The organism is Streptomyces sp. NPDC004542 (genome assembly GCF_040610035.1).
Lineage (GTDB): Bacteria > Actinomycetota > Actinomycetes > Streptomycetales > Streptomycetaceae > Streptomyces.
Genome location: NZ_JBEXLP010000065.1, coordinates 1 through 42,442, shown reverse-complemented (window position 1 = coordinate 42,442; position 42,442 = coordinate 1). Strand labels below are relative to the sequence as shown.

The following is a 42,442-nucleotide window of genomic DNA, read 5'->3' as shown; positions in this document are numbered from 1 at the left end:
GGGCTTCGAGACGCTGACCGAGGCGGGTTACCAGCCGGAGATCGCCTACTTCGAGTGCCTGCACGAGTGCGACCCGGGCGACCCGTACCGCGGTGTCGGCGCTGCGCACCCCCGCCCGCGCGGTGGCCGCCCCGGCCGCGGCGACCAGGCCCGCCACGGGCGCGGCCCCCGCTGCCAGCAGCCGGGAACCGGCCACGGCGAGCCCGGCCGTCCTCGAGGGGCGCATCACTCCCGCAAGTCCCATCTCGCTCCCTCAGTCGCTGCCGCGGTGGCGTGGCACGGCGGTGAGGGCGGCACCCGGCAGCCCACACGGCGCGGAGGTCGCGGTCCGCGGTGGCCGGGGAAGGGCCGAAGACTTCAGCTCAGCCATCTCTTCTGCCTCCGTTCACCCATTCTTGCCCCTGGGTTCCCACGCCGCCCGGTCACCACTCCCGGGAGGGTGAATCGACGAGTACGCCGGGGGCCGGCAGCACCACGCCGCCCGTGGCGCCCCTCAGGCGTGTCCGCGGTGTTTACGTCCCCCGTGGGTGGTCACCCGGCGTAGTGACCCCGACGTCCGAGGCGACTGGGAGTGAGCGACGTGGCTGGAGAGCAGAAGGCCAAGGCCAAGATGGAACAGGCCAAGGGCAAGGCGAAGGAAGCCGTCGGCCGGGCTGCCGACGACGAGGGGCTGGCGGCCGAGGGCCGGACCAAGAAGTCCAAGGGCGACCTGCGCCAGGCGAAGGAGAAGGCCAAGGACGCCTTCCGGCGCTGAGCGGTGCCGCGCACCACGGCGGGGTCCCCGTTCACCGGACGGGGACCCCGCCGTACTGTCGCGTGCCGTCCGTCGCGGGCGGACACCGGGACGCGGGAGGACGCGCCGTGGATCACCGGCCGGCAGCCGTGCGGATGTCGGTGTCCCAGTGCAGCTGCCGGGCGAGGTCGTCGTCCCCGGGACGGGGCGCCGGCCGGTCCGGGACGGTGCCGGAGGGGGCGTGGGTGCCGCGGGACAGCTGTCCGCTGACCTCGTCGGCAAGACGGCCGCGCTCAAGCAGCGGGACTACGACTGGAGCGCCGAGGTCCGCTCGATCGGCGCGCCCACCCTCCTCGTCTTCGGCGACGGGGACGCGGTCCGTCCGGCGCACACGGTGGAGTTCTTCGCCCTGCTCGGCGGGGGCCTGCGGGACGCCGGCTTCGACGGCACGGGCCGTTCGGACGCCCGGCTCGCCGTCCTGCCGGGCGCCGGCCACTACGACATCCTGTCGCACCCCGGGCCGGCGGCCGCCGTGAAGTCGTTCCTGGCCGCCTGAGACGGGCCTATGCCCAGGGGCGCGGTCCCGTGGTGTCGTGCCACGCCCGCAGGGCCTGTCCGTCCAGGCAGACGATGCCGCACAGTCCGGCGTACTCGGCCGCGGGCGCGGTGAAGTCGCTGGTGGTGACGAGGACCGCCACGTCGGCCTCGTGGACGGTGAAACAGGTGCCGCCGAAGCGCTGGAGTTCCTCGGAGCCGACGCGGTGGGTGTCGCCGTACCGTTTGCACTGGATGACGACGCGTCGGCCGTCCGGGGTCACGGCCAGGACGTCGGCACCGAGGTCTCCGGCCCCGCCGACGACCTCCACCTGTGAGCATCCGTCCCGTTCGCACAGGGCGGCTATCGCCTGTTCGAACTCGTCGGCGTCCAGGACGTCGTAGTCCACGACACCGCATCCGTATCCGTCGAACGCGACACTGGACTCCTGTGCGATGGCCGGCGGTGCCTCGACCGGCGCCGGATCGGGGGTGTACGGCGGTTCCAGCGCCTCGACGGCGGTGCGTGTCGCCGCGTCGAGCGCGGCGGCGGCCCGGCGCGCGGCCCTCCGGGCGGTCCACCGGCGCCGCCCGCGTCGCAGTGCCACGGTGGACGCCGCGGCGAGGAGGCACAGCAGGGCGATCCAGCCGGGACGGCGTTCGAATGCGGCGGCCACCGCGCGGGCGGTGAGGCCGAGGACGCACAGGAGCAGGGCGAGAAGACCGAAGTACAGCGCCGTCGCGCGCAGGTCGAAGGGACTCCGGCGGCCGTCGCGGCTCAGGCGGCGTGCGGGCGTGGTCACGGCGGTGAGGTCCCCCCTCTGATGGGCATGAAGATCACTTTGCCGTCTGCCCAGGATCGCGCCGTTCACCGGCAGCGGCGGCGGCCACCCGCGCCGCGCCGCTCGCCGGGTCCAGGAGTCGAGGTCGTCGGCGAAGTGCCGGAAGCCGTGCCGGTCCCGGCGCGGGGACCACGGCACCTCCGCGAGCACGCCGGGTCCTTGCGGCGGTGCCCGGGGACGATCGCACCGGGGATGATCAGCTGTGCGACGTGGATCCCCTCGGCGGCGAGCCTGTCGTGCAGCAGGTGGCCGTACGCGCTATCGGCGGCGAACGCGATCGACGTGCCCGCCCGTTCGGGGTGCGGGACGACGGCGGTGCCGCCGCTGACGAACAGGATCGTGCCGCGGCCCAGGGCACGCATGCCGGGCAGCACCTGCTGGACGGCGGCGACCGGACCGTAGCCGAGAACTCGACCGGGCCGATCAGATCGGTGTGCGTGGTCGCCGGCACGGGCCGCATGAAGTCTTGGTGCGGGACGGGGCTGTACTGCAGGATCTCGATCGGCCCGACCACCGAGGCCGCCCCCAGGGCGGCCGCGAGGGCCCCGGGTCGCGGACGTCGGCGGCGAAGCCGCGCGCGCGCCGACTCCCTCGGCGGCGAGTCCGGCCGCCAGGGTGTCCAGACGGCCCTGGTCACGGGCGATCAGAGCGATGTCGTACCTCTCCCCCGCACGAACCGGCGCGCGACGGCCGCTCCCAGGCCCGGGCCGGCTCCGACGACGGCGAGCGCGGTCACGAGACGGTCCTCGCAGTGGTACGGCTGAGCGTCACGGTCACTGGTTCGCCTCCCGGTCTCGACACGCTGCTTCGGCGGGGCCGGGCCGTCCGCACCCGCCGCGCCCACCGTACGCGCGCGGAGGGGGCCGGCGGCCGCGCCGGCCCCCTCCGTCCCGGCCCCCGTGCCCCACCTGGGCGGATCGGGGAACCGGCCCTCCCGGAGCCGCTACGCTTGGGGCGCCGCAAGCGCCTACACCCTTTATCCACATGGCGAGTTGACGCGAGCGGCAGTCGAGACGTCGTACGGCAAGAGGGTGGGACCACAGGTGCTGGCAGCGGGCCGATACCGGTTGCAGGACGCGATCGGGCGGGGCGCCATGGGGGAGGTCTGGCGGGCCTTCGACGAGATACTGGGCAGACCGGTGGCGGTGAAGCTCCTGCTGTCGCAGAGCTCCGACCCCACCGCCACTTCCCGCTTCCATCTGGAGGCGCAGACCGCCGGCTCCCTCAACCACCCGAACGTGGTCGGCGTACTCGACTTCGGTGAGCACGAGCACCACCTGTTCCTGGTGATGGAACTGGTCCAGGGCGACAGCCTCGCCCGGCTGCTCGCCACCTCCGGGCCCCTGCCCGCCGCACACGTCGCCCGTATGGCCGCCGAGGCGGCCGCCGGGCTCGCCGCCGCCCACCGGCAGGGCATCGTGCACCGCGACATCAAGCCCGCCAACCTCCTCCTGGACGCCGACGGGACGCTGAAGATCGGCGACTTCGGCATCGCCCGCTTCTTCGACGACCCCGGTGCCGCTCTGACCGCCACCGGGCAGATCGTCGGCACCAGTCTCTACCTGGCACCGGAACGCGCGCTGGGCAAGCCGGCCGGGCCGGCCTCGGACGTCTACTCCCTGGGCTGTGTGCTCTACCAGCTCCTCACCGGCCGTCCGCCCTTCCAGGGGGACAGCGCGCTGATGATCCTGCACCAGCACCTCGACGCCGCTCCGGTGCCGCCCCGCGCGCTCGGCGCGGAACTGCCGCCCGCCTTCGAGAACTACCTGCTCGGACTCCTCGCCAAGCGGCCCGAGGACCGTCCGTCGGCCGAGGAGGTGGCGGACTGGTTCGGGCGTGGCGCCTGGCGCGGGACGGCGCAGCCGCTGCCGCGGGAACTGCCCGGCCACGACCGCGGGGCCACCGCCGGTGGCCCGCCCGGGCCCCGGTTCCCCGCCGCGCACGCCACCGCACCGGCCGCCCGGGGGACCGGCACCCGGGTGCCCGCCGCCCGGGCGGCCGGCCGTCCCGTCACGGCGGCGGACACGGAGTGGCGTACGTCGGTGCACCGGGCCGCGCCGCACCGTCCCCGTCCGTCCTTCCTGCGCCGATCCCGGGTGCTCGTGCTGCTGTGCGGCACCGCCCTGTTCATCGCGGCCCTGCTCGCCGGCATGGCCTGGTTCTCGCCGGGCGGATCCACGGGGGGCCGGGAAGCCGATCCGTCGGCGAGCCCGCGGTCCTCCACCGCGCCGTCCTCCGCGCCCGCCGCGTCGCCGTCCCCCGCGTCGGCCGTCAGGACCGCTTCCCCGTCCCCCGCCAAGGCCCCCGTACTGCAGCCCCGGCAACCGGCCGGCGGCCCCCACAAGGCCCCGCCGAAGGCGGACGGACCCGGAGGCCGGGCCGGGCACTGACCCCCGTCAGGCCCCGGCGGGCGCCGCGGGAGAGAACCGCCCGGGACCGCGGGGTGTGTCGACCGGCGCATCGGGGGGACATGGAAGGCGAGACGTCTACCGGCGCAGGCGAGCTGCCCTCCGAGACCGGCGGACGGTGTGTGCCGGCCGGCGGAAGGAGTGCCCGCGATGAGCCAGGCCGATGGGGCTCCGTCGATGCTCGGCCGGGCCGGGACCGGGCGACCGGGGGACGAGTCGTCACAGCCCAGCGGGCTGATGGACCTGCTCGCCGTCGCGGCGGTGCTGCTGGACGCGGACGGGCGGGTCGTCCTGTGGAGCCCCGAGGCCGAACGGCTTTACGGCTACACCGCCGAGGAGGCGCTGGGCGAGTACGCGGCGCGGCTGCTGGTCCACGCGGAGCACTGGGACTGGGTGGTCAAGACCTTCGTCGAGGTCATGGAGACCGGCCGGAGCTGGGCCGGCAGTTTCCCCATCCGCCGGAAGGACGGCAGCACCCGGCTCGTGGAACTGCGCAACATGCGGCTGCTGGACGACCGCGGCGACTTCTACGCGCTCGGCCTCGGCACCGACTCACCGACGCTGCACGAGCTGGAGCGCGACGTCGCCCTGTCCACCCGGCTGATCTCCCAGTCCCCCATCGGCATCGCGATCCTCGACACCGAGCTGCGGTACCTGGCCGTCAACCCCGCTCTGGAACGCATCCACGCCATGCCCGCGCGGGACCACATCGGACTCCACTACCGCGAGGTCATGCGCGCCCCGGAGTTCGAGGCGGCCGAGTCGGCGATGCGCGAGGTGCTGCGCACCGGAGCCCCGCTGGTCGAGCAGGCGCCGCTGGTGGGCCGTACCGCGGCCGACCCCGGGAACCCGCACGCCTGGACGATCTCGCTCTTCCGGCTGGAGGACACCCAGGGCCGGATCCTCGGCGTGGCCGAACTCGTGGTGGACGTCACCGAGCGGTACGAGGCGGCCCAGGAGGCCGGCGAGACGCGGCGGCGGCTGAGCGTGATCGCCGACGGCTCCGCCCGCATCGGCACCACCCTGGAGGTCGGACAGACGGCCAGGGAGCTGGCCGAGGTCACCGTTCCCGCCTTCGCCGACGTGGCCGCCGTCGACGTGCTCGACTCCATCCTGGACGAGCACCGGCCCCCCTCCCGCGAGGGCTCTCCGGCGTACTTCCGCGCCCTCGCGCTGAAGGCCGCCTACCCCACCGACGCCGTCCGGGCCGCCGACCCGCCCGGCCGGATCGCCGCGTACCCCGCCGACCGCCTGGCCACCCGGTGCGTGCGGACCGGCCGCCCCGTCCTCGTCCGGCACGCCGACGGCAAGGACCTGTCGTGCATCGCCCGGGACGAGCGGTCCGCCACCCTGCTCGCCCGCGCCGGAGTGCACTCCTACCTCGCCGTGCCGCTCTCCGCCCGCGGCACCACCATCGGCTTCCTCGGCCTGACCCGGGCCCGGGACCCGCGGCCCTTCGACGAGGACGACATGGCCATCGCGGTCGAGCTGGCCTCCCGCGCCGCGGTCTGCATCGACAACGCCCGCGCGCACCAGAGCGTGCGCAACGCGGCCGAGTCCCTCCAGCGCAGTCTGCTGCCCGATCACCCGCCGCGCCTTCCCGGGCTGGAGGTGGCCTCCCGGTACCAGCCCGCGCAGGCCGCCTACGAGGTCGGCGGCGACTGGTACGACGTCGTCCCGCTCGACGGTGCCCGGACGGCCCTCGTCGTGGGTGACGTCATGGGCAGCGGCATCGACGCCGCCGCCACCATGGGCCGGCTGCGCACCGCCACCACCGCCTACGCCGACCTCGACCTCGAACCCGCCCAGGTACTGCACCACCTCGACGCGCTCACCTCACGGCTGGAGCAGTACATCGCCACCTGTGTGTACGCCGTCTACGACCCCCGGCGCGCCGAGTGCCACCTCGCCACCGCCGGACACCTCCCGCCCGCCCTGGTCTGCCGCGGCGAGCACCCCCGCCTGCTGGACCTGCCGACCGGCGCGCCGCTCGGCGTCGGCGGTGTGCCCTTCGAGACCGCCACGGTCCCGCTCGCCCCGGGAGACCAGCTGGTCCTGTACACCGACGGGCTGGTCGAGACGCGCGAGCACTCCATCGACGAGCGCCTCGAGACCCTCCTGCGCCTCCTCGACACGCCGGACGCCTCCTTGGAGGAGACCTGCGACCGGCTCCTGCACGACCTGAGGCATCCCGCGAACCACGACGACGTCGCCCTGCTCATCGCCCGTGCCTGCCTCTTCACGGCGTAGGCCCGGCCGACCGCCCGAGATGCGGATCACCGGGCCAGTGCCGACCCTGGTAACGGAACCCGTTCCGCCGAGGAGGCAGACATCATGTCCATGATGGACAAGCTCAAGAGCATGCTGAAGGGCCACGAGAGCCAGGCGGCCAAGGGCGTCGACAAGGCCGGTGACTACGTCGACGAGAAGACCCAGAGCAAGTACAGCCGCCAGGTCGACACCGCCCAGGAGCAGCTGAAGGACCAGCTGGGCCGCGAGCAGGGCCGGGACAACCCGCCCCACGCCTGACCCGCCGGCCTCCAGGAGCCATCGCCCCCGGGCGCGCCGCGCCGCACGTCCGGGGGCGACGAAACGCCTCATCCCTGTCTCCGCATGGACACGACGAGCAAGAGGGTGGGCAGGGCGGAGGCGTTGGTGCTGGGCGGGGGCGGTGTCGGCGCTCTCGCCTGGATCGCCGGGCTGCCGCCAGGGCCGGCCGACACGGGCCAGGACGTGACGGGGGCCGACGTGATCGTGGGGACCTCGGCCGGCTCGACCGTCGCGGCGCAGCCGGCGGCTCGAGTGGAGCCGCCGGCTGAGCCGGGCCCACCCAGCGGGCCCGTCGTCACCTTCCCGCCGCCCGCCCGGAGGACGGGCGGCGGGAACGTCGAGGGCGGGGTCCGGCCGGTTCAGGCGATCTCGACGAGCAGATCGCCGCCCTCGACCTGCTGGACCCGGTTGATGGCCAGGCGGGACACCCGCCCCGCCTTGGGTGCGGTGATGGTGGCCTCCATCTTCATCGCCTCGATGGTCGCCACCGTCGCGCCGGCCTCCACGTCGGTGCCCTCGGTGACCGCGAGCGTCACCACTCCGGCGAACGGCGCCGCGACGTGACCGGGGTCGGCCCGGTCGGCCTTCTCGGTGACCGGGACGTCGGAGGCGGCCGCCCGGTCCCGTACCTGGATCGGCCGGAGCTGGCCGTTCAGGGTGGCCATCACGGTGCGCATGCCGCGTTCGTCGGCGTCGCCGACGGCCTGGAGTTCGATCAGCAGCCGCACCCCGGGCTCGAGGTCGACGGCGTACTCCTTCGCGGGCCGCAGCCCGTAGAAGAAGGCCTTGCTGTCGAGGACGCTGGTGTCGCCGAAGGCCTGCCGGTGCGTGTCGAACTCGCGCGTGGGGGCGGGGAACAGCAGCCGGTTGAGGGTGGCGCGCCGGGACTTCTCCAGGCCCTCGCGGTCCTCCGCGGTCAGCTGCCGCACCGGCTTGGCCCCGGCGCGGCCCTGCAGGGCCTTGGTGCGGAACGGCTCCGGCCAGCCGCCGGGCGGGGTGCCCAGCTCGCCGTGCAGGAAGCCGATGACGGAGTCGGGGATGTCGTACCGGTTCGGCTCCGCCTCGAAGTCCGCCGGGCTCACCCCGGCGCCGACCAGGTGCAGGGCGAGGTCGCCGACCACCTTGGAGGACGGGGTGACCTTGACCAGGTGGCCGAGGATGCGGTCGGCGGCGGCGTACATCGCCTCGATGTCCTCGAAGCGGTCGCCGAGACCGAGCGCCACCGCCTGGGTGCGCAGGTTGGACAGCTGGCCGCCGGGGATCTCGTGGTGGTAGACGCGTCCGGTCGGTGAGGCGAGGCCCGCCTCGAACGGCGCGTAGATCCGGCGGACGCTCTCCCAGTACGGCTCCAGGTCGCCCACGGCCTGCAGGTCGAGGCCGGTGGGCCGCTCGGAGTGGTCGGTCGCCGCCACGATCGCCGACAGCGACGGCTGCGAGGTCGTGCCCGCCATGGAGGCCACCGCGCCGTCCACCGCGTCGGCGCCGGCCTGGACGGCCGCGAGGTAGGTGGCGAGCTGGCCGCCCGCGGTGTCGTGGGTGTGCAGGTGCACCGGCAGGTCGAACTCCCGGCGCAGGGCCGAGACGAGCTTCGCGGCCGCCGGGGCACGCAGCAGGCCCGCCATGTCCTTGACGGCCAGGACGTGGGCGCCCGCCTCGACGATCTGCTCGGCCAGCCGGAGGTAGTAGTCGAGGGTGTACAGGCGCTCGCCGGGATCGGACAGGTCGGAGGTGTAGCAGAGGGCGACCTCGGCGACCGCCGTGCCGGTCTCCCGTACGGCCTCGATGGCGGGCCGCATCTGGCCGACGTCGTTGAGCGCGTCGAAGATCCGGAAGATGTCGACGCCGGTGGCGGCGGCCTCCTGCACGAAGGCGTCGGTCACCTCGGTCGGGTACGGCGTGTAGCCCACGGTGTTGCGGCCGCGCAGCAGCATCTGGAGGCAGATGTTGGGCACGGCCTCCCGCAGGGCCGCGAGGCGCTCCCAGGGGTCCTCGGCGAGGAAGCGCAGGGCGACGTCGTACGTGGCGCCGCCCCAGCACTCCAGGGACAGCAGCTCCGGCAGGGTCCGGGCCACGACCGGGGCAACCGCGAGCAGGTCCTTGGTGCGTACGCGGGTGGCGAGCAGCGACTGGTGGGCGTCGCGGAAGGTGGTGTCGGTGACGCCGATGGTCGGCGACTCGCGCAGCCACCGGGCGAAGCCCTCCGGGCCGAGCTGGACGAGCCGCTGCCGGGAACCCGCGGCCGGCTCGCCGGCGGGCAGCGGGGGCAGCTTGGTGACCGGGTCGATGAGCTCGGGCCGCTCGCCGTGCGGCTTGTTGACGGTGACGTCGGCGAGGTAGGTGAGCAGCCTGGTGCCGCGGTCGGCGGAGGAGCGGGCGGTGAGCAGGTGCGGGCGCTGCTCGATGAACGACGTGGTGATCCGCCCGGCCTGGAAGTCCGGATCGTCGAGGACGGCCTGCAGGAACGGGATGTTCGTGGCGACGCCGCGGATGCGGAACTCAGCCACGGCCCGCCGGGCCCGGCCGATCGCGGCCTTGAAGTCCCGGCCCCGGCAGGTGAGCTTGACCAGCATCGAGTCGAAGTGCGCGCTGATCTCCGTACCCGCGTGGGTGGTGCCGCCGTCCAGGCGGATGCCGGAGCCGCCCGGGGAGCGGTAGGCGCTGATGCGGCCGGTGTCGGGGCGGAAGCCGTTGGCCGGGTCCTCGGTGGTGATGCGGCACTGGAGGGCGGCGCCCCGCAGGGTGACGGTCTCCTGGGACAGGCCCAGGTCGGCCAGCGTCTCACCGGCCGCGATGCGCATCTGGGCCTGGACCAGGTCGACGTCGGTGACCTCCTCGGTGACCGTGTGCTCGACCTGGATGCGGGGGTTCATCTCGATGAAGACGTGGTTGCCGTCCCGGTCGAGCAGGAACTCCACGGTGCCGGCGTTGCGGTAGCCGATCTGCCGGGCGAAGCGCACCGCGTCGGCGCAGATGCGGTCCCTCAGCTCCGGGTCCAGGTTCGGGGCGGGCGCCAGTTCGATCACCTTCTGGTGGCGGCGCTGCAGCGAGCAGTCGCGCTCGAAGAGGTGGATGACGTCGCCCTGGCCGTCGGCGAGGATCTGCACCTCGATGTGGCGCGGCTCGACGACGGCCTTCTCCAGGAACACGGTGGGGTCGCCGAACGCGGACGCCGCTTCGCGGGCCGCCGCCTCGATGGACTCGCGCAGCTGGGCGGGGTCCTCGACCCGCCGCATGCCGCGCCCGCCGCCACCCGCGACCGCCTTGACGAACACGGGGAAGCCGATCTCCTCGGCGGCCCGGACCAGTTCGTCGGTGTCGGTCGACGGGGCGGAGGAGCCGAGCACCGGTACGCCCGCCTCGCGGGCGGCGGCCACCGCGCGCGCCTTGTTCCCGGTCAGCTCCAGGACCTGGGCGCTCGGCCCGACGAAGGTGATGCCCGCCTCCTCGCAGGCGCGGGCCAGTTCGGGGTTCTCGGACAGGAAACCGTACCCGGGGTAGACCGCGTCCGCGCCCGCGCGGGCCGCGGCGGCGACGATCTCCTCGACCGACAGGTACGCCCGCACGGGATGCCCGGGCTCACCGATCTCGTAGGCCTCGTCGGCCTTCAGCCGGTGCAGCGAATTGCGGTCCTCGTGCGGGAAGACGGCGACCGTGCGCGCCCCCAGCTCGTAGCCGGCGCGGAACGCGCGAATCGCGATCTCCCCGCGGTTGGCGACCAGCACCTTGCGGAACATTGTCGATCCCTTCAGCCTGCCGGTGACGAACACCATGGTGTCGGCCACTCCCCTGCCGTGCCACGTGATGAACGTTAGGGGGTATCGGGGCTGCTGAAGGGCGGGATACGTCACATTGACATGACCGAGTTGAGCCAGGAGGCCAGGAGCCGGCTGGTCTCCTCGGGCCGTTCCTGCTGGATCCGGTGCCCGCAGCCGTCGAGGAGGTGCGAGGCGAGGAGGCCGGGCAGGGTGGCGGGGAAGGCGTCGATCGCGTCGGCCGGCCAGGCCGGCCCAGTTGCGGTCCATGTTCCGCGGGCGACGAAGTGCGGGTGCGGGGCATCAAGCCGATGATGCCGGCGGTGCAGCCGCGGCCGTCACCGATGTCGTAGCCGAAGCGGTAACCCGTCACGCGCGAAGTGGTAGGAACACACAGCGCAACGTGCGAGGAGCGCGCTTCGCCCGCGCGAGTGGTGCATCGCCCTGGACGGTCGTAGCGTCGATATTGAGTCGATCGCGAGCGGGCGGAGGCGAGATGCGCGGACCGATTGTATGGACAGCGATCACGCTCTGGTCGGGCGCGCTGCTGGCGGCGGCCGTATCCCCGGCCGCGGCCACCGCGCCGGCCGCGGCATCGGCGCCGACGGCGGCGACGGCGGCGACGGCGGCCGCACCGGAGACGAGGAGCGCGGCGGCGCGGCCGCCCGGGCCCGTGCTCGTCGACTGCGTGTCGAATCCGGACGTACGGCCGGCCGACTTCATCCTGGCCTGCGGTGACGGCAACAGCCGCCTCGCCGGGATGCGCTGGTCGCAGTGGAGCCCGGCGTCGGCGAAGGCCGTGGGCGTGAACCTGGTGAACGACTGCAAGCCGTACTGCGCGGTGGGCACGTTCCACGCGTACGCGGTCACGGTGCGGCTCGACCGTCCGAAGCCCTGGAAGAAGTATCCGCAGGTGCAGCACTTCACCCGGATGACCCTCACGTACACCGGCAACGCCAGGCCGGAGGGGTTCCCCCGTGTGGTGACGTACCCCCTGTGGGACTGACCCCGCGTCCGGCGCGGGTCAGCGCCGCCCGGTGTGCGCCCGCGCGGCGACGTACAGTTCCTCGGAGGCGGAGATCAGCTCTCGCCGTTCCTCCTTCGAACCGACCATCGGCTGGGACCCGTCGAGCGGGACCTGGGCGCTCTCCGGCAGGTACCGCACCGTCACCAGGCCGATGGCCCCGGCCAGCATGAGGTAGAAGGCCGGCATCATGTCGTTCCCGGTGAGGTTCACCAGGGCCTCGGTGACCAGCGGGGTGGTGCCGCCGAAGGCCGCGACGGCGAAGTTGAAACCGATGCCCATGGCCGCGTAGCGCACGGCCGTCGGGAAGAGCGCGGGCAGGGTGGCCGCGCTCGGTGCGGCGAAGCAGGCCAGCAGGGTGGAGAGCAGGAGCATCCCGAGGACCGGGCCCCAGGTGCCGTGCATCTTGATCAGCAGGAAGGCCGGCACCGCCAGGACGATCATCGCGGCCGCGGCGACCGCGTAGACCGGGCGCCTGCCGACCCGGTCGCTGAACCGGCCGATGAAGGTGATCAGTACGACGATCCACACCATGCCGACCAGCACGAGGACGTCCGCGAAGCCGCTGGAGCGGTTCAGCGTCTCCGTCTGATACGTCGGCAGGAAGCCGGTGACCATGTAGTTGGTCACGTTGTAGAGCAGCACCAGACCGACGCAGACCAGCAGCGGCCGCCAGTGGTTCCTGACGATCGCCTTCAGCTCACGGCCCGCCGAATCCTGGGCGAGGCTCTTCTCGTGTTCGTCCAGCTGCTGCTGGAAGGCGGGCGATTCCTCCAGCTTCAGCCGCAGGTAGAGACCGATCACACCGAGCGGTCCGGCGATCAGGAACGGGATCCGCCAGCCCCAGGAGAGCATCTGGGCGTCGGTCAGCGTCAGGTTCAGCAGGGTGACCAGGGCCGAGCCGAGGGCGTAGCCGACGAAGGTGCCGAAGTCGAGCCAGCTGGAGAGGAATCCGCGCCGGCGGTCCGGCGAGTACTCGGCGACGAAGGTGGTGGCGCCGCCGTACTCACCGCCGGTGGAGAACCCTTGCACCATGCGGGCGAGGAGCAGCAGCACGGGAGCGGCGACGCCGATCGTGCCGTAGGCGGGTATCAGCCCGATGGCGAAGGTGCCGACCGCCATCATGATCATGGTGGTGGCGAGCACCTTCTGCCGGCCGAGGCGGTCGCCGAGGGGACCGAAGACGAGGCCGCCGAGCGGGCGTACCACGAACGCGGCGGCGAAGGTGGCGAAGGAGGAGATCACCTGGGCGGCGGGTGAGGCGCCCGGGAAGAACACCTTGCCGATCGTCGCGGCCAGGTAGCTGTAGACGCCGAAGTCGAACCACTCCATGCAGTTGCCGAGCGCCGAGGCCCCGACCGCGCGCCGCAGCAGGGGCGGCTCGACGACCTGCACGTCCTCCGTGCGGAAGGCGCGCCGGTTCCGGCGGAGCCTGCGGGTGAGGTCCTCGCGCACCTGCCGCGGGAGAAGCGCGGCACGTTTCGCGCCCTTCGGCTCGCCGGAGAACTCGCCCTGACCGTCAGCGATGGTGTCGGCCATGCCGCCGCCCTTCTACGTTCGTACTGCACTGCGCACACGCGACCGATGTGCCCTGCAGGACGCACACCACCGCACGCCACACCTCCTGCCCGGCATCGCTCCCTGCACACCGGCAACGTCCGAGCGGCGAGCCCGGCGAGCGGGGTCAGGCGAGGCAGGTCAGGGGACGGCCTCCGTTGTAGGCGACCATGTCGCCGAGCGCGGCCACGGCGTCGATGGGCCGGCCGAGCGGTCCGTCCTCCAGCTCCGCGTAGGCCCGGTGCAGGTTGCCGACGATCCGCTCCCGGTCGAGCAGCTCGCCGTACTTCCCCAGGTCCAGTTCGCGGGCGGTCTGAAGCGGCGTCAGCCCGGCGTCGCGGCCGTCGCGGGCGGCCTGCTGCACGAACCGCAGATAGCCGAGGACGTCGTCGACGATCTCGGGGCCTGTGACGGCGCCGTGCCCGGGGACGATGGTCGTCGCGCCGAGCGGCCGGACGACCTCCTCCAGGACCCGGATGGCGCCGGCCACCGACCCCTGGAGCAGGAACGGTGTGCCCCCGTTGAACAACAGGTCGCCGCTGAAAAGCAGTCGGCGCTCGGGCAGCCAGACGATCGAGTCGTTCGTCGTGTGGGCCGGCACCCCCACGTGACGTACCTCGGCACGCAGGTCGTCGGACCACACGGTCACCGAGTCGGTGTACGTGAGGAACGGCGGCTCGAGCACGAACTCGCCCCAGTCGACCTCGGTCCAGAACGGCTTGTCCTTCGGCTCTCCCCATTCGAGGACGCCCGCCCGGGTGGCCTCGTGCCCGACGATCGTGGCGCCGCTGAAGAGGTGGTTGCCGAAGGTGTGGTCGCCGTGGTGGTGGGTGTTGATGAGCGTCCGTACCGGCTGCGGCGTGACCTTCGCTATGGCGTCCAGGTAGGCCCGGGTGCGGCGGACCGTGGAGCAGGCGTCGACGCTGATCACGCCGCGTCGGCCCACCAGGAAGCCGGTGTTGTTGATCCACCAGGTTCCGTCCGGCTGGATGTAGGCGAAGACACCGTCGCTGACCTCCTCGACCCGGGCCGGGGGAAGCGTGCTGACGTCGTGGTGGACACTGCTCACTGCGGGCTCCTGTCGCGGTGGGTGAGCGGGGGCGCATGGGCCGTCTCCGTGATCATCGCATCCGAGCCGGTCCCGCCGGTACCCTGCTCGCCGGACGCCCGGGTCCTGGGGGAACCGCGCCGCCCGGTCGGTCCCGTTCCGTCACCCCGCAACCGGGCCTCACCGCACGAAGCCGCCGGCCGGCCGAGCACCGCGGCGGAACCGCGCCCACCGGGAGAGGCTCACGGACCGTCCCGCCGCCGACGGGCGCCGGCCGCGCGGGGGGCGGGGGCGCAGGGCGCGGGGGCGCGGGGCGCGGCACTTGACTTGGAGTGCGCTCCACGTCCTAGCGTCGAGAGAGACGATCCACTCCACAGGAAAGGCCAGGACGCACATGAAGCGGCGCAGGCTGCGGGACCTGGAAGTGTCAGCCATCGGCCTCGGCTGTATGGGCATGTCCGCCTTCTACGGCTCCGCCGATCAGGACGAGGGCGTCCGGACCATCCGGCGCGCACTCGAGCTGGGCATCGACTTCCTCGACACGGCGCAGCTCTACGGCCCGCTCACGAACGAGACGCTCGTGGGCCAGGCGATCAAGGGCCATCGCGACGAGTACGTGATCGCAACCAAGTTCAACTACCGGATGGACGACGCCGTCCCCGGCGACATGAGCACGGTGGGTCGGCAGGACGGCTCCGCCGAGCACGTCCGCAGCTCGGTGCACGGCTCGCTCAAGCGGCTCGGCACCGACTACATCGACCTCTACTACCAGCACCGCGTCGACCCTGACGTCCCCGTCGAGGAGACCGTCGGCGCCTTGGCGGAGCTGGTCGCCGAGGGCAAGGTGCGGCATATCGGCCTGAGCGAGGCGGGGCCCGGAACCCTGCGCCGCGCACACGCCGTGCACCCGGTCACGGCCGTGCAGAGCGAGTACTCGCTGTGGACGCGCGACCCGGAGTCCGAGGTGCTGCCGACGTGCCGGGAGCTTGGCATCGGCTTCGTCCCCTACTCGCCCCTGGGCCGCGGCTTCCTCGCGGGCCGGTTCTCCTCGCCCGACGAACTCGACAGGGAGGACTGGCGCCGCGGCGGCCCCCGCTTCACCGGCGAGAACCTGGAGGCGAACCGGAGGCTCGCCGAGAAGGTGAAGGAGATCGCCGCCGAGAAGGGCGTGACACCTGCCCAGCTGGCGATCGCCTGGGTGCTCGCCAGGGGCGAGGACCTGGTTCCCATCCCGGGCACCAAGCGCCGCGGCTACCTGGAGCAGAACGCCGCCGCGACCGACGTCGAGCTGACCGGGGAGGACCTGGCCCGCATCGACGCGGAACTGCCGGAAGCCGCCGGAGCCCGCTACGACGAGGCCGGTATGCGGGCCGTGGACCTGTAGCACCCGGGCGGCGGGACCGGCCAGGGGGACGGCCAGGCGAACCGGCGATCCTGTCATGAACACGACTTTGAGCAAGCCCGTCCATGAGCCGATTGATCCCGCATTGCGCTCATGACCGCGGCGAGTGCGGGTAGCCGCTACTGCGACGCAGACCGGCCGCCGGTTGTTCGACGACAAGGATCCCCCCACACACGAAGGCCCATGGAACATGGTCATCCCGCTCAGGAATCAGACGGCGGACGGACAGACCTCCCTCGCTCCCGCTCCGCTTCGCTACAGCGCCACCTGGGAGGCCGGCACCCTGCGCGGCATCGATGCGCGGCGGGCGGTGTCGGCGTTCCTGGGCCGCCTGGGGTACCTCCCGGACCAGCGGGTGAGCCAGGACGCCCAGCTGGTGGTCAGCGAGCTCGTGACCAACGCGCTGCAGCACGCTCCCGGCCCCTGCGGGCTGCTGCTGGAGCTGTCCCCCGGCGCGGACGTGCTGCGCATCACCGTGTGGGACACCTGCACCGCCCTCCCCGAGCTCCAGCCGAGGGACGGGGGCCGGATCGGCGGCCACGGGCTGAGGCTGGTCGCCATGCTCTGCGCCGATCTGCGGACCGGGCCGCTCGACGGCGGCAAGCGCGTGACCGCGGACCTGCGCCTGCCGCCACCGAGCGGCTGAGGTCCGCCAGGAGCAGACGCCGGCGGCGCACGGTGGGCCACCGCGCACAGCAGGCACGGGTGCCACTGTGGGTGCCACGTGGGTGCCACTGTGGGTGCCGCTGTGGAACACCCCGCGTTCGACCACCCGAAAGCCCCCAGTATCGTGTGGTTACCATATGAGCGCCGCCTAGCTCGAAAGATGGATCTGTGACTGTCAACGACGACTCGTTCACCAACTGGAAGAACCGCGAGGAGATCGCGGAGTCGATGATCCCGATCATCGGGAAGCTGCACCGCGAGCGGGACGTCACGGTCCTGCTGCACAGCCGCTCCTTGGTGAACAAGTCGGTGGTCAGCATCCTCAAGACCCACCGCTTCGCCCGGCAGATCGCGGGCGAGGAACTCTCGGTCACCGAGACGATGCCGTTCCTGCAGGCGCTCACCACGCTCGACCTCGGCCCCTCCCAGATCGACCTCGGCATGCTCGCCGCGACGTACAGGGCCGACGACCGGGGCCTGACGGTGCCGCAGTTCACCGCCGAGGCCGTCGCCGGCGCCACCGGCGCGGGCAAGATCGACCGCCGTGAGCCGCGCGACGTCGTTCTCTACGGCTTCGGCCGCATCGGCCGCCTGGTCGCCCGGCTGCTGATCGAGAAGTCCGGCTCCGGAAACGGGCTGCGACTGCGTGCCATCGTCGTGCGTGGCGACGGCGGGCGGGCCGCCGAAGACCTCGTCAAGCGCGCCTCGCTGCTGCGCCGGGACTCCGTGCACGGCCAGTTCCAGGGCACGATCACCGTCGACGAGGCGAACGGCACGATCTCCGCCAACGGCAACGAGATCAAGGTCATCCACGCCGACGACCCGACGTCGGTGGACTACACGGCGTACGGCATCAAGAACGCCATCCTCATCGACAACACCGGCAAGTGGCGCGACCGCGAGGGCCTGTCGAAGCACCTGCGCCCCGGCATCGACAAGGTCGTCCTGACCGCGCCCGGCAAGGGCGACGTGCCCAACATCGTGCACGGCGTCAACCACGACACGATCAAGCCGGACGAGCAGATCCTGTCCTGCGCGTCCTGCACCACCAACGCGATCGTGCCGCCGCTGAAGGCGATGGACGACGAGTTCGGCGTGCTGCGCGGCCACGTGGAGACCGTCCACTCGTTCACCAACGACCAGAACCTGCTGGACAACTACCACAAGTCGGACCGACGCGGCCGTTCCGCGCCGCTGAACATGGTGATCACGGAGACGGGTGCCGCCTCCGCCGTCGCCAAGGCGCTTCCCGACCTCAAGGCCCGGATCACCGGCAGCTCGATCCGCGTGCCCGTGCCGGACGTCTCGATCGCCATCCTCAACCTCCAGCTCGGGCGCGAGGCCGACCGCCAGGAGGTCCTCGACTACCTCCGCAACGTGTCGCTGACCTCGCCGCTCAAGCGGCAGATCGACTTCACCACCGCCCCCGACGCGGTCTCCAGCGACTTCATCGGCTCCCGTCACGCCTCGATCGTCGACGGCGGCGCCACCAAGGTCGAGGGCGACAACGCGATCCTCTACCTGTGGTACGACAACGAGTTCGGCTACTCCTGCCAGGTCGTCCGCGTCGTCCAGCACGTGTCCGGGGTGGAGTACCCGACGTACCCGGCCCCGGCGGTCTGATCCTCTGATCCGGACCCCGTCACACTCCGCCGGCCGGGACCCCCTTCTCCGGGGTCCCGGCCGGCGGTGTCACGCCACCCGGATGCCGACGATGCAGGTGTCGTCGTCGGTGTCCGACCTGCTGTAGGTGAGCAGCCGGTCCAGCTGCTGGTCCAGTGTCCTGGGCGCGCTGGGCGCGGACCGGGCGGTCGCCAGCAGATGCGACAGCGACTCCTCCACGGACCGGTCGCGGCGCTCGATCAGACCGTCGGTGTACATCAACAGCGTGTCCGCGGGCTCCAGTCGGAGTTCCGTCTCCTCGTACACCGCTTCCGGCACCGCGCCGAGCAGCAGTCCCTTGACGACCGGCAGCGTGGTCGCCTCGGCGTCCCGGACGAGTACCGGGGGCAGGTGCCCGGCCCGGGCCCAGCGCAGGGTGCGGCTCTCCCCGTCGTAGAGCCCGCAGACGGCGGTGGCGGTGACGGCACCCGTGAGGTGGTGCGCCACGATGTTGAGCCAGGACAGCAGCTGCGCCGGCCCCGCGCCCGTCACGGCGAGGCCGCGCAGCGCGTTGCGCAGGACGACCATGCTGGTGGCCGCCTCGATGCCGTGCCCGGCCACGTCCCCGACGCACAGCAGCACCAGACCGGAGGGCAGCACGACCGTGTCGTACCAGTCGCCGCCGACCAGTTGCTCCGTCTCGGCGGGCCGGTAGCGCACCGCCACCTGGAGGTCCGGCACCTGCAGCGGGGCCTGCGCCGGGGGCATGATCGCGTGCTGCAGCTGCAGGGCCAGCCGGTTGCGTTCATCGGCCTGCTGCTCGGTGTGGGCGAGTTGGTCACGGGTGGCGGCGAGAGCCACCTCGGTCCAGTGCTGGGCCGAGATGTCCTGGTAGGCGCCGCGCACCACGAACAGCCGGCCGTCGGTGTCGAGGACCGGCTCCGCCACGACCCGGATGTGGCGGGTGACCCCGTCGGGCCGCAGGAGGCGGAAGGCGGCGGAGGCCGGACGCCGGTGGTGCAGGAGCGTCCTCAGGAACCGCCTGATGGTGACGGCGTCGTCGGGGTGGGCGTGGGCGGGCAGGTCCTCCAGCGCGACCGGGGGGCTGGTGGGCGGCCGGCCGTACAGGCTGAAGAGCTGGCCGTTCCAGGTGATCTCGGCCGTCAGCAGGTTCTCCTCGAAGCCGCCGATGCGGCCGAGGCGCTGGGCATGCTGGAGCAGGCTGGCGAGCCGGGCGGTCTCGTCCTCGATGCGCCAGATGAGCAGCACGCTGGAGCCGTGGCGGCTGACGCTGATGTCGGCGACGGTCGCGAGCGGGACCTGGTCGACGAGCGCGGTCAGGTTGATCCGCTGCGCCCGGAACGGCTCGCCCGTGGCGTAGACCCGCTCGACGCGCTGGTACAGCTCGCTCTCGCCGGCGGCCATCGGGTAGGCCTCCAGCAGCAGGGCGCCGTTGACGACGGCACGGGGCCGGCCCGCCGGGTCGAGGAAGCGGTTGTTGACGTGCTGGATGCGGAAGTCGACGAGCTGTCCGGCGCCGTCGAGGTGCGGTACGAGGACCAGCGCCGGGTCGTGCAGTCCGTCCGCGAGATCGCTGAGCTCCTGCGCGTCCGGCACCACCCGGGGCTCCTGCGCCGTCCCGTGCAGCAGCGTGTACGTCTCCAGGGTGTGGGCGCACAGCTCCGCCAGTGCCTCCACCTGCCGGACCACCTGCGGGGGCTGGGGTCCCTCGGGCCGGGGCCAGGCGATCTCCAGCACCCCGTGGATACGGCCGCCCGCCCCGGCGGGTACGGCGGCCCGCGCGCCCTCCGGATGCAGGAGCCGACCGATCGTGGGCAGGCCGGACTCCGCGAGCGACGGCAGCCACTGCCCCGACCGCTCGGTGAGGCCGCGCCGGGCCACCGTGGCCACGTCCGGCGGGACATAACGCCAGCGGGCGGCCTCGGCCTGCGGGAACCCGGCGCTGCCGGCGAGGGTCAGCGAACCGTCGGAGCCCGCGGCCCAGATGGCCACGCCGACCGCGCCGAGCGGCTCCAGCGCGTGCTGCAGCAGGGAGTCGGCCACGGCCTGGGTGTCACTGGCCGCCAGGGCGCCGCTCTCGGCCGCACGCAGCCGGACGGCCGCCGATTCGTCGAGTTGCTCCGGCGCTTCCGCGGTGCCCGCGAGGAAAGCGCCGGTCACCTCGGACACGCGGTCCCGGGCGGCCTGGTTGATGACCTCCACGGCGAATTCCAGGGGCGTCACCCGAGCCTGCTCGGTGAGTTCGGCGAGCTGGCGCGCGGCCTGTGCCGGGCCGCAGCCGAGCCGCTCCACGAGGATGCCCTTGGCGAGCTCGACCAGCGCCCGCCCCTCGGCCTCCGCCTGCGCCGCCCGCACCTCCCGGCGCAGCCGCTCCACGGTCGCGGCGAGCCTGCCCACGGGCGACGTCCGCGCGGACCCCTCCGGCTCGGTCTCCGAACCGGCCTGCAGGGCCATGAGGGCAGCGGGGTCGACGGCGGGCGGATCCGAAGCGGGCTGCTCCTGGGCCGACGGCACACCGCCGGCCGCCGGCCCTCGCCCGGCCACGACATCCGACGACCCGGTCACCTCGTCACCCGGCGCGCCCGGATCGAACACCCCCTCCCCCACCACACCGCCCGGCCGGCCGGCATCCGGCACACCGGCGGCCGCCGGATCCGGCGCGGCCATGACGTGCGACGTCTCGGGGGCCGCGGTGCCCGGCTGACCGGGGACGGGCGGTTCGGGTGCCGTCGGTCCGAGGGGCGGAAGGGCGCTCGCCGGCTCGGGGGTCGAGTCGTACGTGGTCACGGTGTGCGGGCTCCTCGGCTGGCGGACGGCCCCGGCGCGCTGCGGTACGCACGCGGGGCTGGGGCGGGCGCGGGCCTCGTCATGCGGGGAGCCAGCGCCGGACGCAGGCGACGAGGTCCTGGGTGTCCACCGGCTTGGTGACGTAGTCACTGGCCCCGGAGGCCAGGCTCTTCTCCCGGTCGCCGGGCATCGCCTTGGCGGTCACGGCGATGATCGGCAGGTCGGCGTACCGCGGCATCTTCCGGATCTCGGCGGTGGCGGTGTAGCCGTCCATCTCCGGCATCATCACGTCCATCAGCACGAGGGCGACGTCCGGATTGTTGACCAGCGTCTCGATGCCCTTGCGGCCGTTCTCCGCGTGCAGCACCCGGAATCCCTGGAGTTCGAGGATACCGCTGAGCGCGAAGAGGTTGCGCGCGTCGTCGTCGACGACGAGGACGGTACGGCCCGCGGCCGCGGCGGTGGTGTCGAGCATCGGAACCTGCGTCTCGTCGTGCCGGACCAGCGTCAGCACCTCCCCGGGCTCCTCGGTCGACAGGTGCAGGGCGATGCGCTCGCGCAGCTCGTCCAGGCTGTAGAGGTACTCCAGGGACCGGCCGTCGGGACCGGAGCGCACGCCCTCCTCCCCGACCGGTCCGGCCCGGTGACCGCTGTGCACCAGGACCGGAACGCTCGCCAGCGCCGAGTCGCCCTGCAGGGCGTCCAGGAAGCGGGCCGACTCGCCGTCGGGCGTGCCCAGTTCGACGACGACGCAGTGGCACGGCTCGGCGGCCAGGGCACCGGCCGCCTCCTGGGCGCCGACGGCGGTGATGATGTCGACGGGTGCGTGGGAGGGATCGCTCTCCCGGCCGTGTGCCAGGTCCCTGACCACGCTCTCCGCGACGAGGGTCAGCAGTCCGCGCGGCCGCTCCTCGACGACCAGCAGCCGGCGCGGACGCCGCTTCGTGCCGGTGCGGACCGCCCCTTCCCCGGATGCGGGTTCGGCCGTCGTCTCGGACGCGAGCGTTTCCAGCACCTTCTGGGGCGGGCGGCCGCCACGCGCCGTCTCCGCGAAGTCCGGCCGTGCCACGGGCAGGTAGAGCGTGAACGTGCTGCCCTTGCCGGGGGTGCTGTCCACGGTGACGGCACCGCCGAGCAGGTGCGCGATCTCCCGGGTGATGGACAGGCCGAGGCCCGTGCCGCCGTACTTGCGGCTCGTCGTGCCGTCCGCCTGCTGGAAGGCCCCGAAGATCGTCTCGAGCTGCTGCTCGGGAATGCCGATCCCGGTGTCCATCACCCGGAAGGCGACGACGCTGCCGCTGCGCAGCACTCCTTCGGGCGTCTCGTCGTCCGACGCCGGTTCGATCCGCAGTTCGACACCGCCCTGTTCGGTGAACTTCACCGCGTTGGACAGCAGGTTGCGCAGGATCTGCCGGAGCCGGGAGTCGTCGGTGAGCAGGTCGGCGGGCGCACCGGTCGCCGTGGTGATGGTGAACTCGAGGCTCTTCTGCGTCGTCATCGGCCGGAACGTGGCCTCGACGTACTCGATGAGCTGCCGCAGCGGGACGCGTTCCGGCGTCACGTCCATCTTGCCGGCCTCGACCTTCGACAGGTCCAGGATGTCGTTGATCAGCTGGAGCAGGTCGGAGCCCGCGGAGTGGATGATGCCCGCGTACTCGACCTGCTTCGGGGTGAGGTTGCGGGACGGGTTCTGGGCGAGCAGCTGGGCCAGGATGAGCAGGCTGTTGAGCGGGGTGCGCAGCTCGTGGCTCATGTTCGCGAGGAACTCGGACTTGTACTTCGAGGCCAGCGACAGCTGCTGGGCGCGGGCCTCCAGTTCCTGCCGCGCCTGTTCGATCTGCAGGTTCTTCGCCTCGATGTCCCGGTTCTGGTCGGCCAGCAGCGACGCCTTCTCCTCCAGTTCGGCGTTGGAGCTCTGGAGTTCCTCCTGCCGGGCCTGCAACTCCGCGGAGCGGGCCTGGAGTTCGGAGGTCAGGCGCTGCGACTCGCCCAGCAGCTCGTCGGTGCGGGCGTTGGCCACGATCGTGTTGACGTTGACGCCGATGGTCTCCATCAGCATCTGCAGGAAGTCCCGGTGGATCTGGGCGAAGGCGCTGACCGAGGCCAGTTCGATGACGCCGAGCACCTGGTCCTCGAAGACGATCGGCAGCAGCATCAGCGCGCTCGGCTCGATCTGCCCGAGTCCGGAGGAGATCGTGACGTAGCCCGCCGGGAGGTCGTCCACGGCGATGGTGCGGCGGCTGCGGGCCGCCTGGCCGACCAGCGACCGGCCGAAGGGGATGCGGGTGGGCCGCGGGTCCTCCTCGGGACGGCCGTAGGAGCCGACGAGCCGGAGCTCCGGGCCGCGGTCGCCGTCGTCGGCGAGGTAGAACGCGCCGTACTGGGCGGACACCAGGGGCACCAGCTCGTCCATGATGAGCTCGGCGACCACGGGCAGTTCGCGGTGGCCCTGCATCAGGCCGGAGATCCGCGCGAGGTTGGTCTTGAGCCAGTCCTGTTCCTGGTTGGCGCGGGTGGTCTCGCGCAGGGACTCCACCATCGAGTTGATGTTGTCCTTGAGTTCGGCGACCTCCCCGGAGGCGTCCACGGTGATGGACCGGGTCAGGTCGCCCTCGGCCACGGCGCTGGCCACCTCGGCGATGGCGCGCACCTGCCGGGTCAGGTTGCCGGCCAGCTCGTTGACGTTCTCGGTGAGGCGCTTCCAGGTGCCGGACACCCCCTCCACCTCGGCCTGGCCGCCCAGCCGGCCCTCGGTGCCCACCTCGCGCGCCACCCGGGTGACCTCGTCGGCGAACGCGGAGAGCTGGTCGACCATCGTGTTGATGGTCGTCTTCAGCTCCAGGATCTCCCCGCGCGCGTCGACGTCGATCTTCTTCGACAGGTCACCGCGCGCCACCGCGGTGGTCACCAGCGCGATGTTGCGGACCTGGCCGGTGAGGTTGTTGGCCATGGAGTTGACGTTGTCGGTGAGGTCCTTCCAGGTGCCGGCCACGTTCGGCACATGGGCCTGGCCGCCCAGCCGGCCCTCGGTGCCGACCTCCCGGGCGACCCGGGTGACCTCGTCGGCGAACGCCGAGAGCGTGTCGACCATCGTGTTGATGACGTCGGCCAGCGCCGCGACCTCGCCCTTGGCCTCGACCGTGATCTTCTGGGAGAGGTCGCCCTTGGCGACGGCGGTCGCCACCTGGGCGATGGACCGCACCTGTCCGGTCAGGTTGGAGGCCATCACGTTGACGTTGTCGGTGAGGTCCTTCCAGGTGCCGGAGACACCCCGCACGGTCGCCTGACCGCCGAGGTTGCCGGCCGTGCCCACCTCGCGGGCCACGCGGGTGACCTCGTCGGCGAACGCGGAGAGCTGGTCGACCATCGTGTTGATGGTGTTCTTCAGCTCCAGGATCTCCCCGCGCGCGTCGACGGTGATCTTCTGCGACAGGTCGCCCTCGGCGACGGCGGTGGCGACCTGGGCGACGTTGCGCACCTGCGCGGTGAGGTTGCCCGCCATGAAGTTCACCGAGTCGGTCAGGTCGCGCCACGTGCCCTTGACGCCCTTGACGTCGGCCTGGCCGCCCAGCCGGCCCTCGGTACCGACCTCCCGGGCGACCCGGGTGACCTCGTCGGCGAACGCCGAGAGCTGGTCGACCATCGTGTTGATGGTGTTCTTCAGCTCCAGGATCTCCCCGCGCGCGTCGACGGTGATCTTCTGCGACAGGTCGCCCTTGGCCACGGCGGTGGTCACCTGGGCGACGTTGCGCACCTGCGCGGTGAGGTTGCCCGCCATGAAGTTCACCGAGTCGGTCAGGTCGCGCCACACGCCGGCGACACCGGGGACCTGGGCCTGGCCGCCCAGCCGGCCCTCGGTACCGACCTCCCGGGCCACGCGGGTGACCTCGTCGGCGAACGCCGAGAGTTGGTCGACCATCGTGTTGACGGTCTCCTTCAGCTGAAGGATCTCGCCACGCGCGGGCACGTCGATCTTCTGCGACAGATCGCCCTTGGCGACGGCCGTCGCCACCTGGGCGATGTCCCGCACCTGCGTGGTGAGGTTGCCCGCCATGGCGTTGACGGAGTCGGTCAGGTCGGCCCAGGTGCCGGAGACGCCCGGCACCTCCGCCTGGCCGCCGAGCGTGCCCTCGGTGCCGACCTCCCGGGCCACGCGGGTCACCTCGGAGGTGAACACCGACAACTGGTCGACCATGCCGTTGAACACGGTGGCGATGTCGCCCATGAGCCCGTCGGAGTCGTCGGGCAGGCGCGTCCCGAAGTCGCCGTCCCGGACGGCTGTCAGACCCGCGAGGAGTCGTCTGAGTTCCTGGTCACCCGGGACCGCCTCGGTCACCTCGGTCGCCTTGCCGGCCATGCGTCCCCTCGTTCCGCTCCCATGAGCCTCCGGTCGAAGGCTCGGAACCGTGCCGGGAACGCCCTGCGGCCCGGCCGATTGTGCACGCGTTTCCGCAGTTCACGGATGTGTCTACGGAGTGAAAATACGTCGCAGGCTAACCCAGGTGGACGACCGCCGACAAAGCCTCCGGCGATGTTCCCGCTGCCGGGAAATCCATCGGTGAACAGCAGGCATGGGTCGGTGGGAGCGGGGTACTCAGGAGGTTTTCCCTCACCGCGGCAAGACGGTGTGCCCGTGTCCGGCGCGGTGCGCCGAGCGGGGTTCAGGGCGCGTGCAGGGCGACGTGCAGCGTGTCCGTGACCGCCTTCCCCGGTCGCCGTAGAAGACTCGTCCTCACGAGCCGTGGACCGGGGTGACCGTCCCCCCTCACGCGACGGGCGGGCGGTGACGTGCGTTCCGGGCTTCGGCGGGGCCGAGGGTCAGCCGTTCGTCCCGCCGGAGTCCGGGGCCGGGCGGAGCCGCGCGTCCCGCCAGGCGCTGGGTGAGACGCCGTACGCGGCACGGAAGCTGCGGCTGAAGTGGGTGGCGCCGGCGAAGCCCGAGCGTCGGGCGACCGCGGAGACCGTGGTGTCCGGGGCGGGCGATCGCCCCGCAGCACGATCCACGTACCGGTGACCGCGATGTCCGCCAGGGCCGACTCGATCACAGCGCTTTGCGCGTCCCGCCCGGCCGGCACCGGCACCGCGGCCCGTTCCCGCGGGCCACCGGCCCAGTAGACCAGACCGGCGCGCGGCCCGGCCCGGTGCGGCTCCCCCGGGGGCGAGACCTGGCGCACACGCACGCGCTCGCGTGAAGCGACGGCCGCGGGGCAGCAGAAGCTCCGGCGACACGCACCACAGAAGGGGGACATCATGGCGTTCTTCACGATTTCCAGGCACCGCCCCCTCGTCCTGCTGTCCTCGACGGACCTGGCCATGGAGTACGAGCGTCTCGAGCGGGAGAGCGCGCAGCTCAGGCAGGCCGTCACCTCGCACGCCGTCATCGACCAGGCGATCGGCGTGGTGGTGGCGCTCGGCGGGATCGCCCCGGAGGAGAGCTGGCGCGTCCTGAGGGACGTCTCGCAGCGCACGAACACGAAACTGCGGGCCGTCGCCGATCACGTCCTGGACTTCGGACAGGGCGGCATCCTGCCCGAGCCGCTGCTCACCGAGCTGAAGCTGGCTCTCGACCGGTACCGGGCGCCCTGCCCGGCCGCGCGCCCGCGGCCGGACGGGTGCTGACCCGTGCGCGGGCCGGCGCGACCGGGCGGTGCTCAGGAGCGAGTGGTCGTCCCGCCGACGGCGGAGGCGATCCCGCGAACCGTTTCGGCCTGCGGAGCGGTGGCACCCGTGCCAGGCTCGGAACAGGGTCCCCCGGGCGAGACCGGGTCCCCGGAACGGGGAACGCGGACCGGGGAACGGGGAACGCGGACCGGGGAGCGCGGACCGGGTTGCGGAAGGCGAGCGGCAGTGGCGATGTCCGGCGAGGCAGGACCGTCCCGTCCTCCGGCACGCGGGGAGCGAGTGGTGCACCGTGCTCGGCAGGAGCCCGCCGGTCTCGTCCGTGGGCAAGGAGTTCCCGCCCCAGGCCTTCCCGGACCACTGGCCGTTGCCTTCTTCGTCCACCCGGACATGACCGAACGGCCGTGCACGGGCTCCTACGCACCCCCGCAGGCCACACCCACCGGCGAGGTCTGCGCCTCGGTGCAGCACATCGGCTTCCAGGTGCGCGGCGGTCTGCGCGGGCACCGGGTCCGCAACGCGATCGGCCGCCGGTACTTCGGCGAGAGGGCTGACACGCCGGTGACCGGGACAAGGGGAGGCCCACGAGTCGTGAGCGAGGAGGACACGGCATGACCGGGGACGACATGAACCTGCTGTACGGGCCGCAGCCGAACGTGGCGAAGGCCGCCGGTTACCCCGACGCGCCGCCCCGCATGGGGTTCTTCACCGACACGTCCGTGTGCATCGGGTGCAAGGCGTGCGAGGTGGCCTGCAAGGAGTGGAACGCGGTGCCGGAGGACGGGCTGGAGCTGACCGGCATGTCCTACGACAACACCCAGGGGCTCGGTGCGGACACCTGGCGGCACGTGGCCTTCATCGAACAGCGCAAGCCGCTGGGCGGGCAGGAGCCCGGGGTCCGCCACGACGACGTCGACGTCTTCGACGCGGCACGGCAGTTGGGTACCCCGGCCTCCTCCCCAGGCCCCGGAGCCACCGCGCCCGCGCCCGGCACCGCCCCCGCCGGGTCACCGTCCGGCGCGGTCTCCCCGCTGGCGCCGGACGGACGCACCGAACTGCGCTGGCTGATGTCCTCGGACGTCTGCAAGCACTGCACGCACGCGGCCTGCCTGGACGTGTGCCCGACCGGCTCGCTGTTCCGCACCGAGTTCGGCACGGTCGTGGTCCAGGAGGACATCTGCAACGGCTGCGGCTACTGCGTGCCCGCCTGTCCCTACGGTGTCATCGACCAGCGGAAGGGCGACGGCCGGGTCTGGAAGTGCACCCTGTGCTACGACCGGCTCGGCGTCGGCATGGAGCCCGCCTGCGCGAAGGCCTGCCCGACCGACTCCATCCAGTTCGGCCCGCTGGAGGAGTTGCGGGAGCGGGCCGCGGCGAGGGTGGCGCACCTGCACACCGCGGGCGTCACCGACGCGCGCCTGTACGGCGAGAGCCCGGACGACGGAGTCGGCGGCGACGGCGCGTTCTTCCTCCTGCTGGACGAACCGGAGGTCTACGGTCTGCCCCCCGACCCGGTCGTCACCACCCGGGACCTGCCCGCCATGTGGCGGAACGCGGCGGCGGCCGCCGGAGCGCTGGCCGCCCTGGCCGTCGCCAGCTTCGTCAGGAGGCCCTGATGAGCGGATCGGACGTCACACCCGACGGGGTCCGGGGCACGCGGCCCGGACGGGACGCCACGACGGGCGAGCGTGCCGGACGCCGCCGGCGCCGGCGCGGGCGGGGCGAACGGCCCATGGTGCCGGAGGCGGAGTTCTCGTCGTACTACGGCAAGCCGGTGCTGAACAAACCGACCTGGAAGCCCCTGGACATCGCCGGGTACCTGTACCTGGGCGGTCTCGCCGGTGCGTCGTCGCTGCTGGCCGCCGGGGCGCAGCTGACCGGGCGGCCCGCGTCGGCACGGGCGGCGAAGCTGGGCGCGGCGGGCGCGATCTCGTTGTCCCTGGTCGCGCTCGTGCACGACCTGGGGCGGCCCGGCCGGTTCCTCAACATGCTGCGCGTGTTCAAACCGACCTCGCCGATGAGCGTCGGTTCGTGGCTGCTGACCGGCTACGCCCCGCTGACGCTGGTGGCGGCCGGCACCGACGTCGCCCGCCGCTACCGCCTCGTCGGCTCCGCCGCCACGGCGGGCGCGGCCGTGCTCGGTCCGGCCGTCGTCACGTACACCGCCGTCCTGATCACGGACACGGCGGTGCCTTCCTGGCACGAGGGCCACCGGCAGATGCCGTTCGTCTTCGCGGGCTCGGGCGCGAGCGCGGCGGCCGGGCTGGGGCTGATCTGCTCACCCGTCGGCCAGGCGGGGCCCGCACGCCGCATGGCTGTGCTGGGAGCCGCCCTGGAACTCGGTGCCTTCCACGCGATGAAGCGCCGCATGGGCCTGGCCGCCGAGCCCTTCGAGCAGGGCAGGGCGCGCAAGCTGCTGCGCGCGTCGGAGGTGCTGACCGCCGGTGGTGCCGCGGTGGCGGCGCTGGCCGGCCGGCGGCGTGACCGGTGGACGGCCGCGGTGGCCGGTGCCGCCCTGCTGACCGGTTCCGCGGCGCTCCGGTTCGGTGTGTTCCACGCCGGGGTGGCCTCCGCCGAGGATCCCAAGTACACGGTCGTACCGCAGCGGGAGCGGCTTCAGGCGCGCGCTCGCTGAGCGGCCGGGCCGTCGGCGGCGCGTTCGGGGAGCCGGTTGCCCGGACGGCTCCGGCAGCCCGGCGGCCTGCCGGTCCGCGGGGAGCCGCGCCGAGGGATACGGGACGCGGGTCCGCCGCTGCCGGGCCCGCCCGGACCGCGCCGCTCCCCGACGTCCAGCGGTGTCTCGAAGCAGCCCGTGACGCCGGCCCGGTCGAGCACGGCGCCGGCCGTGTCGGCGGAGCCGTTCGTCAGGGTCACCAGGCGGTGCCCGGCGGCGCGCGGGGCCCGCACGCCGCCGAAAAACGTGCTGGTCGGGCACCGGTTTGACGAGCCACGGCACGGGTATTCCCGGCCCGGTGGAGGTACCCGCGGTGGAGCTGAGGAGGCGCCTGCCATGCCGACGGTCCGGCGGTTGCCCGGGGCCCGGGCGTCGGCCGGACAGCGGCGCCCCCGGCCGGTCGTGCGCGACACCGAGGGAGCCCACGCCCTCGCCGCCCAGCTGGGTCGGCACGTGGCGTCCGAGGATGCCGTGTGCGCCCGGCCGCGGGACAATGTGCACCAGGAGGAACGGCGCCGGCCGGGGGAGCAGGCCGTCCGGGGCCCGGCGGGCCGCACCGGCCCGACCGCGCCCGTACCCCGGGCGACCGGGCACGGTGGACCACATGCGGGTCGGGGCCGGCGGGGAACCGAGCGGGAGGAGTGAGCGATGGGCGTCCGTACCTGGATCGACTCATGGCCGGTCTACCGGCAGCTCAAGGGCACCGACCCGCTGGGCCGGGGGGCCGCCGCGAAGAGCGGGCACACCGCACGGCTGGAACCCCGGGTCGCCACCGCGGACAGGGTGGTGAAGTCGGTCTGCCCGTACTGCGCCGTGGGCTGCGGCCAGAACGTCTACGTCGAGGGCGACCGGGTCACCCAGATCGAGGGCGACCCCGACTCACCCATCTCCCGCGGCCGGCTGTGCCCGAAGGGATCCGCGAGCCTCCAGCTGACCACCGGTGACGCCCGCGAGCACCACGTCCTCTACCGGCGGCCGCACGGCACCGGGTGGGAGCGCCTCGACCTGGACACGGCGATGGACATGATCGCCGACCGCGTCATCGCCTCCCGGCGCACCGGATGGCAGTGGGAGGTCGACGGCACCCGCACCCGGCGCACCCTCGGCATCGCGAGCCTCGGCGGTGCCACGCTGGACAACGAGGAGAACTACCTCCTCAAGAAGCTGTTCACCGCTCTGGGCGCGATCCAGATCGAGAACCAGGCGCGTGTTTGACACTCCTCCACCGTTCCCAGTCTGGGAACCTCGTTCGGACGCGGCGGCGCGACCACCTTCCAGCAGGACCTGCAGAACTCGGACTGCATCGTCATCCAGGGCTCGAACATGGCCGAGTGCCATCCGGTCGGGTTCCAGTGGGTGATGGAGGCCAAGGCCCGGGGCGCGAAGGTGATCCACGTCGATCCTCGGTTCACCCGCACCAGCGCCTTGGCCGACGTGCACGTGCCGCTGCGCGCGGGCTCCGACATCGCCTTCCTCGGCGGGATCATCAACTACGTCCTGGAGAACGACAGGTACTTCCGGGACTACGTGGTGGCCTACAGCAACGCTCCGGTGGTGCTGCGGGACGACTTCCGTGACACCGAGGACCTCGACGGCGTCTTCTCGGGCCTCGACCCGGACAGCCGCTCCTACGACAACAGCAGCTGGCAGTACGCGGGCATGGAGATGCAGGCGGCCTCGGGCGAGCGCGACACCGAGTACGACAAGCGCACCGGGGACGGCGCTTCGGTGACCGAGGCCGCGCGCGGCGAGGCGCACGGCTCCGGGGGTGCCGCGATCGGCGAGGGCGAACCCGAGCGGGACGAGACGCTGACCCATCCGCGGTGCGTCTTCCAGGTACTCAAACGGCACTACGCCCGTTACACGCCCCGGATGGTCGAGGAGGTCTGCGGCGTACCGCAGGACCTCTTCCGGCAGGTCTGCGAACTGGTCACGGAGAACTCCGGCCGGGACAGGACCACGGCGTTCGCCTACGCGGTGGGCTGGACGCAGCACACGGTGGGCGTGCAGTACATCCGCGCCGCGGCCGTCCTGCAGACCCTGCTCGGCAACATCGGCAGGCCGGGCGGCGGGATCCTCGCGCTGCGCGGCCACGCCTCCATCCAGGGGTCGACCGACATCCCCACCCTGTTCAACCTGCTCCCCGGTTACATCCCCATGCCCCACGCGCACCAGAACCAGGACCTGGACGCCTTCGTCCGGGCCGAGGCGGCGCGCAAGGGCTACTGGGGCAACATGCGCGCCTACCTGGTGAGCCTGCTGAAGGCGTACTGGGGCGAGGCGGCGACCGCGGACAACGACTTCTGCTTCGACTACCTGCCACGGCTGACCGGATCGCACTCCGCGTACGAGACGGCCATGGCCCAGCTGGAGGGCACCTGCAAGGGCTACTTCCTGCTGGGCGAGAACCCGGCGGTCGGCAACGCGAACTCCAAGCTGATGCGGCTGGGCATGGCCAACCTGGACTGGCTGGTCGTGCGGGACTTCTCCCTGATCGAGTCGGCGACCTGGTGGAAGGACGGCCCGGAGATCGAGACGGAGGAGCTGCGCACGGAGGACATCCGCACCGAGGTGTTCTTCCTGCCGGCCGCCGCGCACACGGAGAAGGACGGCAGCTTCACCAACACCCAGCGCCTGCTCCAGTGGCACCACCAGGCGGTCGAACCCCCCGGCGAGACGCGCAGCGACCTGTGGTTCGCCTTCCACCTCGGGCGCAGGATCCGCGAGAAGCTCGCCGGGTCCACCGACGCCATGGACCGGCCGGTACTGGACCTGACCTGGAACTACCCGACGAAGGGCCGCCATGCCGAGCCGGAGGCGGAGGCCGTGCTCGCCGAGATCAACGGCTGTGACGCCGAGGGCGACCCGCTCGCCTCGTACGAGCAGCTCGAAGCCGACGGCTCCACCAGCTGCGGCTGCTGGATCTACTGCGGGGTGTACGCCGACGGCGTCAACCAGGCCGCCCGCCGCAAGCCGGGCAAGGAGCAGAACTGGGTGGCGAGCGAGTGGGCGTGGGCGTGGCCCGCCAACCGCCGCATCCTCTACAACCGCGCCTCGGCCGACCCGGACGGCAGGCCCTGGAGCGAGCGCAAGGCCCTGGTCTGGTGGGACGAGGACCGGGCCCGGTGGACCGGCCACGACATCCCCGACTTCACCGGGGACAAGTCGCCGTACCACCAGCCGCCACCGGACGCGGCCGGCGCCGAGGCTCTGTCGGGCACTGATCCGTTCATCATGCAGGCCGACGGCAAGGCCTGGCTCTACGTGCCGTCCGGGATCACCGACGGGCCCCTGCCGACGCACTACGAACCGCAGGACTCCCCCTTCCCCAACGTCCTGTACGGGCAGCAGCGCAACCCCGTACGGCAGTTGATGCCGCCGCACCCGGACAACCGCTACCAGCCGAGCGGCACCGAGCCCGGCTCGGAGGTGTTCCCCTACGTCGCCACCACCTACCGGCTCACCGAGCACCACACCGCCGGCGGCATGTCCCGCTGGCAGCCGTACCTGGCGGAGCTGCAACCGGAGTTCTTCTGCGAGGTGTCGCCCGAACTCGCCGCCGAGCGCGGCCTGGAGCACACCGGCTGGGCGACGATCGTCAGCGCCCGGGGGGTCGTAGAGGCCCGGGTGCTCGTCACCGACCGGATGGCATCACTGACCGTGCAGGGACGTACCCTGCACCAGGTGGGGCTGCCCTACCACTGGGGACCGAACGGTTACAGCACCGGCGACGCGGCCAACGAACTGGTGCATCTGTCCCTCGACCCCAACACCCACATCCAGGAGACGAAGGCGTTCGCCGTCGACATCCGGCCGGGACGCCGCCCCCGCGGCCCGGCCGTCGTGGAGCTGGTGCGGGCCTACCGGGCGCGGGCGGGCATCGACGAGCGGACGGGCACGGAGCCGTGATCACCTGAGCACGACCGAGTGGGTGCCGCGCGGCACCAGCTCGCCGACCACCGGCGCTCCGGGCACCTCCCCGGCGACCAGCAGCCCGCCCGAGGTCTGGGCGTCGGCCAGCAGCAGCCGGGTGTCGGCGTCGGTGTCCCCGAAGTCCGTGAACGGCGCGACCCACTCCAGGTTGCGCCGGGTGCCTCCGCTGACGTACCCGGCGCGTACGGCCTCCCGGGCGCCGTCCAGCAGGGGCACGGCGGCGGTCTCCACGACGGCGGTCACGCCCGAAGCCCGGGCCAGCTTGTGCAGATGGCCGAGGAAGCCGAAGCCGGTGATGTCGGTGGCGCAGGAGGCGCCCGCGGCGAGGGCGGCGGCGGACGCGTCCCGGTTGAGCGCCACCATGGTGGCGACCGCCTGCTCGAACCGCTCGCCGGTCGCCTTGTGGCGGTTGTTCAGTACCCCGAGCCCGAGCGGTTTGGTCAGCGACAGCGGCAGACCGGGCCGTCCGGCGTCGTTGCGCAGCAGCCGGCGGGGGTCGGCGAGTCCGGTCACGGCCATGCCGTACTTGGGTTCGGGGTCGTCCACGCTGTGCCCGCCGCCCACGTGGCAGCCCGCTTCGGTGGCGACGTCCAGACCGCCGCGCAGTACCTCGCGGGCCAGGTCGAAAGGCAGCCGGTCGCGGGGCCAGGCCAGCAGGTTCACGGCGACGAGCGGGCGGCCGCCCATCGCGTAGACGTCCGAGAGGGCGTTGGCGGCGGCGATGCGGCCCCAGTCGTAGGGGTCGTCGACGACCGGCGTGAAGAAGTCGGCGGTGGACACCACGGCCGTGTTCTCCTGCCCGGGAAGCGTGACGACGGCCGCGTCGTCGCCGGTGGCGAGCCCGACCAGCAGCGGGCCGCCGGCCCCGGCCGGCGGGGGTGCCGTCAGGCCGCTGACGACCTCCTCCAGCTCTCCGGGCGGGATCTTGCAGGCGCAGCCGCCGCCGTGGGCGAACTGTGTGAGCCGTACGGACGCTTGGCGGGTCGGTGTCATACCGGTCTCCTGGGGAACTAGCCTGGCGGTCGGTGGAGGCGTGTGGGTGCCTGGTGGCCCTCCCGGTCTTCAAAACCGAGGTGCCCGAGGATCTCGGGCAGGCGGGTTCGATTCCCGTCCGCCTCCGCTCCCCCGGCCGGCCCGGCAGCGCCGGCGCAGATCGTCCACCCGCTCCGTGCGTCCCCGGGCGTCCAGGTACTCCAGCAGCGGCACGGCCACCCGGCGCGTGGTGTCGAGGGCCCGGCGGGCCTCGCTCAGCGTGAACGGCTGGGGCAGCCCGGACAGGACGGTGACGGCCCGCTCGTCCGCGCCGGGAAGCAGCACGATGCCGTCGGCGATCTTCAGCAGGGCGCCCGCGGAGACGGCGGCGGCTACCGCCTTGCGGGTCAGTCCCAGCCGCGTCAATCGGTCGGCCTCGGGCGCGCGGAAGGGAGTGCGCGCCAGATCCCGGCGTACGGCGTCCACGGCCGCCGCGATCGGCGGTGGCAGCGTCGGACGGGTGCTGCCGGGTCCGTACCACCGGCCCTCGCGGCTGGTCAGCCGCGGCTCGCCGGGACTGCGGGCGAGCGCGTCGACCAGGGCCCGGTCGGGCAGGCGGAGCAGGTGGCGGGCCGCCTCGGTGGCCAGGCCGGGCTCCAGGGGGTGGGCCTTCGCGTGCCGGTCCACCTCCGCGGCCAGGCGCGCGCGCAGTGCCGTCCAGTGCGCCTCGTCGGCCAGCCAGTCCCCGGCGACGGGCGCGGCGGGGGGCGGCACCCCTATGGCGAGCAGTTCCGAGCGGCGCACCAGCCGGCGCCTGCGCAGTTCGGCGGCGCCGTCCGGGCGGCCGGTCATGCCGGCGAGCTCCGCCGCCCGGGCCCGTCCCGCACCCCGCCGGGCCAGCCGTGGCGGGCGTACGTCGAGCACGGTCACCCCGCAGGGGGTGCGGCTGCCGCCCGGTTCGCGCAGCACGGCCCGGTCGCCGACCCGCAGGGGCAGGGGGCGGGCCAGGGTGAGCCGGGCGGTGTCCTGGCCCAGCGGGCGGACGGTCACGGGGACGGCGGCCGTGCCGATGTGCAGCGTGACCGTCCGGGGCAGGTCGGCGACGGGGTCACCGACGACCCGGGCGTCCACCGTCGCGGTCGTCAGCCAGCGGCCCGGGGTCAGCAGCACCTGGCCTCGGCCGAGCGCGTCGCTCGAGGGACCGTGCACGTTGACGGCCACCCGCGCCACACCGCTGACCTCGGACCGCTCCTCGTGCAGGCACTGCAGCCCGCGCACCCTGAGCTCGGCGGTGCCGTCCGCCGTGACGAGGTGGTCGCCCGCCCGGAGGGTGCCGGCGCCGAGCGTGCCCGTCACCACGGTCCCGTGGCCCCGCACGGTGAAGGCCCGGTCCAGCCACAGGCGCACGTCCTCGTCGGCGGACGGGTCGGGCAACGTCCCGGCCAGCCGAGCCAGTTCGGCCCGCAGATCGTCCAGCCCGGCGCCGGTGACCGCGCTCACCGCCACGGACGGCACCGTGCCGAGCGAGGTCGCGGCCAGGCGTTCGACGGCGTCGGCGCGCACCGGCTCGGGGTCCGCGAGGTCGCTGCGGGTGACCGCGAGCACGGCGTGCCGCACGCCGAGCGCGTCCAGGATCGCCAGGTGCTCCTGGGACTGCGGCTGCCAGCCCTGGTCGGCCGCCACCACGAACAGGACGGCGGGCACGGGCCCGACCCCGGCGAGCATGGTCGCGACGAACCGCTCGTGGCCCGGCACGTCCACGAAGGCGAGGTGTTCGCCCCCGGGCGGCAGCCGGGTCCAGACGAAGCCGAGGTCGAGGGTGAGTCCCCGGCGCCGCTCCTCCTCGAAGCGGTCGGGTTCCATCCCGGTCAGCGCCCGTACGAGAGCCGACTTGCCGTGGTCGACGTGCCCGGCGGTGGCCAGCACCCGCATGACGGCTACCTCCCCGCGACCGACCGGACGGCGTGGGCGAGCCGCTCGTCGTCCTCCGGCGGCACCGCCCGCAGATCGAGCAGGCAGCGGCCCGCCTCCAGGCGCCCGACCACCGGCACCCGGCCGGTGCGCAGGGGGGCGGCGAACCGCTCGGGCAGGGACAGCGCGGCGCTGGGCAGGGTGACGCCGGGCGCGCCGCCCCCGCCGACCGTGGCCGCGCTCTCGACGGCCCGTGCGTCGACGCCCTCCGCGTGCAGCGCGACAGCCAGCCGGTCGGCGCGGGACCGCAGCCGTGCGGGGTCCGCGGCCAGTGCGACGGCGGTCGGCGTCGTGGGGCCGGTGAGCGTCGCCTCCAGGGCGGCCAGCGTCAGTTTGTCGACCCGCAGGGCGCGGGCCAGGGGGTGCCGGGAGAGGGTGCGGACCAGTTCCCCGTCGCCCAGCAGCAGCCCGCACTGCGGCCCGCCGAGGAGTTTGTCGCCGCTCGCGGTGACGAGCGCGGCGCCGTCCCGCAGCTGGGTCTCGGCGTCGGGCTCGTCGGGCAGCAGCGGGTGCGGCTCGAGCAGCCCGGAGCCGATGTCGACGACCACGGGGACGCCGAGCGCCGCCAGTTCACCGACGCCGGCGGCGCGGGTGAACCCGGTGATGCGGAAGTTGGACGGGTGCACCTTGAGCACGCATCCCGTGCCGGGGCCGATGGCGGCGGCGTAGTCGGCGGCGGTCGTCCGGTTGGTCGTGCCCACCTCGCGCAGCCGGGCCCCGGTGGAGACCAGGAGGTCGGGCAGCCGGAAGCCGTCCCCGATCTCCACCATCTCGCCCCGGCTGATGACGATCTCCTTGCCCGCGGCGAGCGCGGTGGCCACCAGGACGAGGGCGGCGGCGCCGTTGTTGACGACGTGCGCGGCCGAGGCCGACGGCACCCGGTCGCACAGCGCGCGCAGGGCGGAACGCCCCCGGCGGGCCCGCGCACCCGTCGCCAGGTCCAGCTCGACGTCGGTGGGGCCGGCGGCCTCCCCGACCGCCTGCCGGGCCGCCGCCGACAGTGCGGCCCGGCCGAGGTTGGTGTGCAGCAGCACTCCGGTGGCGTTGATCACCGGGCGGAGCCCGCCCACCGTGTCCGGCAGCAGCTCGACGGCCGCGTCCGCCACCCGCTCGAGCGGGACGGCACCGCGCCGTGCCCGCTCCTGGGCCTGGCGCACGGCCGTCTTCACCACAGTCGCGCCCAGCCGCGCCGCGGCCTCGGACAGCCGCGGATCGCGCAGCACGGCGTCGGTGCGCGGGATCCGCCGGCGAACGTCGGGGTCCGCCGGGTCCCTGTCGTCCGTCTGCTGCGGTGCGCGCCGCTGCTCCATGGCGCCCTGCCTCTCCGGCCCTGCCTGTGGCTCTCCCCCGTGGTCCCCCGGTGCCTCCATCGTCTCTCAGTGCCCCGTGCCGGCGGTTCGACACGCCAGGACGCCGCAGGGGACGCGGCCCGGGCGCTGCGCGACGCGCGCCCCGGCGTCAGCCGTCCTGCTTCAGGCCGGTGATCTTCCTCGTCCTCAGGCCGGACCGGACTCCGATGCGGGTCCGCTTCGGCCTTGGCGCCGGCGGCGACCGCGGAGTCCTCGTCGTCCCGGACCAAGTCGGCACAGGCGCCGTAGAAGTCGGCGACGCGCTGGGGGACGTCTCGCGGGTCGCCCTGCGCGGTGTCGGCCGCGGTCGCGCGGGCGCGGATCGCCGGTCGTGCCGCGCAAGGCGTCGTCGTCCGGCGTCGTCGTCCGTGGTGAAATCGAGTTCCCCGACGACCGGTTCATCCGGCACGAGCCGCTGGGAACGCTTGCGCGGACCGCGCCGCCCTCGCCCCGCACGGCGTCGTCCAGCGGCCAGGCGTCCGTCCGGGCCGGGAGCGGGCGCGGCCTCAGACCAGATGGGCGAAGACCACGAGGTTGTCGGTGTAGTCCTTGACCGTGCGGTCGTAGTCCCCGGCGCAGGTGATGAGCCGCACCTCCGCCCTGGGGGTGTCGGCGTACACGCGCTTGCTGGGGAAGGCGTCCTTGGCGAAGGTCTCCGTGCTGTCGACCACGAAGGACGGTTTCGTGCCGTCGGCCCGCTCCACGGTGAACCGGTCGCCGGGCTGCAGCCGGTCCAGGTCCGCGAAGACCGCGGCCGAGGTCGCCGTGTCGACGTGGCCCGCGATGACCGCGGTGCCCGGCTCCCCGGGCGAGACGCCGTCGGAGTACCAGCCGACGAGGTTGGTGTCGTCGGCGGGCGGCGGCTGGAGCCGGCCGGAGTCGCCGATGGCTAGGGACGTGAAGGGGGCGTCGACGGAGATCTTCGGGATGGACAGGCGCGTCGGCCTGGAGCGGGGCAGGCGCTTGTCCGTCCGGGGGTCGTCCGGGGCCGCCGCGGTGGAGGCGCCCGCGGCGCTCGGGGCGTCGGGCGAGCCGGACGAGCCGGACGGCCCCTGCCTGCCGCCGATCAGAGCGACGGCCAGGAGTGCGATCGCGGCGGTCCACACCAGCCGCCCACCGGAGCGGGAGCCCGGACCGGCCGGGACCGTCTCGGCGGCGGCGGGGGACGGCGGGTGAGCTGCCATGGGAAACCACCTCACTCGGACACGGCGGCGCGGTCGGGGGGCGGGCCGCCGGCCGCCGGGCGCGAGGTGCGCGGGCGGCGGCCGTAGACCTGGGACATCGGATTTTGGCTCAGGCAGCCGGTTCGGCGACCTTGCGGCGGCGCAGCGCGTACATGCCGGTGGCGGCCACGGCCACGACGGACAGCCCGGCGGCGGTCACGCCCGGCGTGGCCAGCGCGCCACCCCCGGTGTGCATGCCGCCGCGCGGCTTGCCATGGCCCTTCTCCTTGCTCCAGCCGCCCTCCTTGCCACCCTCGTCGCCCTTGCCCTGCTCGTCGTCCTTGTAGGAGTCGGAATCGCCGCTTTCATCCTCGTCCGAATTCCAGTCGTCTCCGCTCGACTCGTGCTTGCCGCCACTGGAGTGGCCCCCGCCACGCTCCTCGTCGCGGCTGCTGTCATCGCCTTGCTTCTTGCTGTAAGAAGAGTCATCACGACCCTCGTCGCCCCCGTAGGCGTGGGCCCCGGGAGCGGCGACGGCAAGGGCAGCCGTCGCTGCCGCAGTGGCCAGGATCATGCGGGCAGATCGCATCTCGTCATCCTTCCGCCGGGGGCCGGGCAGCCGATACTCCATCAGCTGTCATGACCGGACCTCCGACATGAACCACCGTCAGCCACGCCACCGGCTCGCACCATCCGGGCCGCCCAGCCGGGTTACCGGCGCGCCGACGGTTCCCCCGAACGCGGCGAGCTGTCACCGCGTCAGCCCGACGGCCCGCCCGGCAGCGCCCGGCACCGGCACCGGCACCGGGTGCGGCGGCCCGCACACCGGCCGGAAAGACCTCTCCCGGACGTCATCGTCAGCCGGTCGCCGACAGCGCCGGGGGACGCCGGGCGGCGCCGTCGAGGAGTTCGCGGTGCCTTCGGGCGCCGGCGAGGTTTCCTTTCCGCCTCACGACCGGCCCGGATGACGCCGTGGGGTTCACCGGGCTGCCGGGCGGCGCCTGACCGGCGCTCCGGACGCCGCCCGGGAGTGATCCGCTCTCCGGTCGGGCAGGGCCCGTACCCTGGGGCGGTGGACGACAGCAGCGAGGAACCGGGGGCGGTGGCGTCCCGGCTCACCGGGCGGCCGGCGACCGGCGGGCGCCAGCTGTCCGGGGCGCCGGCCGAAGTCACCCTCGACGACGGCACGGTGGTGGTGGTCAAACGGGGGCACGGTCCGCGTGCGGTCCGCGCGGAAGTGGCCGGTCTGCGCTGGCTGGCCGCCGCGGGTGCGGTCCGGGTGCCCGCCGTCCGCGGGTACGACGAGCACTGGATGGTGACCGAGCGGATCCCGACCGGGCCGCCCGACGCCTGGGCCGCGGTGCGGTTCGGCCGTGGGCTGGCCGCCCTGCATTCCGCAGGGGCGCCCGCGTTCGGGGCGCCGCCGCCCGACGGTCCGCAGGACGCGTACATCGGGCTCGCCCCCATGCGCAACCGGCCCGGCGCCGACTGGCCGCGCTGGTACGCCGAGCACCGCGTACTGCCGTATCTGCGCGGCGCCGTCGACGACGGGACCCTGCGCGCCGCCGAGGCGGCCGTCGTCGAGCGCGTCTGCGAGCGGCTGCCCGGGCTGGCCGGGCCCGCCGAGCCGCCCGCCCGGCTGCACGGCGACCTGTGGAACGGCAACGTGCTGTGGGGCGCCGACGGGCACGTCCGCCTCATCGACCCGGCCGCGCACGGCGGACACCGGGAGACCGACCTGGCCATGCTGCATCTCTTCGGCTGCCCCCACCTGGACCGGATCCTGGCCGGCTACCAGGAGGCGGCACCGCTCGCCGACGGCTGGGCGGAGCGGGTCGGCCTGCACCAGCTCTTCCCGCTGCTGGTGCACACGGTGCTGTTCGGCCGCGGCTACGCGGAGCAGGCGCTCAGGGTGGCCCGGCGGGCCCTCGCCGGCTGACCGGGCACCCCGCCGGTGCCCGCCCGCTCCCCCTACTCCCCTTCGTCCGGCGCGTTGATCCGGCCGGACTTGATGTAGCGGGCCAGGTTGAGGCCGTCGCCGTGCTCCTCGCGCAGCCCCTCCGCCCACAGCACGCTCTGCGTCCCCTCGTGCTTGACCATGCCCGGGCTGACCCCGATGCGGAAACCGCCGGGCAGGGGCTTGCCGTCCCGGTACGGGAGGAGGTCGAGCGGGGTGGGACCGTCGCAGGCGTACACCGCGCAGTCGGAGAGGACCGCCACCGGGTACCGGCCGGTCGCGCGGGCCACCGCGAGCATCTTGCGGTGCATGTTGGTACGCGCCTTGGAGATGACGGCGGCGCGGATGTCGGGGCGCCAGGTGGGCCGGTCCAGCGCGGGCCAGCGTTCGCCCGGCCGCCAGCCGCTGCGGGCGCGCTCGCGCAGCTTGCCGATGCCGCCCTTGACCGTGGCCTTGATCGCCGCCAGTACCAGGGCCAGTTCCGGGTCCCGGTCCTTGTGCGTCTCCATCGCGGCCAGGAACTCCTCGGGCGCCAGGGCGGAGGTGACGCCCAGGTCGGCCATGGTGGCGATGTACGCGTCGCGCAGCCTGGTGTACCAGGCGTCCAGGTACGGGCCGTGCTCGGGCCGCACGTAGGCCTCCGACGGGCAGACCTCGTGGCCGAGTTCGAGCGCGTACGCCACGGTCGGCGTCGCGTACCAGGCCGGGCCCTCGGGCGGCTCGCCGTCCGGGGTGAACGGGCTCGGCAGCCGCGGGTCGAGCCGGACGTGGGACAGGTCGACCAGCCAGGAGCCGGGCAGGGACGGGTCGAAGGCGGGGTTGTGGAGGTGGACCGGCGCGCCGAGGCCCACCACCGTACGGTTGGCCGCCGCCGCGAACGCCATGTTGACGTCGATGCCGACGAGGTACGGCCGCATGCACTCCTCGTCGGTCAGCGGCCGGGCCCAGTCGTAGGCCTCCTCGCGCAACACCTCGGCGGGGGTGCGCTGGTGGAAGCGCGGGAGGTGGGCGAGGAGCGGATGGCCGTCGGGGGCCTCGCACGGGGCGCAGTCCACGGCCTCCGTCAGCGCGCCCGGGTTCGGGGCGGACACCCACTGGCCGTCGTCCTGCTTGACCGCGCGGGTCGGCGGGTGCAGCGCCGTCATCAGCTCCAGCCCGGTGACCGCGGTGGAGCCGCGCGGGGTAAGGACCCGGGCGGCGTACGTACCGAGGACGCGGGCGAGGTCGGCGGGCGGCAGCGTGGCGGCCTCGCCCCAGTGCCGGGTGTCCAGCGCGTGCCAGGAAGGGACGCACAGCTGGACGCAGGCGCGCCGGCCGCCCTGTGCGGGACGGTAGATCCGGGCCCACGGGCCGAGACCGCGCCTGGTCAGCATCCAGTCGGCCTTCTTCAGCTGCCGGACCGCCCGGTGGGACTCCGGCAGCCGGCCGGCGAGGCGCTCCTCGTCGGTGAGCCGGGCGGGCAGCCCGTACCGTTCGCAGGCCGCCGCCGTCAGCACCACCAGCGGGTCGGCGTCCTTCCCCGACCGGTGCAGCCGCGCCTGCCCGAGCCGCGCTTCGCCGAGCGCCCACTCCACCAGCGCCGGGAGCGACCGCGCGGACACGTCCAGCACCAGCCCGCCGACGCAGTACGCCGTCACCTCGCCTTCAGCGGCGTCGACCACGGCGAGCGGGCCATGGGCGAAGCGCGGGTCGACGGGCTCGCTCCGGGCAGACTCGGTACGGCGGGGCCGGGCAGCGGTACGGGGCCGGGGGGCCGGTGTCCTCCCGGCCCCGTGCCGCGCGGCGGACGGCCGCGTAGCGGCCGCGGCCGCCGGCCCCGCCGACGACAGCGGAGCCGCACGAGCGGCTCCCACCCCGTCCCCCCCGCCCGCGGCCGGG

27 protein-coding genes, 1 tRNA gene and 5 pseudogenes are annotated in these 42,442 nt (G+C 73.5%); 17 read left to right on the top strand and 16 right to left on the bottom strand.

The window, feature by feature from the left end:
- From ABZX30_RS27835 to ABZX30_RS27825, 3 genes and pseudogenes are all read left to right on the top strand, one after another.
- Positions 1-67: pseudogene (locus tag ABZX30_RS27835) on the top strand (hypothetical protein); the annotation flags it as partial.
- Between the two features lie 513 nt (positions 68-580).
- The gene (locus ABZX30_RS27830) at positions 581-754 is read left to right on the top strand and encodes a CsbD family protein (protein ID WP_355938144.1); all 174 of its coding nucleotides are present in this window, start codon (positions 581-583) and stop codon (positions 752-754) included.
- Positions 755-974: 220 nt separating this feature from the next.
- Complete coding sequence (locus ABZX30_RS27825) at positions 975-1,289, top strand: alpha/beta hydrolase (protein ID WP_355938142.1); 315 nt, start codon at positions 975-977, stop codon at positions 1,287-1,289.
- A gap of 7 nt (positions 1,290-1,296) precedes the next feature.
- Here the strand turns inward: ABZX30_RS27825 and ABZX30_RS27820 are convergent, their stop codons facing one another.
- Both ABZX30_RS27820 and ABZX30_RS27815 read right to left on the bottom strand, forming a co-directional pair.
- Positions 1,297-2,070: a restriction endonuclease gene (locus ABZX30_RS27820; protein ID WP_355938156.1), complete on the bottom strand. Its 774-nt coding sequence runs from the start codon at positions 2,068-2,070 to the stop codon at positions 1,297-1,299.
- A 114-nt stretch (positions 2,071-2,184) separates the two neighbouring features.
- Positions 2,185-2,845, bottom strand: a pseudogene (locus ABZX30_RS27815) (SDR family NAD(P)-dependent oxidoreductase); the annotation flags it as partial.
- Between the two features lie 256 nt (positions 2,846-3,101).
- Between ABZX30_RS27815 and ABZX30_RS27810 the strand changes: the two are divergent.
- From ABZX30_RS27810 to ABZX30_RS27800, 3 genes are all read left to right on the top strand, one after another.
- Positions 3,102-4,499, top strand: coding sequence for a serine/threonine-protein kinase (locus ABZX30_RS27810; protein ID WP_355938140.1), 1,398 nt, complete (start codon positions 3,102-3,104; stop codon positions 4,497-4,499).
- Positions 4,500-4,694: 195 nt separating this feature from the next.
- Positions 4,695-6,767 (top strand): SpoIIE family protein phosphatase, encoded by a 2,073-nt coding sequence (locus ABZX30_RS27805; protein ID WP_355938154.1) that lies wholly within the window; start codon positions 4,695-4,697, stop codon positions 6,765-6,767.
- An 84-nt stretch (positions 6,768-6,851) separates the two neighbouring features.
- A complete protein-coding gene (locus tag ABZX30_RS27800; protein WP_355938138.1) occupies positions 6,852-7,046 on the top strand; it encodes an antitoxin in 195 nt (64 codons plus the stop codon).
- Between the two features lie 380 nt (positions 7,047-7,426).
- Here ABZX30_RS27800 and ABZX30_RS27795 read toward each other — a convergent pair whose 3' ends face one another.
- Together ABZX30_RS27795 and ABZX30_RS27790 are read right to left on the bottom strand one after the other, a co-directional pair.
- Positions 7,427-10,801, bottom strand: coding sequence for a pyruvate carboxylase (locus tag ABZX30_RS27795; protein WP_355938152.1), 3,375 nt, complete (start codon positions 10,799-10,801; stop codon positions 7,427-7,429).
- A gap of 110 nt (positions 10,802-10,911) precedes the next feature.
- A pseudogene (locus tag ABZX30_RS27790) lies at positions 10,912-11,067 on the bottom strand (alpha/beta hydrolase); the annotation flags it as partial.
- A 248-nt stretch (positions 11,068-11,315) separates the two neighbouring features.
- Between ABZX30_RS27790 and ABZX30_RS27785 the strand changes: the two are divergent.
- Positions 11,316-11,825 carry a hypothetical protein gene (locus ABZX30_RS27785; protein ID WP_355938136.1) on the top strand — a complete coding sequence of 170 codons (510 nt, stop codon included), beginning with the start codon at positions 11,316-11,318 and terminating at the stop codon, positions 11,823-11,825.
- Positions 11,826-11,843: 18 nt separating this feature from the next.
- Here ABZX30_RS27785 and ABZX30_RS27780 read toward each other — a convergent pair whose 3' ends face one another.
- Together ABZX30_RS27780 and ABZX30_RS27775 are read right to left on the bottom strand one after the other, a co-directional pair.
- Entirely contained in the window at positions 11,844-13,382 is a 1,539-nt protein-coding gene (locus ABZX30_RS27780; protein WP_355938134.1) for an MFS transporter, read from the bottom strand.
- Between the two features lie 145 nt (positions 13,383-13,527).
- Positions 13,528-14,469, bottom strand: coding sequence for an MBL fold metallo-hydrolase (locus ABZX30_RS27775; protein ID WP_355938132.1), 942 nt, complete (start codon positions 14,467-14,469; stop codon positions 13,528-13,530).
- A 373-nt stretch (positions 14,470-14,842) separates the two neighbouring features.
- Here ABZX30_RS27775 and ABZX30_RS27770 point away from each other — a divergent pair, with 373 nt between their 5' ends.
- From ABZX30_RS27770 to ABZX30_RS27760, 3 genes are all read left to right on the top strand, one after another.
- A complete protein-coding gene (locus ABZX30_RS27770) occupies positions 14,843-15,832 on the top strand; it encodes an aldo/keto reductase (protein WP_355938131.1) in 990 nt (329 codons plus the stop codon).
- Positions 15,833-16,040: 208 nt separating this feature from the next.
- A complete protein-coding gene (locus ABZX30_RS27765) occupies positions 16,041-16,496 on the top strand; it encodes an ATP-binding protein (RefSeq protein WP_355938128.1) in 456 nt (151 codons plus the stop codon).
- Positions 16,497-16,684: 188 nt separating this feature from the next.
- Positions 16,685-18,139, top strand: coding sequence for a glyceraldehyde-3-phosphate dehydrogenase (locus ABZX30_RS27760; RefSeq protein WP_355938126.1), 1,455 nt, complete (start codon positions 16,685-16,687; stop codon positions 18,137-18,139).
- Positions 18,140-18,208: 69 nt separating this feature from the next.
- On the opposite strand, the gene ABZX30_RS27755 is transcribed toward ABZX30_RS27760, so the two are convergent.
- The 3 genes and pseudogenes from ABZX30_RS27755 to ABZX30_RS27745 all read right to left on the bottom strand — a co-directional run.
- Positions 18,209-20,593: a SpoIIE family protein phosphatase gene (locus tag ABZX30_RS27755; protein ID WP_355938150.1), complete on the bottom strand. Its 2,385-nt coding sequence runs from the start codon at positions 20,591-20,593 to the stop codon at positions 18,209-18,211.
- A gap of 412 nt (positions 20,594-21,005) precedes the next feature.
- On the bottom strand, positions 21,006-25,283 hold the full coding sequence (locus ABZX30_RS27750) for a HAMP domain-containing protein (RefSeq protein ID WP_355938124.1): 4,278 nt from the start codon (positions 25,281-25,283) through the stop codon (positions 21,006-21,008).
- A 461-nt stretch (positions 25,284-25,744) separates the two neighbouring features.
- Positions 25,745-25,891, bottom strand: a pseudogene (locus ABZX30_RS27745) (helix-turn-helix domain-containing protein); the annotation flags it as partial.
- Between the two features lie 285 nt (positions 25,892-26,176).
- Between ABZX30_RS27745 and ABZX30_RS27740 the strand changes: the two are divergent.
- The 4 genes from ABZX30_RS27740 (at position 26,177) to nrfD (ending at position 29,180) form a co-directional block, all read left to right on the top strand.
- On the top strand, positions 26,177-26,545 hold the full coding sequence (locus ABZX30_RS27740) for an ANTAR domain-containing protein (protein ID WP_355938122.1): 369 nt from the start codon (positions 26,177-26,179) through the stop codon (positions 26,543-26,545).
- Between the two features lie 390 nt (positions 26,546-26,935).
- A complete protein-coding gene (locus ABZX30_RS27735; RefSeq protein ID WP_355938119.1) occupies positions 26,936-27,160 on the top strand; it encodes a hypothetical protein in 225 nt (74 codons plus the stop codon).
- On the top strand, positions 27,157-28,161 hold the full coding sequence (locus ABZX30_RS27730) for a 4Fe-4S dicluster domain-containing protein (protein ID WP_355938117.1): 1,005 nt from the start codon (positions 27,157-27,159) through the stop codon (positions 28,159-28,161). Before ABZX30_RS27735 ends, ABZX30_RS27730 begins: the two co-directional genes overlap by 4 nt.
- Positions 28,161-29,180 carry an NrfD/PsrC family molybdoenzyme membrane anchor subunit gene (nrfD, locus tag ABZX30_RS27725; protein WP_355938116.1) on the top strand — a complete coding sequence of 340 codons (1,020 nt, stop codon included), beginning with the start codon at positions 28,161-28,163 and terminating at the stop codon, positions 29,178-29,180. The genes ABZX30_RS27730 and nrfD overlap by 1 nt, the downstream gene beginning before the upstream one ends.
- On the opposite strand, the gene ABZX30_RS27720 is transcribed toward nrfD, so the two are convergent.
- Positions 29,162-29,452 (bottom strand): hypothetical protein, encoded by a 291-nt coding sequence (locus ABZX30_RS27720; protein WP_355938114.1) that lies wholly within the window; start codon positions 29,450-29,452, stop codon positions 29,162-29,164. The genes nrfD and ABZX30_RS27720 overlap by 19 nt on opposite strands.
- Positions 29,453-29,867: 415 nt before the next feature.
- Between ABZX30_RS27720 and fdh the strand changes: the two genes are divergently transcribed.
- Positions 29,868-33,128 carry a formate dehydrogenase gene (fdh, locus tag ABZX30_RS27715; RefSeq protein ID WP_355938112.1) on the top strand — a complete coding sequence of 1,087 codons (3,261 nt, stop codon included), beginning with the start codon at positions 29,868-29,870 and terminating at the stop codon, positions 33,126-33,128.
- Here fdh and selD read toward each other — a convergent pair whose 3' ends face one another.
- Entirely contained in the window at positions 33,129-34,145 is a 1,017-nt protein-coding gene (gene selD, locus ABZX30_RS27710; RefSeq protein WP_355938110.1) for a selenide, water dikinase SelD, read from the bottom strand.
- A 34-nt stretch (positions 34,146-34,179) separates the two neighbouring features.
- On the opposite strand from selD, the gene ABZX30_RS27705 reads away from it, so the two are divergent.
- Positions 34,180-34,272: transfer RNA gene (locus ABZX30_RS27705), tRNA-Sec, on the top strand.
- A 35-nt stretch (positions 34,273-34,307) separates the two neighbouring features.
- Here the strand turns inward: ABZX30_RS27705 and ABZX30_RS27700 are convergent.
- The 4 genes and pseudogenes from ABZX30_RS27700 to ABZX30_RS27685 form a co-directional block, all read right to left on the bottom strand.
- Positions 34,308-36,056 (bottom strand): annotated as a pseudogene (locus ABZX30_RS27700) (SelB C-terminal domain-containing protein); the annotation flags it as partial.
- A gap of 5 nt (positions 36,057-36,061) precedes the next feature.
- The gene (gene selA / locus ABZX30_RS27695; protein WP_355938109.1) at positions 36,062-37,405 is read right to left on the bottom strand and encodes an L-seryl-tRNA(Sec) selenium transferase; all 1,344 of its coding nucleotides are present in this window, start codon (positions 37,403-37,405) and stop codon (positions 36,062-36,064) included.
- A 545-nt stretch (positions 37,406-37,950) separates the two neighbouring features.
- Positions 37,951-38,628, bottom strand: a complete 678-nt coding sequence (locus tag ABZX30_RS27690) for a class F sortase (RefSeq protein WP_355938107.1) — start codon at positions 38,626-38,628, stop codon at positions 37,951-37,953.
- Positions 38,629-38,737: 109 nt separating this feature from the next.
- Positions 38,738-39,196: a hypothetical protein gene (locus ABZX30_RS27685; protein ID WP_355938105.1), complete on the bottom strand. Its 459-nt coding sequence runs from the start codon at positions 39,194-39,196 to the stop codon at positions 38,738-38,740.
- A 513-nt stretch (positions 39,197-39,709) separates the two neighbouring features.
- Here ABZX30_RS27685 and ABZX30_RS27680 point away from each other — a divergent pair.
- Positions 39,710-40,546: a fructosamine kinase family protein gene (locus ABZX30_RS27680; protein ID WP_355938148.1), complete on the top strand. Its 837-nt coding sequence runs from the start codon at positions 39,710-39,712 to the stop codon at positions 40,544-40,546.
- A gap of 32 nt (positions 40,547-40,578) precedes the next feature.
- Here ABZX30_RS27680 and ABZX30_RS27675 read toward each other — a convergent pair whose 3' ends face one another.
- The gene (locus ABZX30_RS27675; protein WP_355938146.1) at positions 40,579-42,417 is read right to left on the bottom strand and encodes a transcriptional regulator; all 1,839 of its coding nucleotides are present in this window, start codon (positions 42,415-42,417) and stop codon (positions 40,579-40,581) included.
- Positions 42,418-42,442 lie beyond the last annotated feature (25 nt).

Coding starts and splice junctions, on each gene's coding strand:
- ABZX30_RS27740 (WP_355938122.1), top strand. CDS start 26,177: ATGGCGTTCTTCACGATTTCCAGGCACCGCCCCCTCGTCCTGCTGTCC.
- selD (WP_355938110.1), bottom strand. CDS start 34,145: ATGACACCGACCCGCCAAGCGTCCGTACGGCTCACACAGTTCGCCCAC.
- ABZX30_RS27685 (WP_355938105.1), bottom strand. CDS start 39,196: ATGCGATCTGCCCGCATGATCCTGGCCACTGCGGCAGCGACGGCTGCC.
- ABZX30_RS27795 (WP_355938152.1), bottom strand. CDS start 10,801: ATGTTCCGCAAGGTGCTGGTCGCCAACCGCGGGGAGATCGCGATTCGC.
- ABZX30_RS27765 (WP_355938128.1), top strand. CDS start 16,041: ATGGTCATCCCGCTCAGGAATCAGACGGCGGACGGACAGACCTCCCTC.
- ABZX30_RS27735 (WP_355938119.1), top strand. CDS start 26,936: ATGACCGAACGGCCGTGCACGGGCTCCTACGCACCCCCGCAGGCCACA.
- ABZX30_RS27730 (WP_355938117.1), top strand. CDS start 27,157: ATGACCGGGGACGACATGAACCTGCTGTACGGGCCGCAGCCGAACGTG.
- ABZX30_RS27750 (WP_355938124.1), bottom strand. CDS start 25,283: ATGGCCGGCAAGGCGACCGAGGTGACCGAGGCGGTCCCGGGTGACCAG.
- ABZX30_RS27780 (WP_355938134.1), bottom strand. CDS start 13,382: ATGGCCGACACCATCGCTGACGGTCAGGGCGAGTTCTCCGGCGAGCCG.
- ABZX30_RS27690 (WP_355938107.1), bottom strand. CDS start 38,628: ATGGCAGCTCACCCGCCGTCCCCCGCCGCCGCCGAGACGGTCCCGGCC.
- ABZX30_RS27770 (WP_355938131.1), top strand. CDS start 14,843: ATGAAGCGGCGCAGGCTGCGGGACCTGGAAGTGTCAGCCATCGGCCTC.
- selA (WP_355938109.1), bottom strand. CDS start 37,405: ATGGAGCAGCGGCGCGCACCGCAGCAGACGGACGACAGGGACCCGGCG.
- ABZX30_RS27785 (WP_355938136.1), top strand. CDS start 11,316: ATGCGCGGACCGATTGTATGGACAGCGATCACGCTCTGGTCGGGCGCG.
- ABZX30_RS27805 (WP_355938154.1), top strand. CDS start 4,695: ATGCTCGGCCGGGCCGGGACCGGGCGACCGGGGGACGAGTCGTCACAG.
- ABZX30_RS27800 (WP_355938138.1), top strand. CDS start 6,852: ATGTCCATGATGGACAAGCTCAAGAGCATGCTGAAGGGCCACGAGAGC.
- ABZX30_RS27755 (WP_355938150.1), bottom strand. CDS start 20,593: ATGGCCCTGCAGGCCGGTTCGGAGACCGAGCCGGAGGGGTCCGCGCGG.
- nrfD (WP_355938116.1), top strand. CDS start 28,161: ATGAGCGGATCGGACGTCACACCCGACGGGGTCCGGGGCACGCGGCCC.